Below are 57,671 nucleotides of genomic sequence, written 5' to 3'. Positions count from 1 at the left end.
GCGATAAAGGCCGCCGAGCTGCGAGCAGCCGAGGCCGAGCGCGGACACCGTCAGCCCGCTGCGCGGCAATGCGCGCATTTCGTTTGCGTTCATGAGTGGTGACTGGATGCGGGAAAGAGGCGCGGCGCGCAGTCGCCGCCCGCGCGCGGGCGGCTTGCGCAGCCGCTCAGTACAGGACGTTCCTGGCCGCGTCCGAATCGAGGTTCTGCTTGTCGACCATCACGACGCCGGTATCGATCAGCTTCGGCGCCGGCTTGCGTTCGACGACGTCGAGCGCCGTGCGCACGCCCTGGTTCCCCATCTGCCACGAGCCCTGCACGGCGATCGCCTGTACCGTGCCGTCGCGCACGAAGCCCTGCAAATCCTCGTTGCCGTCGAACCCGATCGCCACCACCTTGCCGGCCTTGCCCGACTGCTTCAGCGCACGGCCCATCCCGACCGCGGTCGGCTCGTTCGCACCGAAGATGCCCTTCAGGTCGGGGTTCGCCGACAGCACGTCGGTCGTCTGGTTCAGCGCGTTCGCCATTTGCGACTGCGAGTAGTACGGGCCGACGATCTGCAGCTTCGAATGGCTCGCGATGTACTTGCGGAACCCGCCGACGCGGCTGACTTCGGAACCCGCGCCCGGTACGTACGACATGATCGCGATCTTGCCGGACTGCCCGACGCGGTCGATCAGCGCCTTCGCGCACAGCGCGCCCGCCTTCTCGTTGTCGGTCGTCAGGAAGGCCTGGTAATACGGCTTGCCCGCGTCCGAGATCGCCGAGTCGATCAGCACGACCGGAATGTGCGCTTCCCACGCCTTCTTGATCGCGGGCACGAGCGCATCGGGATCGGACGGCGCGAGCACGATGCCCGCCACATGGCGCGTGACCGCGTTGTCGACCATGTTGACCTGCCCGCTGATGTCGGACTCGGCCGCGGGGCCCTGGAACGTCATCGTGTAGCCCTTGGCGCCGTCGAGCGCCGCCTTCGCGCCTTTCTGCACGTTCTGCCAGTAGTTCGAGTTGACCGTCTTGACGATCACGGCGATCTCGCCGCCCGCCGCGTACGCACCGCTGTTGCATGCCGCGAACAGGCATGCCGATGCTGCCAGCAGGATGGATTTGTTCATGTCTCGCTCCGCTTCTCGTTGGTGGGAACTGCTGCCGGTCAGTGCCGGCGATTGCGCAACTGGTCGATCCAGACCGTGCCCAGAATCACGACGCCGATGATGATCTGCTGGATGAAGCTCGACACGCCGTTCATGTTCAGGCCGTTGCGCAGCACGCCGATCACGAACGCGCCGATCGCCGTGCCGGAAATCGTGCCGACGCCGCCCATCAGCGACGTGCCGCCGATGACCGAGCTGGCGATGGCGTCGAGTTCGTACATGACGCCTTCGTTCGGCTGCCCGGTGACGAGCCGCGACATCAGCACGCAGCCGGTCACGCCGGCGAGCGCGCCGGACAGCACGTAGGTGAAGAGCTTCACGCCCTGTACGTTCACGCCCGACAGCCGCGCCGCCTCCGCGTTCGAACCGACCGCGTAGATATGGCGGCCGAGCGACGTTCTCGACAGCAGCACGGACACCACGACGAACAGGACGACCATGATCACGACCGGATAGGGAATGCCGGGAAACGTCGTATCGGGGAACCCGTCCGCGCCGATGCGCGAGATGCGCAGCAGCGCGCCGTTGCCCAGCGTGCCGAACGCGTCGCCGAGATCCGATACCGGCCGTGCGCCCGTGATCTGGAGCGCGACGCCGCGCGCGACGAGCATCATCCCGAGCGTCGCGATGAACGGCGGCAGGCCCATGCGCGTCACGCAAATGCCGTTGATGAACCCGCACAGCGCGCCGACCAGGATCCCGGCCGCCATGGCCGCCGGCACCGGCACGCCCGCCTTGACCAGCAGCGCGGACGAGACGCCGGCCAGCGCGAGCACCGAGCCGACCGACAGGTCGATGCCGCCGGTGATGATCACGCAGGTGGCGGCCACGCCCAGATACGCGATGGAGGTCACCTGCAGGCCGACGGTCATCAGGTTGTCGACCGAGAAGAACGCCGCACTCGATACGGAGAACGCGAACACGAGCACGACCAGGCTGCCCAGCGCCGCGAACTTCTGGATGAGGTCGCGCCGCCGCTGTCGCGCCGCCCGCTCGTCGGCCTGGCTTCGATCCGATGTCATTTCAAGCATGGGGGCGCCCCGAAGCGTAGTGCATGATCTCCTCCTGACTGGTGTGTTTGGTGTCGAGAAACGCGGTCACTCGACCTTCGTGAAAAACGGCGATCCGGTCGGTCATGCCGAGCAGCTCCGGCAGTTCCGAACTGATCAGCACCACGCCGACGCCGTCGGCGGCGAGCCGGTCCATCAGCCCGTAGATCGCGAATTTCGCGCCCACGTCGATGCCGCGCGTCGGCTCGTCGAAGAACAGGATCTTCGAGCCGCGGTACAGCCATTTGCCGATGACGACCTTCTGCTGGTTGCCGCCGGACAGGTTGCGCACGACCTGCTGCACCGACGGCGTGCGAATCGCGAGGTCCTGCACGTAGCGCCGCGCGACGTCGAGTTCGTCGTCGAAGCGCAGGAAGCCCAGGCGCGACGAGATGCCGCGCACGTTCGCGAGCGTGAGGTTCGCCGCGACGGGCATCGGCAGCGCGAGCCCCTCCTTCTTGCGGTCCTCCGACAGATACGCGATGCCGTGGTGGATCGCCTCGCGCGGCGAGCGGATCGTCACGGGCCGGCCGTGCAGCGCGATCGTGCCGCCGTCCGGGCGGTCCGCGCCGAAGATCGCGCGCGCGACTTCGGTGCGCCCGGCGCCCATCAGTCCGGCAAAACCCAGGATCTCGCCCTTGCGAAGCGCGAACGACACCGGCCCGAACACGCCGTCGCGGCGCAGTTCCCGCACGTCGAGCAGCACCTCGTCGGTCGGCGTCGACTGCCGTGACGGATACGCGTCGTCGAGCGTCCGTCCGACCATGCGCGCGACGATGTCGTCGATGCTCACGTCGGCGAAATCGTCGGTCGAGATGTGGCGCCCGTCGCGCAGCACGGTCACGCGATCGACGATCTGCGCCATTTCGTCGAGCCGGTGCGAGATGTACAGGATCGCCACGCCGTCGGCACGCAGTTCCTCGATGATGCGAAAGAGCTGCACCGTTTCCGACTCCGTCAGCGACGACGTCGGCTCGTCCATGATCAGCACGCGCGCATCGTGCGACAGCGCCTTCGCGATTTCGACCATCTGTTGCTGCGCGATCGACAGCACGCCGACCTTCGTCGTCGGTGCGACGTTCAGGCCGATCCGCGCGATGCAGCGCGCCGCGTCCGCATTGAGCCGTTTCGTGTCGACGAACGGCCCGCGCCGCGGCTCGCGTGCGAGGTACAGGTTCTCCGCCACGCTCAGGTGCGGCACGAGATTGAGTTCCTGGTGGATGATCGCGATGCCGGCCGCCTGCGCTTCGGAGGCCGAACGAAACCGCACCGGCGCGCCGCGATAGTGAACGACGCCCTCGTCGGGCAGGTACTGACCGCTGATGATCTTCATCAGCGTGGATTTGCCCGCGCCGTTTTCGCCGCACACCGCATGCACCTCGCCGCGGCGCAGGTCGAGGCGAATCCCGTCGAGCGCGAGGACGCCCGGGAAGCGCTTGCGAATCCCTTCCAGGCGCAGGATCTCCCGGTCCGCTTCGTCCTGTGCGGCCTGATCGGGCAGATTGCGAGGCATTGCCATTGCGTCTCCTTGGGAAGGGTCGACCTGGATTTCGTCTGGTCAGTCCAATTTCAATGGATTACATCAATCCAGCCACTTTTGGTCAAGCCAATTTATATATCTACATCCGATCTTACCAATGGTGAAAACCCGCACATCCGTACGAACGGGCCCCCGTATAGAGCGACATGGCGGGCGTGATAGACTTTGCGACGCGCGCTTGCGCGGAAAGCGCATTGACCAAGATCCATCGGATGAAATCGACAGAACCCAAGCGGCTTTACCAATCGGTCGCGGCCCAGATCGTCGCATTGATTCGCCAGGGCGAATTCGCGGTCGGCGAGCGCCTGCCGCCCGAGCGCGAGCTGGCGCTGACGCTCGGCGTATCGCGACCGTCGCTTCGCGAGGCGCTGATCGCGCTGGAAATCGGCGGCCAGATCGAGATCCGGATGGGCTCCGGCGTTTATGTGCGCGACACGGCGGCCGACGACGTCGGCACGATGGGCACGCTCGGCGACAGTCCGTCGGAACTGATGCAGGCGCGCGCGGCCATCGAAGGCAGCGTTGCCGCGCTGGCCGCCGCGCGGATGACGGCCGCGATGCTCGATCGCCTGCGCCGCACGGTGCAGCGCATGAAGCGGCTCGCGGAGGCCGGCAAATCGCCCGTCGAAGCCGACCGGCAGTTCCATATGCTGATTGCGGAAGCCGCCGGCAATTCGGTGCTCACCCGCTTCGTCGGCGAGCTGTTCGACAGCCGCCACGACCCGATCGCCGCGGCCATGCGCGGCCACGCGGAGAATCCTCAGACCTGGACCGCCGCCGTGCGGGAGCACGAGGACGTGCTCCACGCGTTGCAGGCCGGCGACCCGATCGCGGCCCAGACGGCCATCCGCGCGCATCTTCGTGCGTCCGAGGCGCGATGGATCGATGGTGGCCTGAAATCCGACCCGGATTGACCGGCACACGGGCGCCTTCGCGCCCACTTCACGCCCTTCGCGCCCTTCGCGCCCTTCGCGCCCTTCGCGCCCTTCGCGCCCTTCGCGCGGCACCGTGTGTAAACCCCACCTCGAAATTAAATTGAATCCCTTATAATGGGATTTCAATATGTTATTTATCGTTCAGAAATAACATATTTTCTGCATTGTCCCGCATTTCGGGTTTTTATTTCATTCCCCTTGCAGTCACCCGTCGCCATCCGCGACACAACGCATGCAGGTGACGCGCCGCACGGCAACCGGGTCTTGCCAACGCGTCACCCGACGGTTTTTTTCTGGATATGATCGACGGCACGACCGGTCGGGTTGCACGGCACCTTCCGGGAGATTCCAGGCGGATCGCGCGCACTGCGCGATCGCGCTGCCCGCGCCCGGGCAGCAGCATGCGCCGGCTTCGGCCGGCATCGAATTTGAGAAGGGACGCATTGGCCATACCATGAACCTGCACGCTGAAACATTGTGCTTCTCGGATGTGTTCCTCCATTCCCAGGCGATCGTGAACTGGTCGCAGCACTACGACCAGATCAGCCCCGGCACCGCCACGACCACGCTGCGCCAGGTCGCCGGCCAGCGCTTTCACGTGTTTCGCGAACGCATCAACCAGCGCGTGATGCAGCACGGGCTGGCGCCGCGCGACCGCCTCTGCTTCGCACTGCCGATCGCAAACTCGGTCGCGCCGGTGGTCCAGGGGCGCACCGTCGAGCGCCCGAGCCTGCTGACCTTGCGCGGCGGCGAGGAGTTCGTCGCGCATCTGCCGTGCGATACCGAGGTGCTCGCCTTCACGATCGATCGCACGCTCACGGCCGATCACGAGCTGGACGAACTCGCGAACCTGCCCGCGCGCATCCTGAAGCAGCCGGTGCTCCCCATCTCGCCCGCGCGCTACCGCAATGCGCTGGACGGCCTCGAGCGCGTGCTCTGCCAGGCGCTCGACAGCGGTTCGCTCACCGCACGCGACGCGTTCGACGAACGCGTGCTCGCGCACAGCGTCGTCGGCATCCTGCTCGATCTCGTACAGTCCGACGAATCGGATGCCGGTGCGCTGCCGTCGGCATCGACGCAAAGCTACATCGTTCGCCGGAGCCAGGAAATCGCGCTGCAAAGCGACGACGTGCCGACGGTCATCGATCTCTGCCATCACCTTCGAATCAGCCGCCGCACGCTGCAATACAGCTTCCAGAACGTCGTCGGCACCACGCCGACGGCCTACCTCCGCTCGATCCGGCTGAATGCGGTGCGACGCTTCCTGATGACGACACCCGAGACGATGCGGATCGGCGACGCGGCGGCGCAATTCGGCTTTTGCCACTTCGGGCGCTTCTCCGCGTACTACCAGCAACATTTCCACGAGCTGCCGTCGCACACGCCGCGCTTGAGCTGAGGCCGCGCATCCGCGGCGCGGTGTGCCGCTGCGTCGCATCCGGGTAATCCCCTGCCGCCCGGCGCACGCGGATTGCCGATAACGGACAACGTCCGCTTTTTCGGCACCGTAAATTTTGTCGTCGACCCGCTCGAGCGCTCCGTGTGCGACACCGGGCGGCCGTCGAAGCGCATACCTGTGTCGTCGGCGGACGGCAGCCTCCGCTGCCGGATCGTCAGGATCGGCCCGCGACGCAGGGACATTGATCAGGCATGCCGGTATCGACTCCTGACGGACGATCCGGTCAGCAGGACTACCCATGAACGAACTGTCATCCCGGTCCGAAGCAGGGCTCAGCAAAAACGCCGTCGGACTTTCACATATCGTCTTCTTCGTCGTCGCCGCGGCCGCGCCGCTCACCGCGATGGTCGGCGCGACGCCCGCGGCATTCTCGCTCGGCAACGGCCCCGGCGTGCCCGGCGTATTCGTGCTGGCGGGCGTGATGTACCTGATCTTCAGCATCGGCTACGCAGCGATGAGCCGGCACATCTCCAACGCGGGCGCGTTCTATGCGTATATCGCGAACGGGCTCGGGCGCCCGGTCGGCGTGGGCGGCGCGTTCGTCGCGATCGTCGCGTACAACGCCGTGCAGATCGCGATCTACTGCATGTTCGGCTTCTTCCTGAACAACGGCGTCCAGCAGCACTACGGCATCGACGTGCCGTGGTGGGCGTTCGCGCTGGCCTGCGTCGTCGCCGTCCATTTCTGCGGCGCGCGGCACATCGAGTTCAGCGGGCGGTTGCTCGGCATGCTGATGATCGGCGAGATCGCGATCGTGATGCTGCTCGATCTCGCGATCGTCGTGCACGGCGCGAGCGCCGGCGGCTTCAGCGCGAAGCCATTCAGCCCCGCGATGGTGTTCACGCCCGGGCTCGGCACCGCGCTCGTGTTCGTCCTCGGTTCGTATATGGGCTTCGAGGCGACGGCGATCTTCTCCGAGGAAGCCCGCGACCCGAAGCGCACGATCCCGCGCGCCACGTACCTGGCCGTGATCCTGATCATGGTGTTCTATGCGCTGTCGTCGTGGGCGATCGTCGAGGCGTGGGGCGAAGGGCAGATCACCGCACAAGCGACTCGCGATCCGGCCAATCTGTGGTTTGCCGTCAGCGGCCGGCTGCTCGGCGGCATCGCGACGGACGCGATGAACGTGCTGCTCGTCACGAGCCTGTTCGCGGCCATCCTGTCGTTCCACAATACGATCACGCGCTATTTCTACGCGATGGGCCGCGAACGCGTGCTGTGGCGCAAGCTCGGCCATACGTGCCCCGTGCATCGCTGCCCCGACGTCGCCGGGAAAGTGCAGACGCTGATCGCGCTCGCGGCGATCGCCGGCTCCGCCGCCTTCCGCCTCGATCCGTTCGCGGTCGTGTTCTCGTGGATGAGCGCGCTGGCCACGATCGGCATCATCGCGGTGCAGATCCTCGTCGCTGCCTCGGTCATCGCGTTCTTCGCGCGCGATCACCGCGACGCCAGCCTCGTGCACCGCCTGATCGCGCCGCTCGTCAGCGTGATCGCGCTCGGCGCATGCCTCGTGCTGGTCGTGCGCAACCTGTCCGTGCTGAGCGGATCGGATTCGACCTTCGTCGCGATGTTTCCGTACTTCCTGCTCGCCATCGGCGTGCTCGGCATCCGCGCCGCGTTGCGTTTGAAGCGCAGCGATCCCGACCTGTACCGCGAACTCGGACGCGCCGTCCAGTAGCCGCCGCCCGGCCGGTGCCGCGCGCGGCACCGGCATCGCCTTGCCCCGCCCCCGACGCTTTGCCGCTGCCGGCGCGACGCGCATCGATGCGTCGCGCCGGCGCGCCTTTGCGCGGGTATTCCCTATCCCGAATGCGCGGCAACGATTGCCGATAGCGGACAAGGCCCGCCATTTCATCGACATACAGTGGATCCGACGTTGAAGCCGGGCCGTGGCAGCCACCATCGCCCCGACCGGCCCGGCCCGACGATTCGCCCTTGGGAATTACGGACACCATGATGAAAATTCAGAACCTGATCGGCGGCCGGCATTGCGACGCATCTGCCGGCCGCACCTTCGAAAAGCTGGCGCCGGCGACCGGCGACTATGTCGCCGCCGTGCCCGCATCGAGCGCCGAAGACGTCGATCGCGCCGTGCGCGCCGCACACGGCGCACTGCACGACGACGCATGGGCGCGCGCGGGCGGCGCGGCCCGGGCCCGCTGGCTGCTTCGGCTGGCGGACCTGGTCGAGCGCGACGGCGATGCGCTGGCAGGGCTCCTCGCCGTCGAACAAGGACGCCCGCTGGCCGAGATGCGCATGATGGACCTGCCGATGTGCATCGACACGCTGCGCTACTTCGCCGGCTGGGCCGACAAGCTCGAGGGCCGCACGATTCCGACTGATGGCTTCATGGGCCGCCCGACGCTCAGCTACACGCGCCGGGCGCCGGTGGGCGTCGCCGGTCAGATCATCCCGTGGAACGCGCCGCTGATGATCGCCGTGTGGAAACTTGCACCGGCGCTCGCGGCCGGCTGCCCGGTGGTCATCAAGCCGTCGGAGGACACGCCGCTGGCGCTGTCCCGGCTCGGCGAACTCGTCTGCGAAGCCGGCCTGCCCGCCGGTGTCGTGAACATCGTCCACGGCGTCGGTTCGGAAGTCGGCGCCGCGCTGGTCGCGCACCCGCTCGTGAGCAAGATCAGCTTCACCGGCAGCACCGAAGTCGGCCGTGCGATCGCGGGCGCTGCGGCCAGGACCTTCAAGCGCGTCACGCTCGAACTCGGTGGCAAGGCCGCGCAGATCGTGTTCGCGGATGCCGATCTCGACCGCGCGATCCCGTCGCTGATGGCCGGCATGTTCGCGAACCAGGGGCAGACGTGCGCGGCCGGCTCGCGCGTGCTCGCGCACCGCTCGATCGCCGGTGCACTCGAAGAGCGCCTCGCCGACGCCGCCCGCGCGATCCGCGTCGGTCCGCCGTCGGAGCCCGGCGTGCAAATGGGCGCGCTCATCAACCCGCGCCACCTCGCGCGCGTGCGTGCGCACGTCGAAGGCGCGCTCGCCGAAGGCGCGATCCTGCTCGCCGGCGACGAACAGGTGCCGCCGCGCGGCTGCTTCATGCGCCCGACGATTCTCGGCGGCGTGCATCCGGACATGCGGATCGCCCGTGAAGAAGTGTTCGGCCCGGTCGGCATGGTCATGCCGTTCGACACCGAGGACGACGCGGTCCGCATCGCCAACGACACGCCGTTCGGCCTGTCCGCGTCGGTCTGGACGCAGGACGTCGGCACCGCGCACCGCGTCGCCGAGCGGCTCGACGTCGGCGCCGTCGCGATCAATGCATGGAGCCCGATCGACGCACGCCTGCCGTGGGGCGGCACCAAGCAGAGCGGGATCGGCCGCGACCTGTCGAAGGCCGCGCTCGATTCGTACCTCGAGGAAAAGATCATCACCGCAGCTCTGTGATCCCGCGGCGCACGTCGCGCCGCACTGTGTTCAAGCACTTCGTGAGAGAACCACCATGGACTACCAAAAGCGACAAAAGCGATTCTGGCACCCGATGAGCTCGGCGGCCGCCGGCCATACGACCCCCACCGTGATCATCGAGCGCGGCGACGGCAACTACGTGTACGACGTCGAGGGCCACCGCATGCTCGACGGCGTCGGCGGGCTGTGGAACGTCAACGTCGGCCACAACCGGCCGGAAGTGAAGGCCGCGATCGCCCGTCAGATGGACGAGCTTTCCTACTACCAGACCTTCGACGGCGTCGCCCATCCGCGCGTGTACGACCTGGCCGACCGCCTGTGCGCGATGTTCGCGCAAGAGGACATGCAGCGGGTGATGTTCGGCAGCGGCGGTTCCGACGCGGTCGAGACCGCGCTCAAGATGGCGCGCCAGTACTGGGTCGCCGCCGGCGAGCCGTCGCGCACGAAATTCCTGTCGCTGCGCAACGGTTATCACGGCGTGCACGTCGGCGGCACGTCGATCGGCGGCAACGGCGTCTACCATTACAATCACGGTCCGCTGCTGCCCGGCTGCGTGCTGCTCGACACGCCGTGGCTCTATCGCAACCCGTGGAACTGCGACGATCCGCAGCAACTCGTCGAGCATTGCATCCGGCAGCTCGAGGAAACGATCGCGTTCCATGGCCCGCAGACCATCGCCGCGTTCGTCGCGGAACCGGTGCAGGGCGCGGGCGGCCTGATCGTCCCGCCCGCCGACTACTGGGCCCGCGTGCGCGCCGTGTGCGACCGCAACGGCATCCTGCTGATCGCCGACGAGGTGGTCACCGGCTTCGGCCGCACCGGCAGCCTGCTCGGCAGCCGCGGCTGGGGCGTCACCGCCGACATCCTGTGCGTCGCCAAGGGCATTTCCGCCGGCTACGTGCCGCTCGGCGCGACGCTGTACAACGGCCGCATCGCGCAGGCGATCGAACATGGCGCGGGCTTCTCGCACATGGTCATGCACGGCTACACGTACAGCGGCCATCCGCTCGCGTGCGCCGCGTCGCTCGCGGTGCTCGACATCGTCGAAGCCGAGGATCTGCCGGGCAATGCGGCACGGGTGGGCCAGCGCCTGCTCGAGCACCTGCTGCCGCTGAAGGCCGACTTCGAGACCGTCGGCGACGTCCGCGGCAAGGGGCTGATGCTGGCGCTCGATCTCGTGACCGACAAGGCCAGCCGCACGCCGCTCGATCCGGGCAAGGGGTTCGCCGCGCGCGTGGCCGACGCGGCGCGCAAGCGCGGCGTGCTGGTCCGCGCGATCGCCAACAAGGTCGTGATGTCGCCGCCGCTGACGCTCAAGCAGGACGAGGCCGACTTCATCGCGGTGACGCTGCGCGAGGCGCTGCAGGAGTGCTGCGCGGATTCGCGATCGATCGCCTGAGCGCACGGACAACCGGGCGCACGGACTTTTCGTCGAAGGTTCGTGCGCCGCGATCCGGCCTCGGTTCGACGAAGATCGCCGCGGGACGTCGAAGTCGACGATCGGCATCCCGCCTGTCGCAATTTCGCTTTCAAGGAACACAAGCCAAATGGAAAACCAGGCCATTGCATTCACGGTCGAGAAATACCCGCTCGCGCTTCGGCTGCTTCACTGGGTCAGGGCGATCCTGATCGGCGCGCAGCTGTGGACCGGATGGACCATGGTCCGGCTCGACGACAACCTGCCGGCCAAGTTCGACTGGTACTACCCGACCCACAAGGAGTTCGGCGTGCTCACGCTGCTGGTGGTGCTGACGCAGCTGGCGATTCGCTCGATGAAGCCGCTGCCGCCGCTGCCGTCGAGCCTGCCGAGGCTGGACCGGAAGCTCGCCAAGATCGCGCACTACCTGCTGTATGCGCTGGCGATCATCGTGCCGCTGATGGGTTATTCGATGTCCAGCACGTATACGCAAAGCGACGGCGTGCCGTTCTTCTTTTTCCGCGTGCCCGAGCTGCTGCCGAAGAACGACCACTGGTTCGAGGCATTCCAGTGGCTGCACAAGACGCTGGCCTACACGCTGCTTGCGCTCGTCGTCCTGCATATCCTCGCCGCGCTGAAACACCGGTTCTTCGACTCGAACCGCGAAAACGACGTGTTGCGGCGCATGCTGTAACGCCGCTGTAACACGGGGCGGCGATCCCGGCGACGCTCCGCATTCGGGTCGCTCGACCTCGGCGGCCCGGTTTCTTTCATTTCCAATACTTCGTTTTACTAACTACTGACGGACCGTTTCGAGCGTCCGGCGCGCCCGCACGCCATCGAAAACGGCACCGCACGGCCCTACCGGCCCTCACCTGGAGATCGACGATGAAGAAGATGATTGCGGCCGTATCGGCCGCCGGCGCGATGGGCTTCAGCCTGACGGCGCACGCGCAGAGTACCGTGACGCTTTACGGGTTGATCGACGAAGGCATCAATTTCACGAGCAACGCGGGCGGCAGCAAGGCCTACCAGATGGTCAGCGGCGACACCGTCGGCAGCAACTGGGGGCTGAAAGGCACGGAAGACCTAGGCGGCGGGCTGAGGGCGGTGTTCCAGCTCGAGAACGGCTTCAACGCGAGCACGGGCGCGCTCGGCGTGACGTCGCGGATGTTCGGCAGGCAGGCGTACGTCGGGCTCGATTCCGACCGGTTCGGCACGCTCACGTTCGGCCGCCAGTACGATCCCACGCTCGACATGTGGAGCACCTTCACGGCCACCGGAAACTGGCTCGGCGACTTCGGCGCCCACCCGTACGACAACGACAATGCCGACTGGGACTACCGCATCCAGAACAGCGTCAAGTACGTGTCGCCCACGTACGCCGGCTTCAAGGGCGAAGTGCTCTACGGCCTGTCGAACCAGGCGGGCGGCTTTGCCAGAAACCGCGTGTACAGTGCCGCGCTGCAGTACCAGATGGGCGCGTTCTCCGCCGCCGTCGCATACCTGAAGGCGAACAACGGCGGCGCGACCACAGGCGGCGCGTTGTCGAGCGACGATACGGTCTTCAGCGGCCGCTCGCAGCAGACCATCGATGCCGGCGCGTCCTACAAGTTCAGCGACAAGCTGACGCTGTCCGCCGCGTATTCGCACGTCGACGTGTACAGCCCCGAATCGAATATCTACTTCGCGAACCAGCCGGCGGCAGGCTCGCAGAACGCGTGGAAATTCGACAACTTCGAGGTCAACGGCCAGTATTTCTTCCGGCCTGACTTCTGGTTCGGCGCCGCCTATACATACACGCGCGCGCATGTCGCGACGGCGGCCGGCGATGCTTCGCCGAGCTGGCACCAGGTGTCGATGATGCTCGACTACGACCTCAGCAAGCGGACCTCGACCTACATCCAGGGCGCGTACCAGCATGCGACCGGCAACACCGGCACCGACTTCGACTACGCGCACGTGCTCGGCACCGCCGGGCAGTCGTCGGGCCGCAATCAGCTGGCCTTGCGTGTCGGGATGATGCATCGGTTCTGATGGCGGCAACACACGGGCTGGCGCGCGGCATGCGCGGCAGCCCGTGTGTTCTCGAACCGTCAGAACTGATGCCGCACGCCGACGCGAACCGCGGTCTGCGTCGAGCCGGCCGCCGCCCCGCCGAGCGCGGCTTCGACCTGGGCGCCGTAAGCGCTGTCGTGCCCGCGTGCGAACACCGCGTACAGGCCGGTACGCTTCGACAGCGAATAGTCGGCGCTCAGCGTGACCTGGTTGGCCGAGCCGACGTCGCCGCCGCGCTGCTGGTACTGGAAGCCGCCGCCCAGTTGCAACGACGGCGTGAGCGCATAGGTCAGCCCGCCGTCGTAGGTGGTTGCCCGCAGCGGTACGGCGGCGCTGATTCGTACATCCGACACCATGCCGAAGACGCGGAACTGGCCGAGGTTGTAGCCGGCCCCGCCGGAGAAGTTGCGAAGATTGCCGCCGGACGTCACGTCGTGCTGGCCGAAATAAGCGAGCGCGGCGCTGAACGCGCCCTGCGTGTAGGACAGCATCGCGCTCTGCACGCTGCTGCGCGCGACCGTGCCGGGCACGTTGCCGAACCCCCACATGCCGCCGAACGCCACCCCGCCGAAGGTCGGACTCACGTACTTCACCGCATTGTTCACCTGGACGCCCCACACGCGGTTGTCGAGCGCGCCGCCCGCCGACGCATTCGCCGGCAGCCCCCATGCGAGCAGGCCGGCCGGCGTGTTCGCGCCGACCGCGAAGGCCGGCATCAGATCGCCGACGAAATCGAACTGGCGCCCGAGCGTCACGGTGCCCCAGTCGCCGCCGAGCCCGACGTACGCTTGCGAACTGAACGCGGAGCCCGGCACGGTCAGCGCGCCGTCCGACGTCTGGAACTGGCTTTCGAGCCGGAACACGGCGAAGTTGGCGCCGCCGAGATCCTCCCTGCCCGTCAAGCCCCACACGTCATTGCGCGACACGCCCGCCTGCAGCGCGATCTGACGGCCGCCGCGCGGCGCGGACGCCACGTCGCTCGTATAGGTCACGCCGGTGTCCAGCGAACCGTAGAGCGTCACGCTCGATTGCGCGAACGTCGGTGCAACGGCACCGCAGCCGCACAATGCCACCATCCGGAACCACACCTTCATCTTCTTCTCCTCATCAAATTTTCCCGGTCGATGCGCTCATGAACCGACCGGCATGCCGGCGGCACCGATCCGGCATGATTCGTTGCGCCAACATAGGATTCCATATCGATCGACGGCGGCACTAACCACCCTGCCGCCGCCGGCCTGTGTTCCGCACATTCGTTGACGCGTTTCCGGTTGCCGCGTACGCGACTTAAGTTAGACTACGGCCCTGTCGCCGCCGCTGCCGCATTCGTGTCCCGCATTCGTGTCGCAGCCCGGCCGCCCGAACCGCTGCCGATCTTCTCGTTCCATTGCCGCAAGCCGCCTGAATCCCGGATCACGTCATGTCGAGCCTCACCAAAATGCTGTCCATCCTCGACGTCTTCTCTTCGTCCGCGACGTCGATGACGGCCGAGGAGATCGCCGAACACATGGGCTTTTCGCGGACCACGTGCTACCGCTACGTGAAGGAACTGGCCTCCGTCGGCCTGCTCGTCGGCAGCAACGGCCGCTATACGCTCGGCCCGCGCATCATCCATCTCGACTACAACATGCGGCAGTCGGACCCGACGCTCACCGCCGCGAAACCCGTGATCCAGAAACTCGTTCAGGTCACCGGCGGCGATGCGCTCGTGTCGACGCTGTTCGACGAGCAGATCATCAACGTCATGCACGAAACCGGCGCCGAGAACCTGCAGCTGGGCTTCGGGCGCGGCCGCATCATGCCGCTGTTCCAGGGCGCGTCGTCGAAAGTGATCGTGGCCGCGATGTCGCGCGCGCGATTGAAACGCCTGCACGAACGGCACAACGCCGAACTCGGCGAGTTCGCAGCCGACTGGACGCAGTTCTGGCGCGCCTGCCAGCAGATCGCCGACGCCGGGTACTGGATCTCGCGTGGCGAGCTCGACGAAGGCTTCGTCGGCATCGCCGCGCCGATTCGCACCGCCAGCAGCGGCGAAATCAACAGCAGCCTGTCGCTGGTCTTTCGCGCCGAACACTTCGCGCTGTTCGACGAGCATGTGCTCGGCAAGCTCCTGATCGACGCCACCGCTCGGATCGGCGCAGCCACCTGAAGATTTTCGCGGCGTCGCGAACGACGCCGCGCGCGAGCGTCGACGTACACACCGTCAATTCATCTGCGTGATGAATTTGGTGACCAGGTAACCGTCGAACGTCTCCGTGCCTCCCTCGCTGCCGAAGCCGCTGTCCTTCACGCCGCCGAACGGGATCTCCGCCGGCCCCATCCCGAAGTGATTGATGTTGACCATGCCGGCTTCGAGCGTGCGGCCGATCCGGTGCGCGTTGCGCGCCGAAGCGGTGAACGCGTACGACGCGAGACCGAACGGCAAGCGATTCGCCTCGGCGAGCGCATCGTCGAGTTCGTCGAACGGCACGATCCCGACGATCGGGCCGAACGGCTCGTCGTTCATCAGGCGTGTATCGCGCGTCGGGCCCAGCACGACCGTCGGCGCGAAATAATGCCCCGGTCCCGGCCTCGGCAAGCGCGTTCCGCCCGCGGCGATCTCCGCGCCTTTCACCTTTGCATCCGCGACGAATGCGTCGATCTCGGACACGCGTCGCGCATGCGCGAGCGGCCCCATCGTGGTCCCCTCTTCCAGCCCGTAGCCGACGCGGATCGTGCCGACCGCGTTGAGATACGCGGCGACGAACCGTTCGAACACCGGCCGTTGCACGAAAAACCGCGTCGGCGATACGCACACCTGCCCGGCATTGCGAAACTTGTACGCGGCCAGCATCGTCGCGGCGCGTTCGATGTCCGCGTCCGCGCAGACGAGCACCGGCGCGTGCCCGCCCAGCTCCATGGTCATGCGCTTCATGTGCGACGCGGCGAGCGCTGCCAGTTGCTTGCCGACCGGCACCGAACCGGTAAACGAGATCTTGCGCACCAGCGGCGATTCGATCAGCCGCGTCGACACGTCGCCCGGCACGCCCCACACGATATTCAGGCAGCCCGCGGGCAGCCCGGCATCGTGGAAGATGCGCGCGAGCGCGACGATCGCGCTCGGCGATTCCTCGGGCCCTTTCAGCACCAGCGTGCACCCCGACGCCAGCGCGGCCGCGATCTTGTGCATCGCCTGGCTGAACGGGAAATTCCACGGCGAAAACGCCGCGCACACGCCGATCGGTTCCCGCAATACCGTCTGCGCGACGTCCGGAGAACGCGCCGGAATGACGCGACCGTAAGTGCGGCGCCCCTCCTCCGCATGCCATTCGAGCTGTTCGGCGGACGACACGACCTCGGCGACCGCCTCGCGCAGCGGCTTGCCCTGGTCCATCGTGATGTGGCGGCCGATGGCTTCGGCACGTTCGCGCACGAGCGCAGCGGCGCGGCGCAGGATGTCGGAGCGCGCGAGCGGCGACTCGCGCCGCCACGCCGCGAAAGCACGATGCGCGGCGTGCACCGCGGCGTCGATATCGTGCGGCGTCGCATGCGGCAATTCGCCGAGCACGCGGCCGGTTCCCGGATCGAGAACGGGCTGCGTGCGCCGGCCGTCGGCCTGAATGAACCGGCCATCGATATACAGGTGGAGCGGCGCGTAATCGCGTTGCGCGTCAGGCGCCATACGGGAAGTCAGCGGCGTGAACGGAATCAAGACGGATACCTCGGTAGAGACTGCACGATGGGCGCGGACGGTGCGACGATCGCATCACGCGGGCTGGCTCGGCGCACGCAGCAGGCCGCCGATTTCCTGGCGGAGAATCCGGTTTTCCTGCGTGACGAGCAGATGCCGGACCTTGCCGCGAAACGACCTGAACTCAGGATCGGCCATCAGCACGGCGCGGCGCCGTGCACGATCGTCCAGCGAATCGAACGCCCACAGATAGACGAGCTGGTTCAGCGGCCCGACCTCCGTCGCAAAACAACCGACCATCGTGCCGAGCGCCTGCTCCTGCGCGGCGCGCCCGCATTCCGCGTACAGCCGCAGATATTCGGCGACGCCGCCCGGCACCAGCGTATAGGTGCGTTGCTCAACAAACATGTGCTTCCTCCGGTTGTCGCGGCGCGAACGCCTGAAAGGTCGCGCTCACGCGGGCCATCCCCACGGCATCCGTCTGCGCCGCCACGTAGCGGTCGGGGCGCACCACCACGAGCGGGCCGGCGTGCCGGTCGAACCAGGCCGCCAGCGCGTTGTCGACGTCCTCGACGCACGTGCTGCCGTGCGCGCTGCTCACCCGCCCTGCGCGGCCGGTGCCGCTGCGCGAACGGCTGACCTGCACGAACGTCGCGCCCAGCGCCGCCCAGTACGCACGATCGTCGTCGCTCAGGCACGCCTGCGGATCGCATTGCCAGCCGACGATCGAGAACCATGGGCCCAGCACGTCGTCGAGCTTGCGGCGCACGCCGTCGGCCGTTTCGACGTCGGGCTGCGCGATCATCCTGCCGACTGCATCGCCCGGCGCCCCCGGCAGCACGACGCCCCGCGTATAGCTCGGCATCGGCTTGAAGCGCATCTGCAGGATGTAGTCCTTCAGGCCCGGCGCATAGCGCGCGAGCCCGAGAAAACGATCGCGCAGGAACGCGACGAGCCGGTTGGTCGGCATCAGCATCGCGCCGAACGTGTCCGCCAGGTCGATCATCGCCTTCGCGTGGTCGCGCCGCTCCGATTCGTAGCTGCCGATCACGCCGGGATGCAATGTGCCGTTGACGACGCCCGCCAGTTTCCACGCGAGATTGCCCACGTCGCGCAAGCCCGCGTTCAGGCCCTGGCCGACCCACGGCGGCGTCAGGTGGGCGGCATCGCCGACGAGCGCCACGCGGCCGACCACGAAACGTTCGGCGAGGCGCGAATGGTGCGTATAGGTCCGCGCGCGCACGATCTCGATGCGATCGACGTCGTCGACGTACGGCGCGATCAGCGCGCGGATCGATTCCGGCCGCGCGATCGCCTCTTCGTCCTCGTGCGGAAACACGAGAAACTCCCAGCGCCGGAAATTGAACGGCAGATAGATGCAGACGTTCGGGCGGCGCGGGTCGCAGTTCAGCGCCGTGCACGGCTGGTCGAGCCCGGCGTTCTTCACGTCGACCACGACCCATTTGATCGGATGCGTCGTGCCGGCCAGCTTGACGCCCAGCAGCTCGCGCATCGGGCTGCGCCCGCCGTCGGCCGCCACCACGTAGTCGGCCTCGAGCGAGTAGCACTGCCCGTCGGCGCGGCGCACCTGCAACGTGACGCGTTCGTCGTCCTGTTCGACGCCGACCACTTCCTCGCTGGTCCGCAGCGACACGTGCGGATAGCGAGCCAGCCCATCGCGCAGCGTGCGCTCGGCCAGTTGCTGCATGAAGATGTTGCGCCGCCACCAGCCGAATTCGCGCATCGACGGGCGGATGTCGGCGAAGCATTCGCCGTTCGCCTTGAACATGCGCAGCGGCACGTTCTGGATGATGTCGCGGCTCAGCTCGTCGGCGAGGCCGGCGGTCTGGAACATCCGCAATGCTTCGTCGTCGATGCCGACCGCGCGCGGAAACTCGACGATCTGCGGCGCCTTCTCGATGATCGTCGTCGCGACGCCATAAAGACCGAGCAGGTTCGCCATCGCCACGCCGTTCGGCCCCGCGCCGACGATCGCGACCGACGTCCGGTCCGGATTGTTCGCTCTCATGCGTCAGCCTCCCATCCGCCACGCCGGATCGTCGAGACGATCGAGCCAGGTGCGCAATGCGTGGTTGAACGCGGCGGGCTGATCGTCATGCACGTAGTGCGTCGCGCCCGGAATATCGAGCCAGTCGATGCCGGCGCTGGCCGCCATTTCGGCCGCCACTTCCGCGGCCAGGAAATCCGATTCGCCGCCGCGCAACAGCAGCGTCGGCACCTGCAGGTTGAGAACCAGCGGCCACAGATGGACGAGTTGCTCCGGCGTGGCGGCCAGCCGCGCCGCCGCGATCCCGTCGGCGTCGTGCCGCCATACGATCCGCCCCTGCGCCTCCTCTTTCAGCGAGTGCGCGAGGCGCGAATCGAGCGCGGATTCCGCGATGTTCGGCCGCTGGCGTCGCCAGAACGCGCGCGCGTCGCCCCACGACGCGAACGCGTCCGGCGTTTCCTTCAGCTCGCGCTTGATGCGTTCCGAACCCTGCGAACCGGCCGACGCACCGGGGCCCATGTCCTCGATCACGAGACCGGCGAGCCGTTCCGGTTGCGCCGCCGCGTAGACGAACGCATTCGCGCCGCCCATCGAGTGCCCGACCAGCACGAATCGCTGCAAACCGAGCGCGCGCACCAACGCGTCGAGATCGCGCACGTAGGCCGCCGCATAGTAGTCGCGCCGCGGATCCCAGTCGCTCCAGCCGCGCCCGCGCTGGTCGAGCGCGACGACCCGGTAGCGGTCGACCAGCGCGTCGGCGACGGGCTCCCACGTATGCGCATAACTGCGCAAGCCGTGCAGCATCACCACGGCCGGCGCATCGTCGCGCCCCCAGCTCACGTAGTGCAGCCGCAGCCCGTCGCTGTCGATCCATCCATCCTTGACGGATGCCGTATTCATCATGTGCTCCCCGACCCGCATCCGCGCTCAGACCAGACCGTCGCGGCCGACGATCTCGCTCGCCTTCAGGCCGCCGAGCCGCGCGTGCAGGCGGCCGCGCGTCGCGAACGCGAAGATCACCAGCACTTCGTCGTCGTTGGGCGCATCGGGGAACAGGCACGTCACCGTGTCGTAGTGCGAGCGCACGTACAGCGCATCCTTGTGCGCGAGCGGCACGTCGATCACCGTGTTGACCGGGCCGCGCTTGCCGCTCGACGGCACCCACGACTTCCCGCCGCCCAGCGCCGCACGGATCGGCTCCGCGAAGATCGACGTGAGGAACGCGTTGCCGTGTTCGTATTCGCCGGCCGAGCCGACCAGGCAAGCCTTGCCGTAGCTCTCGATCGCACGGCCCGCGGCGAGCGCCTCGATGCGCCGCGCGAACTCCTTGCCGAGCGCCGGCGACGGGCGCACGAGATCGTCGAGGTTTTCGCTGAACCGCCCGGCGTACGGGTTATGGACGGCCGCGGCGATCACGATCTTGCGCAACGGCTCGCCGTCCGCGAGCTGGCCGGATTCGTTCGCGAGCGAATCCTCGATCTGCGTGTACCACTTGCGGATATGAAAGCCTTCGAAATTTGCGATCTTGATCATCAGGAATCCTCTATGAAATATCGGTTGTGCGGGAATGAAACATGGCGCCTCAGTCGAACAGCGGCTCGATCTGCACGGGATCGCTGGGCGCGTTGTACCGGTGCAGCACGCGCTTGCCCTCTTCGTCGTCCGTGACGGTTTCGCAGAAGAATTCGAGGCGGTTGCCGTCCGGGTCCGCGAAATACACGCCGATCCCGACCTTGTGATCGGTGATCTTGACGATCGGCACGTGGCGGCGGATCAGCATGCCGTATAGGCGGCGCAATTCGGTCAGGCCGCCGGCGATCTCGAGGCCGTAATGCTGCAGGCCGATCGTGCCGAGCTCCGCGTCGGACGCCGCGCGAATCAGCGCGATGTCATGGTGCTTCTGGCCGAAGGACATGAACACCCACTGCTCGCCGCGTGCGGTTTCCGTCATGCCGAGCACCTCGGCGTACCAGGTGCTCGAGCGCACGGGGTCGCGCACGAACAGCGACAGGTGGGTGCGCTGCACGCGCGGCGTCGGCAGCGGCAGCCCGCTCGCGTTCGCGCGCTCGGCGTGTTGCTGGATGTCGGACGGGGTCATCGTTCGCTCCGCTCAGTTGGTCGACTGCGCGTGGGCGACGAGCGGCGCTTCGAACGGCGTCCACGCGACGGCCGTGATCTCGCTGAAATCGCGCCATTCCTTGCTCCAGTTCCGGCCGCCGTCGCGCGAACAGAACAGGTGGCCGTACTTGGTGCCCGCATAAACGAGCTCCGGCCGCGCCGCATGCGCGCCGAACGCCCAGAACGTGGAATTCGGCGGCGTCTGCAGATCCGTCTCGTGCCACGCATAGCCGCGATCGGTCGAGCGGTAGATGCGGCTGCGGGTGCCCGGCGTGCCGTCGCCGATCGCCATCAGCAGTTCGCCTTCCGGCTTCGGCAGCTGCACGACCGTGCGCGTGTAGTACAGCCCGTCGAAGCGATCGCGCGACAGCTTGCCGTCCCACGTCTGGCCGTCGTCGTCGCTCACATGCACCGCGTTCACCGTCAGCAGCACGGTGGTCTTCGGCCGGTCCGGCGTGGCCGGCAGCACCGCGATCGCATGAATGTCGCTGTTGCGGATCGCCGTGCCGGGGCCGTCCACGCGCGTCCAGCTCGCGCCGGCATCGCGGCTGCGCCATGCGCCGCCCTCCTCCACGCCGTACCAGACGTTGCGGCTGTCGTCCGGGTCCACGCAGATCGTCAGCAGCCGCGGGCGATTGACGCCGGAGCAAAACTCGGGGAACTCGGGAGCCGTTCTCTCCCAGGTCACGCCCGCGTCGCTCGACTTGTACAGCGCGGCGCGCGACGGTGCCCCGGTGCCCGCATAGAGCACCGCGGGGTTCGCCGGATCGATCGCGATCGACCAGACCGTCTGCCCGTTCAGCAGGTTCTCGGGCCGAAACCAGTGCGCGCCGCCGTCCTCGCTGATGCACAGCCCCGAATCGGCGCCGGCATAGATCCGCGACGGCGTCGCGGGGTCCACCGCGAGCGAGCGCACGATGCCGTCGAACTCGATCGGTTCGGCGAGCCCGAGGCGATGCCAGGTCTTGCCGTCGTCGTTCGAGCGCAGGATGCCTTGCCCCGCCGTGGCGACCAGTACGGTTGCGGTCATGAAATGCTCCTTGTGTCAGAGAAAAATGCCGCGCGTGAGCCCGCCGTCGCAGCCGATCGACTCGCCGGTGATCGAGCCGGATTTCGGCGACGCGAGAAACGCGACGATCCAGCCCATTTCTTCCGGCTGCAGCACGCGCCGGATCGGCGTGACCTTCACGTAGTTGGCCTCGACTTCCGCGGCCGTGAGCCCCTGCTTCTGCGCCTCTTTCTCGTAGAGTTCGTGGATGTGCGGCGTCTCGACGACGCCCGGGTGAATCGCGTTGACCGTGATGCCGAACGGGCCGAGCTGGTCGGACAGCGTCTTGGTCAGGTGCACGATCGCCACGTTGCGCATGCCGGACAGCTGCTTGCTGCCGCGGCCCGTCAGCCCGCCGATATTGACGATCCGGCCGAAGCCGTGGCGCCGCATGTAGGGCGCGGCCGCCTTCGCGCAACGCAGGTAGCCGACCACCTTGATATCGATGTCCTGCAGCAGCCCCTGCGGGTCGGCGTTTTCCAGCTCCGCGCGCACGAGGCCGCCCGGATGCGCGGCGCCGTTCAGCAGGATGTCGAGCCGGCCGAAGCGCTCGACGCTCGCGGCCATCGCCGCTTCGACGGACGCCATGTCGGTCGTGTCCACCGTGACGGGCAGGATCGCGCCGGCCGCGTTGCCCAGCGGCGCGAGCGCCGCGCGAATCTCGGCGGCGGCCGCTTCGAGGTGTTCCATGCGCCGCGCGGCGATGGTGACGTTGACGCCTTCGCGGGCCAGCTCGAGCGCGACCGCCTTGCCGATGCCCATGCTGCCGCCGGTGATGAATGCGGCTTTTCCGTGGAGTTGCAGATCCATAGCGATGAAAGTGAGAGTCGGGATTGAAGGGGAAAGCGGGTTGCGCGATCAGGCCAGGCGCATTTCGATGAGCCGCGGCCCGTCGGTATGCGCGAGCGCGTCGTCGAGCGCTTGCGACAGCGCTTGCGCGGTGCTCGCGCGCTCGGCCGGCACGCCGTAGCCGCGCGACAGCGCGAGCCAGTCGATCGGCGGATCGTCCAGCAGCGTCAGGCGGCTCGCGTGCGGCGTGTCGGCCGGCAGGCCGCTGCGCGCGAGCTCGGTCTGCAGGATGCCGTAGCGCCGGTTCGATGCGATCAGCATCACGATCGGCAAACGCTCGCGCGCCATCGTCCACAGCGCCTGGATCGTGTACTGCGCGCTGCCGTCGGACTGCAGCGCGAACACGCGGCGTTCCGGGCACGCGACGGCGGCGCCGAGCGCCACCGGCAAGCCCTGGCCGATCGCGCCGCCGGTATTCGTGAGGATCGTGTGACGGCGCGCGCGCGCCGACGCGGTCACGAACGGATAACCGCAGGTGCCGCCCTCGATCGAGACGATCGCGTCGTCGGGCAATGCGTTCGCCAGCACGCGACCGACCGCCTGCGGCGTCAGCGGGCCGTCCTCCACCTGCCAACGCTCGACCTGCACGCCGCCGGCGTTCACCGGCGCGCCGATGCGCTCGGCCAGCGCTTCCAGTGCGTCGTCCGCCGCGTCGCCCGGTTCGGCCAGCGTCACGATGTCCTCGGGGCGGGCGAGTTCGCCCGGAATGCCTTCGTAGCCGAAGTAGGTGACGGGCGCGAGCGCGCCCGCCAGCACCACGCGCCGGCCGGCCAGCGCGGCCAGCGCCGGCTCGGGGAAATAAGGCAGGCGGTCGATGTCCGGCAGGCCGCCGCCGCGCTCCGCGCGCGCCGGGAAGGTTTCGCTGAAGCAGGTCGCGCCGGTCGCCGCCGCGATGCGCGCCGCCGCGCGCTGCCCGCGCGCCGACAGTGCGCGGCCGCCCATCAACAGCACCGCGCGATGGCCGCTAAGCAGCAGATCGGCGACCCGCTCGACCCGTGCGCGATCGAACGAAACCGCGGCCGGGCGAACGACGGCGGGCGAAGCCGCGTCGCGCACCTTCGCCGACTGCAGATCGACCGGCAGCACGAGCGTCGCGACGCCGCGCTGCGCGCCCATCGCGGCCGAGATCGCGTCGGCCGTATCGGTCGCGAGATCCGTGTCGCGCGCCACGCTGCGGTACCACACCGACACCGGGCGCGCGAGCGACTCGATGTCGGACGTGAGCGGCGCGTCGTACTTCAGATGGTCGCGGGTGTGATCGCCGACGATGTTCAGGATCGGCGTGCGCGCGCGGCGCGCGTTGTGCAGGTTGGCGACGCCGTTCGCGTGGCCGGGCCCGAGATGCAGCAGCGTCATCGCCGGTTTGCCGGCCATGCGGCCGTAGCCGTCCGCGGCGCCCGTGCAGACGCCCTCGAACAGCCCGAGGATCGAGCGCACGCCCGCCACGGTGTCGAGCGCGCCGACGAACGGCATCTCGGTGGTGCCGGGATTGGCGAAACAGACGTCGAAGCCGGCGTCGCGCGCCGTCTCGAGCACGACGCTCGCGCCGCTTCGTGTTCCGGTATCGGTGTCCAACTGTGGGATGTTCATGCGGCCGCTCGACGGTTTGAATGAAGTGGCGTTGACTTTAATCCCGAAATACGGGATTTGTCAAACATCCAGCTCGAAACCGTCGAACTGATTCGATCCATGTTTACCCGACCAATCTCCGGTATTTCCATGTCATTCGTCCGGATTTCGATTCGACACCCCATCCCTCACGCGAAGTAAATTCCCACCATTCGGAATTCATGGAAAACAACGGTCGCACCGGCGCCGACGGCGGCCGCCCCCGTTGCCGCCCGCCGCGCGTCGCCCGCGACCGCAAAAATTTACGATTGCAAATGCCTCTCATTTGCATTAAATTCCGGCGCGAATGTACTGTTTGGAACACCGACGTCGGCGCGAGGCCATTCGCCCTGCCCGCACGCAGACCACATCAAAGGACGGGGTATGAGCAGGAAGAACTGGGCGGCCGCACCGATGGCCATCGTCGTCGGCACGGCCGGCCTGGGCGCCGCCGATGCGCAGGAGGTATCGCTGCCCGCCATCGAGGTCTCGGGGCAGCGCGCGAGCGCGCCGTTTCGCGCGCCCGAATCGACGAGCGCAACGCGCACCGAGACCGACGTGATGGAGATTCCGTTCGCGGTCAGCAGCGTCGACGCGAAACTGGCCCGGACCGTCGCCGCGACGCGCGGCGAGGACCTGTACGACTGGGTCGCGGGCGTCGCTCGGCAGAACAACTTCGGCGGGCTGTGGGACAACTACGCGGTGCGCGGATTCGCCGGCGACGGCAACACGTCCGGCACCGACTACCTCGTCAACGGCTTCTCGTGGAACCGCGGGATCAGCGTGCCGCGCGACACCGCCAACCTCGAGCGCATGGAAGTGCTCAAGGGGCCCGCGTCCGCGCTGTACGGCCGCGGCGACCCGGGTGGCCTCATCAGCTACACGACCAAGCAGCCGCAGTTCGCGCGCTCGAACACCATCGGCGTGTCGGCCGGCAGCTACGGCGCGTTGCGCGAGACGCTCGATTCGACCGGGCCGGTCACGAAATCGCTCGCGTACCGCTTCGTCGCGATGAACGAGAACAACGGCAGCTTCCGCGATACGGTGTCGAGCAAACGCTACCTGTTCGCACCGTCGTTCACGTGGGACATCGGCGCGGACACGACGCTCCACTACGAGTTCGAAAGCGTGCGCCAGCGCGCGCCGCTCGATCGCGGCGTGGTGGCGGTGGGCGGGCAGCTCGGCGCGATTCCCGCTTCGCGCTTCCTCGGCGAGCCGCGCGACGGCGACTACGACGTGCGCAACACGGGCCACCAGTTCACGCTCGAGCATCGTGTCGATGCGAACTGGTCGATCAATGCCGGCTTCGCGCAGCGCGACACCGACCTGTCCGGCCGCTCGTCCGAAGCGTTCGCGCTGCAACCGGACGGGCGCACGCTGTGGCGCCGCTACCGGCAAGTCGCGTTTCACTCGAACGATCTGCAAGGCCGCCTCGAAACGACCGGCAAGTTCCGCACCGGCGGCATCGGCCACACGCTCGTGATGGGCGTCGATGCGTATCGCTTCAACTACGACCAGTTCGTCGCGCGCTCGACGCCGAGCGCCGCCGCGCCGTATGCGATCGACATCCTCGATTCGGTCTACGGCCAGCCGGCGCCGGCGCTGCGCACCGCGACCAACCTGCTCGAGCGCGACGACGGGCAAGGCGCCTATGCGCAGGACACGCTCGCGTTCGGGCCGCACTGGAAAATCCTCGCCGGGCTGCGCTGGGATCGCTTTCACCAGTCGGTCGAGAACCGCCTGAAGGGCGTGACGAGCAGCCAGTTGCAGACCGCGTTGAGTCCGCGCCTCGGCGTCGTATACGAAATGAGCCCCGCGCTGTCGCTGTATGCGAACACCGCGTATTCGTTCCGGCCGAACAACGGCGCCGATGCCAACGGCCGCGCGTTCGACCCGGAGAAGGGGCACGGCTACGAAGCCGGCGCGAAATGGGCCGGCGAGCGCTGGCTCGCGACGGTCGCGGCGTTCTACGTCAACAAGCGCAACGTGCTGACCGCCGATCCGGCGAATGCCGGCTTCTCGCGCGCGGCCGGCGAGGTGCGCAGCCGCGGCGTCGAATTCGAATGGAACGGCGACCTGGGCCACGGTTTGCGCGGCCTCGTCAACCTTGCGTACGTCGATGCCGAGGTCACGCGCGATGCCGTGCTGACGCCCGGCGCGCGCCTCGTCGACATTCCGAAGCTGAGCGGCAGCGCGCTGCTCATGTACGAAACCGCACTGCCGTTCGCGGACAAGGCCGGCATCGGCGCGGGCGTGATCTATGTCGGGCGCCGCGCCGGCAACACCGCGAACACGCAGGACGGTTTCGAGCTGCCGGCCTATGCGACCGTGCAGTTGAACGGCTACGTGCAGGTCGACAAGCACCTGCGCGCGTCGGTCGTGCTGAACAACCTGTTCAACCGCACGACCTACGTCAGCTCGTACAACAGCCTGTGGGTCACGCCGGGCGCGCCGCGCAGCCTGTTCGCGTCGCTCTCCTACTCGTTCTAGGTCGAATCGGCCGCCCGACGTGCGTCGCGCATCAGGTGCCGAGCGCAGGCACGCGCGAGCCGTACGGCACCAGATCCGCCGGGTTCGAGATCGGCAGCACGAAGCTCGCCGAGTTGGACACGAACGCGCAGATGTACGGCAGCGGGTCGGCGTTCGCGCGGCGTGCAGGCGCGACGACGGCCCGATTACCGAAGTGCTGCGAGAGGACGTCGCCCGGCGCGGGACTGGGCACCACCCCGGCCCATACCCGTTGCATTCGGGAAAGGCGGATGAAAGACCGAAACGATAGACTGCCACCGCATGCAGTCGCACCGATCGCGTCGAGCCGCCGTCGCGCATTCGGCGTATGCATCGCAACACAACCATTACCATCGAGGGCCGCATGCGCCATCTGTCGATCCGACCGCTATTCGCAGCGTTGCTCGCCGTGGCCGCGCTGTTCGGCGCCGCGCAGCCGTCGCACGCATGCGACGTGCCCGCCGCCGTTCGGACGATCGATCCGCCCGGCTACTACGACGATGCCGCCGGCTATGCGCGCGCCGTGAAGCCGATGCGCGATTTCGTGTCGAAGCTCAACACGGCCGCGGACCACGGCGACTGGTCGTGCGCATTGACGCTGCTCGACAGCTGGGCGCAATCGGATGCGCTGATGGGCGCTATCTCCGGTTATCAAGGCTATTACGAGCGCTCGTGGGCCGGCACCGATTTCGCGATGGTGATCCTGCGCATGCCGCGCGGCTTGCGCGAAGCGAACCGCGCGCAATTCAACGCGATCGATCCGTGGCTCGAACGCATCGCGATCGTCACCCGCGATGCGGAAGCGATCAACCACCTGCACAACAACCTCGTGTACTGGGCGGGGCTCGACCTGATCGCCGTCGGCACCGTCACCGGCAACGCGAGCCTGATCGATTCGGGCCTGCTGCGGGTACGCGAAGGGATTCGCGACATCGGCCCGGAGGGCTCGCTCGCGCGCGAAGTCAAGCGCGGCAACCGCGCACTGCACTATCACACCTTTGCGCTGCTGCCGCTCGTGTTCGCGGCGGAGCTCGTGCAACGGCGCAATATCGATCTCTACCGCGAGAACGGCGGCGCGATCGGCCGCCTCGCGAATCTCGTGATCGACGCGGTGGACAATCCCGCGAGCTTCACGAAGATCACGCCGGTCAGGCAGGACCTGTTCCCATGGACCTTCCGCGACGAACTGAGCTGGGTCGAGCCGTACTACGCGCGCTTCGGCGATCGCCGCCTGCCGGCGATCATCGCGGCGCGCCGCCCGTTCAACGAATGGCGGCTCGGCGGCGACGTGACAGCGGCGTGGGGCGTGCCGCTGCCGTAGGAAGCGCCGCGTAACGTCGATGCGCGCGGCGCGCGCTCAGAACCGGTGGCGGATGCCGACGATCGCGAGTTCCTGCGTCGACTTCCCGCCATCGACATAGGCATCCGAAATCACCGCCTGCGCCGCCCCGGCGCCGTTGTTTCCGGATGCGTGCCCGTAGCTCACCGTCGCGTACAGATCCGTGCGCTTGCTGAGCGCGTAGTCGGCGGCGAGCGTGACCTGCTGATACGTGGCCGACGAATCGCCGTGCGATTTCAGGTAGTTGTAACCCGTCTGGAGCAGCAGCGCGGGCGAAGCCTGCCAGGCCACGAACACCGAACCGTTGTTGTAGCGCTCGGCCGCGCCGAACGCCGAGCTTGCATCCGGCAGGTACTCGGCATAGCTGTAATACCCGCCCAACGTGAACGCACCCAACGCATAGGTCGCGCCGGCGCGGGCGATATTCACCGCGCTCGCGGTCGCATACGCGCTGTTCACCGGCGACAGGAAGATCGTGTCGGCGCTGCTCGCGCCGCGCGTCGACCGCACCGCGTTGCCGTTGTCCAGGTGCGCATAACCTGCCGCCACGGTCAGTTGCCCCGCGGTATACGAAAGCGCCGCGTTGTAAGCCTGCCCGGACCCGACCGATCCCGCCACGCCGCCGAAGCCGTACATCGCGGCTACCTGCAAGCCGCCCCACGACGGGCTCACCCATTTCACGGCATTGCTGTTGCGCACCGAACCGTCCGCGTTGTCGACGTCCCCTGGCGCGGTGAAATACTCGAGAAAATTGTCGCCCTGCACCGGCAATACCAGATCCTGCAACGTATCCTGCTGACGGCCGGCCGTGACCGTGCCGAATCCGCCCGTCAGCCCGACATAGGCCTTGCGCCCGAACAGCAGCCCGGAACTCATCTTGCCGTTATTCACGTTGAACCCGTTCTGCAGGTTGAACAGTGCGCTCAGGCCGCCGCCCAGATCTTCCTTGCCGCGCATCCCCCACTGGCTGACGGACATCTGCCCCGACTGCAGCTTGACCTGGTTGCTCGCGCCCCCGGTGTTGTGCGTGTACTGAATCGATTCGTCGATGACGCCGTAAAGCGTGACCGAGCTTTGCGCGAACGCGCTGCCGCACATGCCGGCCGCGCATGCGAGTGTGGTCGATGCGATCCATTTCATTTCCCTGCTCTCCCGTCGTTGCGTGGTTAATCGATCCGTGTTCAGCTTGCAGACGTCATTCTTCATTCAATTCGGATTACGAAATTACAATGGCGATACGTATGCATTGATCCGGGGCTATCCGGCGATGAGGCAGTCGCCGGCACTTCCCGCGTTTTTACTGCGCTGCGTGCGCGCGCTGCCTGAACAGGCAGATCAGCTCGCTCGCCACATGCGCGGCCGCGAGCGCGGTAATGTCCGCGTGGTCGTACGCGGGCGCCACCTCGACCACGTCCGCGCCGACGATGTCGATCGACGTGAGCCCGCGGATGATCGACAGTGCCTGGGCCGTCGACAGGCCGCCCGGCACGGGCGTACCGGTGCCCGGCGCAAACGCCGGGTCCAGCCCGTCGACATCGAACGTGAAATAGGCGGGCCGCGTGCCGACGATCTCGACGATCCTGTCGATCGTCGCGCGGCTGCCGTGCTCATGCACCCACGGTGCGTCGAGTACCTGAACGCCCATGAAATCGTCATTCCACGTGCGGATGCCGACCTGCACCGAATGCGCGGGATCGATCAGCCCTTCCCTGATGGCCTTGTAGAACATCGACCCATGGTTGAGACTGTCCGGCCGATCGTCCGGCCAGGTATCGCAGTGCGCATCGAAATGAATCAGCGACAGCGGCTTGCCGTACTTCTCCGCGTGGGCGACGAGCAGCGGATAACTGATGTAGTGATCTCCGCCCAGCGTCAGCATTTTTGCGCCGGCATCCAGTATCGTGCGCGCATGCGCGACGATCGCCTCCTTGACGGTCGAGGGATTATGGACGTCGAGCCAGCAATCGCCGTAGTCGATCACCGCGTAATCGTCGAACGGGTTGATCCCCCACGGGTACGGCAGCAGCACGCCGAGCTGGCTGCTCGCGGCGCGAATCGCGCGCGGGCCGAGCCGCGCGCCCGGGCGGTTGGTCGTCGCGATATCGAGCGGCACCCCGGTCACGGCGAGATCGACGCCGGACAGCTCCTTCGTATACAGGCGCCGCATGAACGATACGACGCCCGCGTACGTGTTTTCCTTCGACGAGCCGTACGGCGATTCGCGGCGGATCGCGCCGTCTCCGCGCATGGCTGGCTGCTTCTGCATGATGCGTGCCCCCTGTCTCGGTCGGACGTCGCGTGAGCGCCCGTGTCAGATACCCAGTGCACAACCGTCCTTGCGATGGTCGGACGCACCGATCAGCGTGCCGGCCTCCCAGTCGATCCGGATCGCCTGCGCGCCGCCGATCGCCCAGTTCGGTGCAACGAGGTTGAAGCCGCGTTGCGCGAGCGCGTTGCATACCGCCGCCGGCATCGTGCCTTCCACCTCCACCAGATCGGTGCCCGGCCGCGGAAACAGGCGCGGCAAATCCATCGCCGCCTGCATGTCGAGGCCGTAGTCGAGCACCTTCGACAGGAAATGCGCATGCCCCATCGCCTGATAGTGGCCGCCCATCACGCCGAACGTGATCTGCACCTTGCCGTCGCGCGTCACCATGCCCGGGATGATCGTGTGCATCGGTCTTGCGCGCGGCGCGATTGCATTCGGGTGGCCGGATTCGAGCGTGAAACTCTGGCCGCGGTTGTGCAGCATTACGCCCGTCTGCGCAGACATGATGCCGCTGCCGAACGGATGAAACAGCGAATTGATGAAGCTCGCGCAGTTGCGGTCCTTGTCGACCACGCAGATATAGACCGTATCCTTGTGCTCCACCGGTTGCGCGACCGGCGCGCCCACGGCGTGCAGCCCGGCAACACGCGCGCGCAACGAATCGATCGACGCGTCGGACAACAGCGCATCGACATCGATCCGTTGCTGACGCGGATCGGCAAGCTGCGCGTCCCGAAGCGCATATGCGATGCGTGCGGCGTCGATTTCCCGATGCAGGCGCTCGGCGCCGAGCGGATCGTCGGTCGCGTCGACTCCTTCGAGCAGTTTCAGCATCAGCAGCGCAATGACGCCCTGTCCGTTCGGCGGGCATTCGTGCACGTCGTAGCCGCGAAAGCGCGCGGTGATCGGTGTCACGTACTCGCCATGGAACTCGGCGAAATCGGCCATCGTATGCAGGCCGCCCATGCCGCGCAGGCGGGCGACGATATCTTCGGCGACGAATCCCTCATAGAAAACGCGCGGGCCCGATTGCGCGATCGCCTCGAGCGTGCGGGCGAGCAACGGTTGCCGATGCACGCTTCCCGCGCGCGGCGCGCTGCCGGCCACCAGCATCTGCTCGCGGGCCGTGTCGTCCAGCGACAGCAGTTGCGCCTGATGCGCCCAATCCTCGGCCGCGCGCGGCGCGACCGCATAGCCGTTGCGGGCCAGCCTGATCGCGGGCGCGAGCAGCTCGGCGAGCGGCAGCGAGCCATGATCGCGCGCCAGCGTCGCCCACGCGTCGACCGCGCCGGGCACCGTCACCGCATGGGGCGAATGCCGGTCGATCGACGTGACGCCGAGCGCGCGCAGCCGCTCGGCGCTCGCGGCGGCCGGCGCCCAGCCCGACCCGTTGAAACCGACGATATCGTCGGTGCCGCCGCGCGAGTAGAGCGCGAAGCAGTCACCGCCGATGCCGGTCGAGCCGGGCTCGACCACGCATTGCACCGCGCAGGCGGCAATGGCGGCGTCCATCGCATTGCCGCCCGCTTCCAGGATCCGGACGGCAGCCAGCGTCGACGCGGGATGCGACGTCGCGGCCATCCCTTCGGTGGACATCACGAGCGAGCGGCCCGGTTGTTCGAAATTCCTCATCGTTTCCTCCCGGTTCAGCGCGTGGCCAGCGAACGGCGCCATTCGAACGTATCGTCGAGCGCCTTTCTCGATGCATCGAACAACTGATCGATTTCGTCGTGCGTGATGATCAGCGGCGGACAGAAATTGAACGCATCGCCGAGTGCGCGCGTGATCACGCCGTGCGTCAACGCCCGCTCGCCGGCATGCGCGGCCACGCCGTCGGCCGGCGGGAACGGCGCTTTCGTCGTCTTGTCCGCGACCAGCTCGACCGCCGCGAGCAGCCCGGCGCCGCGCGCCTCGCCCACGAGCGGATGCGTGCCGAGATCGGCCACGCGCTGCTGGAAATGCGGTATCACGCCGCGCACGTGTTCGAGAATGCCGTCTTCGTCGTAGATCCGCAGCGTCTCGAGCGCGACGGCCGCGCAAACCGGATGGCCGCTGTATGTGAAGCCATGGCCGAAGGTGCCGATCTTCTCGCTTTCGGACACGAGCCCGCGGTAGATCGCGTCGTTGACCATCAGCGCGGAGATCGGCAGGTAACCCGCCGACAGCTGCTTGGCCACGACGATCATGTCGGGCTGCATGCCGAACGTTTCGGAGCCGAACATGTTGCCGGTGCGGCCGAAACCGCAAATGACCTCGTCGGCCACCAGCAGGATGTCGTAGCGCTTCAGCACACGCTGGATCTTTTCCATGTAGGTGGCCGGCGGAACGATCACGCCACCCGACGCCATGATCGGCTCGGCGAAAAACGCGGCGATCGTGTCCGGCCCTTCCGCGAGGATCAGTCGTTCCAGCGACTCGGCGCAGCGCGTCGCGAACTGTTCCTCCGATTCGCCGGGCTGCGCATGACGGTAGTAGTGCGGACAGTCGGTATGCAGGATGCGATCGATCGGCAGGTCGAAGTCGCGGTGATTGTTCGGCAAGCCGGTCAGGCTCGCGGATGCGATCGTCACGCCGTGATAGGCGCGGGTGCGTGCAATGATCTTTTTCTTGTGCGGCCGGCCGAGTGCGTTGTTGTAATACCAGATCAGCTTCACTGCCGTGTCGTTGGCTTCGGAACCCGAGTTCGCGAAGAACACCTTCGACATCGGTACGGGCGCCATCGAGATCAGTTTCTCGGCCAGCAGGATCGACGGCTCCGACGATTTGTGGCCGAACGCGTGATAGAACGGCAGCTTGCGCATCTGCCTGTCCGCCGCATCGGCCAGCCGCTCTTCGCTGAAGCCCAGCGACGCGCAGAACAATCCGCTCAGCGCCTCGATATAGCGGTTCCCTTCCGTGTCGTACACGTAAACGCCTTCGCCGCGCTCGATCACCATCGGCCCGACATCGCGATGGCGGCTCAGGTTCGTGTACGGGTGAAGGACGTGGTCGATGTCGTTCTGCTTCAGATTTTGCATGAGAGCCATCCTGGTTTCGTCTCTTCCGTGGTTGTGTCGTCGTAGGCGAAACAGCCGCCGGCACGCGTCATTTCAGCCCGCCGGACAGGAACTTCTGCAGCCGGCCGCTTCTCGGCGTCTTCAATATGTCGCGCGGGTGGCCTTCCTCTTCCACGACGCCCTGGTGCAGGAACATCACGTGGTTCGACACCTCGCGCGCGAAGCCCATTTCATGCGTGACGACGATCATCGTGCGTCCTTCTTGCGCAAGATCGCGCATCACCTTGAGCACGTCGCCGACCAGTTCCGGATCGAGCGCCGAGGTCGGTTCGTCGAACAGCAATGCATCGGGCTCCATCGCGAGCGCACGTGCAATCGCGACACGCTGCTGCTGCCCGCCGGACAGGTGCGCCGGATACGCGTGCGCAAAGCGCGTCATGCCGACCTGCTCGAGATAGCGTTCCGCCCGATCGCGGGCCTCGGACCGGCAGACCTTCAGTACGTGCAGCGGTGCCTCCATGACGTTCTGCAGCACCGTCATGTGCGCCCACAGATTGAAATGCTGGAACACCATCGCGAGCCGGGTTCGCATCCTGCGCAATTGCGCGGGATCGGAGATTCGGATCCGGCCATTGCGGTCGACGGAGGTCCTCACCTCGCCGCCGCCGAGCGATACGCGGCCCGACGTAGGCGATTCGAGAAAATTGATGCAGCGAAGCAGCGTGCTCTTGCCCGATCCGGACGACCCGATCACGCTGATCACGTCGCCCTGCTTCGCAGCCAGCGACACGCCTTTCAACACTTCGTTGTCGCCGTAGTGTTTATGGAGATTCTCGACAGACAATGCATTCATGTGACGTGGCTCTAGGATTTGGCAGGCGTGGACAGCGGCAGCGGCCGCAGGTGAACGAGAAAGCGTCGTTCGGCGGCCCTGATCACGAGCGTGACGATGCCGGTCAGCGCGAAATAGACGGTTCCGACGGAAATGAACGCCTCGAACGGCGCGTAGTAGTTCGCGTAGAAATCCCGTGCGGCGCCCGTCAGGTCGATCAGCGTGATCGCACTGACCAGCGACGTGCCGTGCAGCATCAGGATGACTTCGTTGCTGTACGCGGGAAGGAAACGGCGCAGCGCCGACGGCAGCAGGATGCGGCGCCACGCGGTCGAGCGCGACATGCCGTAGGCCTGCGCGGCTTCGATTTCGCCGTACGCGGTCGCCCTGATCGCGCCGGCAAGGATCTCGACGGTGTACGCGCAGGTATTCGCCGTCAGCGCGATCATCGCGCAGCCGAACGGGTCGCGCAGCAGCGACAGCACCGGATTGCCGCGCTGCCACGCGTCCTGCACCCACTGGAACTGGCCGAATCCGTAATAGACGATCATCAGTTGCGCGAGCAACGGCGTGCCGCGCATGAACCACGTGTATGCCGCCACCGGGCCGCTCGCGAACCGGTTCGGCGACACGCGCAGCACCGCCAGCGGAATCGCGAGCATCAGGCCGAGCGCCAGCGAACCGACCGTCAACCGGACCGTGACCCACAGGCCGCCGGCGTATGCGCCAAGCAGCGGGGCCAGTTGTTCGTAGCTCATCCGTGCAGCCTCCCCTCGCGCATGCCGCGGTTCAGGCGCACGCGCGTCCGCGCGAGGAAGGCCGTCGATCCCGACGTCACCAGCAGATAGACCGCGCACGCCGCCAGGTAGAACGTCATCGGCGCCTGCGTCGTGCGGCCTGCCTGGTCCGAGATGAACATCACGTCGTGCAGGCCGATCAACGACGCGATCGCCGTGGTCTTGAGCAGCACCAGCCAGTTGTTGACTGCCGCGGGCAGCGCGAGGCGCACCATCTGCGGAAACAGGATGCGGCGGAACGCCAGCCAGCCGGAGAAGCCGTATGCGCGCGCCGCCTCCATCTGGCCGCGCGGCACGCCGAGAATCGCGCCGCGGAACGTCTCCGTGTAGTACGCACCGAAAATGAAGCCGATCGTCAGCACGGCGGTCGCGAACGCGTCGACGTCCGGCGCATGAAGCCCGAATGCGGCCGACAGCCGATTCAGCATGATCTGGCCGCCGTAGAACACCAGCAGCATCATCACAAACTCCGGCACGCCGCGAATCAGCGTGGTGTACGCCGCGGCCACCGACACCAGCACGCGCGAACCCGACAGCTTGGCCATCGCGCCCGCCATGCCGACGCAAACGGCCAGCACGACGGACAGCACGGCAAGCAGGATCGTCATCTCGGCACCGCGTAACAGCGCAGGCAGATATCGCTGCAAATCGGACATAACGTTCCCTTCGTCCCGTGTGAGGATTGCGTGCATCGGAGAAGCCGGCGGCGCTCGCGCACGCCGGCGCCGACCCGATCAATAGATGTCGAAGTCGAAGTACTTCTTCTCGATGGCCTGATACACGCCGTTGGCGCGAATCGCCGTGATCGCCTGGTTCAGTTGCTGCCGAAGATCGTCGTCGGTCTTGCGCACGGGAATGCCGTAACCCTCGCCGAGCAGCGTTTTCTCTTCCGGCGTCGCGCCGACGACGGGGGCGCCGACGAACTTGAAATTGGCGCCTTCCGGTTTCGTCAGGAACGCGGAATATGCGGAGGTCGCGTCCTGCAGCGCGGCATCGATGCGCCCCGAACGCAGGTCGAGATACACCTCGTCCTGGGTCGGATAACGCACCAGCTGCACGCCGTTCTGCACCCAGTACGCGCTCGCGTACTTGTCCGCCAGCGTGCCGCGCTGAACGCCGAGCCGCTTGCCCTTGAGCTCCGCCGGCGTCGCATCCTTGATCGGGCTGTTCTTCGCGACGACCAGCCGGCGCGGCGTGTTGTAGTACTTGTCGGTGAACGCCACCTTCTGCTTGCGCTCGGCCGTGATCGCCATCGATGCGACGATCGCGTCGACCTTGTCCGCCATCAGCGCGGGAATCAGGCCGTCCCAGCCGACCTGCACCAGCGTGCAGTTGGCGTGCATCTGCGCGCACAGCGCATGAATGATGTCGATGTCGAAGCCCACCGGCGTGCCGTCCGGCTGCATCGACGAAAACGGCGGATACGCGCCTTCGTAGCCGATCCGGATGTCCTTCCACGCCTTCGCGTGAACTTGCGCGGCCGCCAGTGCGACGGCGATGAGCAGCAGGAACTTCGTCAAGCCTCGTTTCATATCGATACCCCAGTACAGATCCCGTTGAAAATGACTACGCGTTCGTATTGCGCAATGCTCATATGAAACATCCTACGGACACCTTATTTATCGGCGCGGAGTGGCATCGCCGCACCTTTCGCTCGTTGGTCAGCTATCGGCCGTCATCCAGTCGCGCAACGCAGGCACGGTTGCTTCGATGTGCTCGCGCACCGCCGCCTCGAGCGCCGCCGGATCGCCGGCCCGGATGGCGCTGATCAGCGCCATGTGGTCGTCGCGCGACGTCCTCGGCTTGTAGGCCAGTTCCAGCCAGAGACGCATGTGCGGCTCCACCACCGTGTGCAGCCCGGCGATCTGCGTGATCAGGCGCTGGCGCCCGCACAGCTGGCACAGGTACTCGTGAAAGCTGCGATGCGCGGTCACCCATTGCTGGCCGTCCGGTTCCGCGCGCTCCATCGCATCGATCAGCCGCGTCAGTTCGTCGATGTGTTCCGACGTGATCTTCGGCAACGCCATGCGTGCGGCAAGCCCTTCGAGCACGCCGCGCATGCCGAACACCACCTCCATCTCGTTCACGTCGAGCCCGCGCACGACCGCGCCGCGATTCGGCCGGATCACGACCAGCCCTTCGCTCGCGAGCCGGCGGAACGCTTCGCGCACCGGCATCCGGCTCGTATTGATTTCGGCCGCGATGTCCTCGGGAATCAGGCGATCGCCCGCCTTGTACGTGCCCATCCGGATGCGGTAGAGCACGTACGCGTAGGCCTCTTCCTCGGCCGTGGCGGGAAACTGCGGGTGCAGCGAAGGCGTATATGCGTCCATGTTCGTGCATTGCCCTTTTTCGCGAGGCGACAGAAACCGCCGGCGAAGCGCACGCATGCCGGATTCGCATGCAGGAGCTCGCGGGTTACCGTCGCGCCTCAATCGAAAGCATTATGTAATAGTGGATATTTGTATCTATGGCTGCACTATACGTCGCCATAAATAATGTCGAATATGGGTTAACCCTTGGATTTGAAATGCGCCAACGGCGCGAGCGGGTCATGCGTGCGGACTGCCGTCCGCAGCGGATGCGTGCGGCCGATGCGGACGACGCGGACGATCGAGAGCGCGCTCCGCGGACATCGCAGCGGGCCTCGACACGTATCGTGCAGAGGCCCGCTGCAGCCGCGATGGCGCGACGATCGATCAGGTGGACGAAGTACCGTACAGAATGCCGTGGCCGCTGTTGCGCGACACGTAGCACTGGATGTGCTGGACTCACGGGATTGATCGGACAACAACGCGTGCGGACCGGCGCGAGCAACCGAATCACACGCCGCACGGACGGCGCCTCCGCCGCACCTCTCGCGCGTCAGCGCGCCGCGACAGGCGCGACCGCGCGCATCGCGTCGCCGCATCGCTCCGCGCGCTCGACGACACGCGCCAGCCGAATGATGTCGGTCAGCGCGAAATCGTTCGCGTCGGGCCGCGGCTGGTTGCGCTCGTCCGCGATGCGCATCGCGAACGCGAGCGCTTCGGAACGATCGCGCAGCAGCGAGCGCAGCGCGTCCGCGATGACACGGCGGTCGCGCGGATCGCGCAGGCCGAGCACCGGCGCGTGGTCGTGTTCGACGTCCGGCTTCGCGAGCGGCGCGGCCGCCAGCGCCGAGATACCGGGCATGGGAACCGGGTTCCGTTTCATGTCGTCCTCTCGTTGACCGGCGGCCGAGCGCCGCGTCACCGCCGGTTCGAGCGCGACACCACGTCGATCCACACCGCCAGCACCAGCACCGCGCCCTTGACGATCATCTGCCAGTACGCGTCGACGTCCAGCATCGACATGCCGTTGTCGAGGCTCGCCATCACGAGCGCGCCGATCAGCGCGCCATACACGGTGCCCGAGCCGCCGCGCATCGACGTGCCGCCGATGAAGCACGCGGCAATCGCGTCGAGTTCGCCCATCGAGCCCGCGGACGGCGAGCCGGCCGCGAGCCGCGCGGTGTTCACGATGCCGGCGAACGCGCACATCAGCCCCATCAGCGCGAAGATCGCGAGTTTCACGCGATCGGTATCGACGCCCGACAGCCGCGTCGCCTCGAGATTCGAGCCGACCGCGTAGATGCGCCGGCCGAACACGGTCTGCGTCGCGATCCACGAGAAGATGCCGAGCAGCGCGAGCAGCAGCAGCACCGGCACCGGAATGCCGCCGTAGCGATCGAGCGTCGCGACGAACGCGAGCAGCACCGCGCCCGCGCCCGCGATCTTCACGACGTCCTGCCACAGCGGCGCGACCGCGAGCCGGTAGCGGCGCCGCGTGCCGCGCTGCCGCACGACCAGCAGCACGACGAGCGCGAACAGCAGCAGCGCGAGGCCGTCGCCGGCCACGCGCGGCAGATAGCCCTGCCCGAGGAACACGATGCCATCCGACACCGGCGCGACCGTCGAGCCGCCCGTCACGCCGAGCAGGATCCCGCGAAACGCGAGCATCCCGCCCAGCCCGACGATGAACGACGGCACGCGCCGGTAGGTCGACCACCAGCCGTTGAAGAGCCCGATCAGCACGCCGAGCGCGAGCACGGCCGGCACCGTCGCGGCGACCGGCCAGTGGCGGTTCACGTCGAGGATCGCCGCGACGCCGCCGAGCAGCCCGAGCAGCGAACCGACCGACAGGTCGATCTCGCCCGCGATGATCACGAACACCATCCCGCACGCGAGCATGCCGGTGATCGACATCTGCCGCAGCAAGTTCGACACGTTGCGCGGCGTGACGAACGCGCCGTCGGTCAGCACCGAGAAAAACGCCCAGATCGCGACGACCGCGAACAGCAGCGCGAGGATCTTGTAGCGCACGAAGACCTGGCGAAGCGGACGGCCAGTTGGACGGCCGGTTGAACGGCCGCGCGCGTCGGCGTCCGGCGCCGCCGGAGTAGAGGAAGAAAGTTCGGAATTCATGTCGCACTCGATACGGTGGGTTCGGTCGGACGCCGCGCGGGCTTCAGTGCGGCGCCGAGGATCTGTTCCTGCGTGAGGCCGTCGTTGACGAAATCGCCGCGCAGCTCGCCTTCGCCGATCACCAGCACGCGGTCGGCGAGCCCGAGCACCTCGGGCATTTCCGACGACACGACGATCAGCGCGACGCCGCGCTTCGCGAGGGCGAACACGAGCCGGTAGATCTCGGCCTTCGCGCCCACGTCGACGCCGCGCGTCGGCTCGTCGAGAATCAGCACTTGCGGCTCGGCCAGCAGCATCTTGGCGAGCACGGCCTTCTGCTGGTTGCCGCCGGACAGGCTCGAGATCGGCAGGAACGGGTGCGCGGCGCGCACCGACAGCCGCTGCATCTCGGTGCGGATCGCGTCCAGCTCCGCGGCCGCGTCGATCCGCCCACGCGTCGCGAAGCGCCGCAGCACCGCCAGCGTGATGTTGTGGCCGACGCCGAGCTGCGGCACGATGCCGTGGCGCTTGCGATCCTCGGGCACCATCGCGATGCCGGCGCGAATCGCGTCGGCAGGCGAGCGGATCGTGAGCGGCCGGCCGTTCATCAGCACGGTCGCCGTGCACGGGCCCGGATACGCGCCGAAGATCGCCTGCATCAGCTCGGTGCGGCCCGCGCCGACGAGCCCGGCGACGCCGAGGATCTCGCCGCGCCGCACGCTGAACGATACGTCGTCGACCCGCTTGCGGCGCGTGTTCGTCACGTCGCGGCAGGTCACGTGGCGCGCTTCCAGCACGACGTCGCCGATCTCGTGCGGCTCGCGCGGATACAGGTCGCGGATCTCGCGGCCGACCATCATCGCGATGATCCGGTCGGTGGTCAGCGCGCGCATCGGCTCGGTCGCGACATGGCGGCCGTCGCGAATCACGGTCACCGTGTCGCACACCGCTTCGACCTCGTCGAGCTTGTGCGAGATATACACGCACGCGACGCCGCGGCGCTTCAGGTCGCGCACGATGTCGAGCAGGATGCGCGTTTCGGAAGCGCTCAGCGACGACGAAGGCTCGTCGAGGATCAGCAGTTTCGCGCGCTTGTTCAGCGCCTTCGCGATCTCGATCAGTTGCTGGTGGCCGCCGCCATAGTTCATCACCGGCTGCGCGACGTTGATCGAGTCGATCCGCAGCTCGTGCAGCAGCTCCTCGGCACGCTGGACCATCGCCGCGTAGTGCATGCGGCCGCCCGGCAGCGTGATCTCGTTGCCGAGGAAGATGTTCTCGGCCACCGACAGCTCGGGCACGAGCATCAGTTCCTGATGGATGATCACGATGCCCGCGCGCTCGGTGTCGCGCACGCCGGACGCGACGAGCGGCGCGCCTTCCCAGCGGATCTCGCCGTCCCACGTGCCGTGCGGATAGACACCCGACAGCACCTTCATCAGCGTCGATTTGCCCGCGCCGTTCTCGCCGCACAGCCCCACGCACTCGCCCGGCCTCACCGTCAGGTCGATGCCGTCGAGCGCCTTTACTCCGTCGAAATCCTTGACGATGCCGCGCATCGTCAGCAAGGGTTCGGTCATTCGCTCATGCCTCGCAGTATGCGCGCGGACGCACCGGTGGGCCGTCCGCGCGCCGCGCCGTTACTGGCTCGCCAGCTGCGCCTGGGTATAGAAGCCGTCCTTCACGACGATGTCGACGTTGCGCTTGGTCAACAGCGTCGGCTGCAGCAGCACCGTGTCGACCTTCTTCTTGCCGTTGTCGTACTGCGAGTTGAACGCGGGTTTCGTGCCCTTCGCCAGATCCACCGCGAGCTTCGCCGCTTCGCTCGCAATCAGCTTGAGCGGCTTGTAGACGGTCATCGTCTGCGTGCCTGCGATCACGCGCTTGACCGCCGCGAGGTCCGCATCCTGCCCGGACACCGGCACCTTGCCGGCCAGATGCTGCGCGGCGAGCGCCTGGATCGCGCCGCCCGCGGTGCCGTCGTTCGACGCGACGATCGCGTCGATCTTGTTGTTGTTCGCGGTCAGCGCATCCTCGACGATCCGCAGCGCGGTCGACGCGCTCCACTCGGGCACCCACTGTTGGCCGACCACCTTGATGTCGCCGCGATCGATCGCCGGCTTCAGCACCTTCAGCTGTCCTTCGCGCAGCATCTTCGCGTTGTTGTCGGTCGGCGCGCCGCCGAGCAGGAAATAGTTGCCCTTCGGCTTCGCGTCGTAGACACCCTGCGCTTGCAGCTCGCCCACCTTCTGGTTGTCGAACGAGATGTACGCATCGACGTCGGCGTCGAGAATCAGCCGGTCGTACGACACCACCTTGATGCCCGCCTTGCGCGCTTCGGCGACGACGTTGCCGAGCGTCTTCGAATTGAACGGCACGATCACGATCACGTCCACGCCGCGCGAGATCAGGTTCTCGATCTGCGAGATCTGCCGCGCCTCGCTCGCGTCCGCGGACTGCACGGACACCTTCGCACCGAGCTGCGTGGCGGCGGCCACGAAATAGTCGCGGTCGCGCGACCAGCGCTCGACGCGCAGGTCGTCGATGCAGAAGCCGATTTCCGGCTTGTCCTTGCTCGCATGCGCGAGCGGCGCGCCAAGCGTGAGAGCCGCCAACGTGGCGGCGCCTGCCAGCGCACTCAATACGGTACGACGCGTTACGGATTTCATGTCTCCACTCCTCTTTATTGGACAACCCCACGAACGCCGGGCGGCCGCCGAAACGTGCCGCCCTTTGTCTGGCCACCACACGGCACGGCGTTATGCGGTATGACCCGCGCCTGCCGAAAACACCGGTTCGAGTGCGCGATACAGCGCGCGAAACGTCGGCCGCCGCGCGTCGCGATACCACGCGTGGCGCGCCATGTCGGGCTCGCGCACGGCCACCACCGGCGGCTGCGGGCACACCGCGTCGAGCGGTGCATCCGGTTCGAGCGCGAGATGCGCGAGCCGCGCGGCGCCGAGCGCCGGGCCGACTTCGCCGCCCGCGCGCAACGTCAGCGCGCGGCCGCTCAGGTCGGCGAGCATCTGCGTCCAGTACGCGCTGCGCGAGCCGCCGCCGATCACCGTGATGCCGTCGGGCGCGAGCCCGGCCGCATGCAGCGCGTCGATCCCGTCGAGCAGCGCGAAGCCGACGCCCTCGAGCGTCGCGTTCGCGAGATCCGCGCGCTGCGTGTCGGGCATCAGCCCGTAGAACACGCCCTTCGCATTCACGTCGTTGTGCGGCGTGCGCTCGCCGCTCAGATAAGGCAGGAACCACGGGCGCTCCGCGCGCGCGTTCGCCTCGGCGTCGGCGAGCAGCGCGGCCACGCCGTCGTAGCCGGCCAGCTGCGCGGTGAAATCGATGCAGCCGGCCGCATTCAGCATCACCGACATCAGGTGCCAGGTATGCGGCAATGCATGACAGAAGCTGTGAACCGCCGATTCCGGATTCGCGCGAAAACCGTCCGACACCGCGAAATAAACACCCGACGTGCCGAGCGACAGCAGCGCATCGCCGGGCCGCACGATGCCGACGCCCACCGCGCCGGCCGCGTTGTCGCCGCCGCCCGCCACGACCGGGATCTCGCGCAGCCCCAGCGTGCGTGCGATGGCCGGCAGCAGCGTGCCGGTGATGCGGTTGCCCTCGAACACGGCGGGCATCTGTTCGCGCGACAGCCCGCATGCGGCAAGCAGCGTGTCGTCGTAATCGCGCTTCGCGACATCGAGCCACAGCGTGCCGGCCGCATCCGACGGATCGGTCGCGAACACGCCGGTCAGCCGGTAGCGCAGATAATCCTTCGGCAACAGCACGTGTGCGATCCGCGCGAACACATCCGGCTCGTGACGGCGCACCCACAGCAGCTTCGGTGCGGTAAAGCCCGGCATCGCGAGGTTGCCGGCGACGGCGCGCAGCACGGGCGCGAGCCGCTCGAGCTCCGCGCATTCGGCATCCGCGCGGCCGTCGTTCCACAGGATCGCGGGGCGCAGCACGTCGCCGTGCGCATCGAGCAGCGTCGCGCCGTGCATCTGCCCGGTCAGGCCGAGCGCGCCGATGTCGTGCGGATCGATGCCGGCCGCACGCGCGTCGGCGACGAGCGCCGCCAGCGCGCCGCATGCCGCATCCCACCAGTCGAGCGGCGCCTGTTCCGACCAGCGCGGCCGCGGCCGGCTCACCGACAGCGGCCGGCTCGCGCTGGCCCGCACCGCACCGTCGCGGTCGAGCAGCACGGCCTTCACGCCCGACGTGCCAAGATCGAGTCCGATATACATGGCGTCAGCGCAGCCCGTAGATCGCCTGGTTCACGATGTTCTCGAGCCGTTCCTGCGCGCCGCTCGCATGCCGCGGGTTCACGCCGCGCGCGAGCGCGTCGGCGGCGAGCGACTCCAGCGTGTAGGCACCTGACAGGATCTCGCGACCGAAAGCGCTGTCCCACTGCGCGTAGCGCTGGCGGCGGAGTGAGTCGAGCCGGTCGTTGCCGACCAGCACGGCCGCGCGCTCGAGCGCGAGCGCGAGCACGTCGATCGCGCCGACATGGCCGTAGAACAGGTCTTCCGGATCGACGCTCTGGCGCCGCACCTTCGCGTCGAAGTTCATGCCGCCGGTGGTAAAGCCGCCGTGGCGCAGGATCTCGTAGAACGCGAGCGTCAGTTCCTCGACGCTGTTCGGAAACTGGTCGGTGTCCCAGCCGTTCTGCGCATCGCCGCGATTCGCGTCGACGCTGCCGAACACGCCGAGCGCGAACGCGTTCGCGATCTCGTGATGGAACGAATGGCCGGCGAGCGTCGCATGGTTCGCCTCGATATTCACGCGGATTTCGTTCTGCAATCCGTACTGCGTGAGGAAACCGTGCACCGTCGCGACATCGTAGTCGTACTGGTGCTTCGTCGGCTCCTGCGGCTTGGGCTCGATCAGCAACGCCCCTTTGAAGCCGATCCGGTGCTTGTGCTCGACGACCATCGACAGGAAGCGGGCGAACTGCTCGCGCTCGCGCACGAGATCGGTATTGAGCAGCGTCTCGTACCCTTCGCGGCCGCCCCACAGCACGTAGTTCTCGCCGCCGAGCCGATGCGTCGCGTCGAGCGCATGGCGCACCTGGGTGGCCGCCCACGCGAACACGTCGGGGTTCGGGTTGGTCGCCGCGCCCGCCGCGAAGCGCGGATGCGAGAACAGGTTCGCGGTGCCCCACAGCAGCCGGACGCCCGTCGCCTGCTGGCGCTCGCCCAGGTAGTCGGTCATCCGCGCGAAGTTCTCGACGTACTCGTTGAGGCTGTCGCCCTCCGGCGATACGTCGGTGTCGTGGAACGTATAGAACGGCGTGCCGAGCTTCGTGAAGAACTCGAACGCCGCATCCGCCTTCTGGCGCGCGCGCTCGAGCGGGTCGCCCGGCTGCTGCCATGGCCGCTGGAACGCACCCTGGCCGAAGATGTCGTGGCCCGGCCACACGAACGTGTGCCAGTAGCACACCGCGATCCGCAGGTGCTCCTCGAGCGTCTTGCCGAGCACCAGCTTCGTGCGGTCGTAATAGCGGTATGCAAGCGGGTTGTCCGACTGCGGACCTTCGTAGCGAATCGCGGGAATATGTTCGAAATACGACATGGCGTCTCCGTCCGGTTTCTTGTTGCAGTGCGGCGCGCATCGCGTTGGCGTGCGGGCCGAATTCGATCTGGCTGGATCGTGCCCGCGCGCCCCGTCGCCCGCAATTGCGAAATTGCGCAGCACGCTTAACGTTTCTTGCCAGCGCGCTGCGCACGGCACGCGTTCCGTCCTACAATCGCCGGACAGCAGGCAAACCAGACAGCCGCGCGGCCCGGCCCGCGCGCCCGGAGACAACGGCGCGACGCCCCGTACGGCGCGCGCTTCGAGACCGAGATGAACCGCGCCCCTTCCACCCAGACGCCGCACCGCATCGCGCTGCTGTTCAACGCCAACAAGGTCTACGACCGCGAGATCATCAGCGGCATCGGCCAGTACCTGCGCTCGACGCGCGTGGTATGGGACCTGTTCCTCGAAGACGATTTCCGCTGCCGGCTCGCCGGCATCGAGCGCTTCGACGGCGACGGCATCATTGCGGATTTCGACGATCCGGCCGTCGCCGATGCGCTCGCCGGCTCGCCGCTGCCGATCGTCGCGCTCGGTTCGTCGTACGAAGATCCGGCGCAGTATCCGGACGGCGTGCCGTATATCGCGACCGACAACGCGAAACTCGTGTCGCTCGCGTACACGCACCTGATCGGCGCCGGGCTGCCGCACTTCGCGATGTACAGCCTGCCCGTCGCGCAGCAGAACCGCTGGGCGCAGCAGCGCGAGCTCGCGTTCGACGGCCTCGCGCGCGCGGACGGCGTCGACGCGCCGATCTACCGCGGGCTGTCGACGAGCGCGTCGGGCTGGAACCACGCGATCGAGCAATTGATCGGCTGGCTGCACGCACTGCCGAAGCCCGTCGGCGTGATCGCGGTGACCGACGCACGCGCGCGGCACCTGCTGCAGGCGTGCCTGATCGCGGGCCTCGCGGTGCCCGAACAGGTCGCGATCATCGGCATCGACAACGACCCGCTCACGCGCACGCTCACGCGCATTCCGCTGTCGTCCGTCATCCAGGGCACCGAGGAAATGGGCCGCACGGCCGCGCACCTGCTGCACCAGATGCTGCGCGGCGCACGTTTTCCGGACCGGCGGATTCTCGTGCCGCCCGTCGGGATCAACGTGCTCGAATCGACCCGCCACCAGCCGCTCGCGAGCCCGCATGTGATGCGCGCCCGCCACTTCATTCGCCAGTATGCGTGCCAGGGCATCAAGACCGAGCAGGTCGCCGACTACGTCGGCGTGTCGCGCTCGCTGCTCGAAGAGCACTTCCGGCGCGAACTGCAGCGCACCGTGCACCAGGAAATCCTGCGCCACAAGCTCGAAGCGGCGCAGGCGCTGCTCGCCGGCCGGCAGGCGTCGAGCGCCGAGGTCGCGATCCGCTGCGGGTTCACGTCGCTCCAGTACATGTACGCGGTGTTCCGGCGCGAGCTGGGCTGCACGCCGCGCGAATACCAGGAACGCGCGATCGCCGCGCACTGAAGCCCGCCGTTCATATCGAATCATCCTATGCACATCGATACCGATTCCTCCCATCTGACACCCGGCGTCGCACGCGTGCCTTCCGAGCCGTGGGGCACGCTGCCCGACGGCGACACGGTGCGGCGCTATACGCTGCGCAACACGCACGGCATGCGCGTCGTCGTCAGCGACCTCGGCGCGACCGTCGTGTCGTGGCTCGCGCCCGACCGCACCGGACGCTTCGCCGATATCGTGCTCGCGCACGACACGCCAGCCGAGTACGTCGAATCGGGCGCGTACCTCGGCGCGACGGTCGGCCGCTGGGCGAACCGGATCGCCGGCGCGCGCTTCACGCTCGACGGGGTCGACTACCTGCTCGATCGCAACGAGAACGGCAATCTGCTGCACGGCGGCGCGAGCGGCTTTCACCGGCAGCGCTGGGAAGTCGTCGACGACTGCGGCGGGCTGACGCTGCGGCTCGATTCGCCGGAAGGCGACGCGGGTTTTCCGGGCAACGTGAGCGTGCAGGTTCGCTACGCGCTCGACGACGACGGCACGCTGACGATCGACTACACCGGCGTCACCGACGCGCCCACGCCGCTCAACCTCACGAATCACAGCTATTTCAACCTCAGCGGCCGCGCGGGCAGCGACGTGCGCGGCCACGTGCTGAGCATCGATGCCGACGCGTTCCTCGAAGTCGACGATGCGCTGATCCCGACCGGCACCGCCGACGTGACCGGCACCGCTTTCGATTTCCGGCATAGCGCGCCGCTCGGCGCGCGCCTCGACTGGCCGCATGCGCAGCTTGCAAGGGCGCGTGGTTTCGATCACTGCTTCGCGCTGCGCGACGGCGCGCGCACGGTCAGGCCCGTCGCCGGCATCTACGATCCCGAAAGCGGCCGCGAATTGATCGTGTCGACCGATCAGCGCGGCCTCCAGCTTTATACCGGCAACTATCTGGACGGCTTGCGCGTGAGGGGTGGCACGCGGTGCGCGCAACACGCCGCGCTGTGCGTCGAAGCCGGCGGCTTTCCGGACCAGGTCAACATGGCCGACCTGCGCGACGACGTCATCCTTCATCCGGGCGCCGTCTATCGTCAAACGACCCTGTACCGGGTAGCCGTTCGCGCGTAACGCGCGCGCCGGCCACCTTCGACAACAAGCACCGGCGGCCAGGCATCGGCCACGTACGTCGTACGTGCCGCTGCCCCGCTGCCCGTCACGGCGCGGCGCGCGTCGTGCGCTCCACTACACGCACTACACGCGCCGCATCGTCGACACCAGCGCCGCGTCCTCGCCGGGCTCGGCCGGCCGCGCGTGCGCGGTGTCGCGCTTCGGCTGCTGCGCGCCGAGCCCCGTGCCGCCCGTGCGCCGCCGCGTTGCGTGCCGCTCGATGACCCGCTGCAGCACGCAGAACACGCACAGCAGCGCGCCGATCACGATCCGCGTCCACCACGAGCTCAACGTGCCGTCGAACGTGATCAGCACCTGGATCGTGCCGAGGATGCCGACGCCGAACACCGAGCCGATCACGTAGCCCACGCCGCCCGTGAGCAGCGTGCCGCCGATCACGGTCGCGGCGATCGCGTCGAGCTCCATCCCCTGCGCCTGCAGCCCGTAGCCCGACAGCACGTACAGCGTGAACACCACGCCGCCGAGTGACGAACACAGCCCGCTTAGTGCATAGACGCCGATTTTCGTGCGCGCGACCGGCAGCCCCATCAGCAGCGCCGAACGCTCGTTGCCGCCGATCGCATATACGTTGCGGCCGAACCGCGTGAAATGCGCGACGTAGATCGCGACGGCCAGCGTCGCGAGCGCGATCAGCGCGCCCGCGCTCAGCGTGCCGCCGCCGACCGGCACGCTGATGCCCGCGATCGCATGGAACGTCGGCTCGTTGATCGTGATCGACTGCGTCGTGATCAGGAAGCACGCGCCACGCGCGAGAAACATCCCGGCCAGCGTGACGATGAACGGCTGCAGCCGGAAATAGTGGATCAGCGCACCCATTGCCGCGCCGTACAGCGCGCCGAACGCGAGCACCAGCGGCACGATCACCCACACGGGCCAGTGCAGCCGCTCGGCGCCTACCGCGCAGACGATCGTTGTCAGCGCAACGACCGAGCCGACCGACAGGTCGATGCCGCCCGACACGATCACGAACGTCATGCCGATCGCGACGATCAGCAGAAACGCGTTGTCGACGAGCAAGCCGGTCAATACCTGCATCGAGAAAAATCCCGTGTACATCACGGATCCGAAGCCGAACAGCGCGGCGAACAGCACGATCGTCACGACGATCGGCAGCGTGCGCGGGTCGGCGAGCCGGCCAAGGAATCGGGTCATCGGGGCGTGGCTCCAGAGGTGGCGCGCGAACGCGCGGAAGGCATCAGCCGCGACGCGTGCCGGACCACGAGCGCGCGCGCCGCGTCCGACTGGATCAGCGTCACGACGATCACGACGACCGCCTTGACGACCAGCGTCGCCTCCGGCGGCACGCCGATCGAATAAGTCGTGTAGGTCAGCGTCTGGATGATCAGCGCGCCGAGCACCGAGCCGGCCAGGCTGAAGCGGCCGCCGAGCAGCGACGTGCCGCCGAGCGTCACCGCGAGGATCGCGTCGAGCTCGAGCAGCAGCCCCGCGTTGTTGCCGTCGGCGCTGCGCACGTTGGAACTCGCGAGGATGCCCGCGACCGCCGACATCACGCCGGAACACAGATACACGCCGAACACGACCGCGCCCGAGCGCAGCCCGACGAGCCGCGTGGCGACCGGGTTCACGCCGATCGCGCGGATGAACAGCCCGAGCGCCGTGCGGTTCACCAGCAGCGCGGTCGCGGCGATCGTCGCGATCGCGATCCACACCGAGCACGGCACCGTCGCCAGATAACCGCCGCCGAGCGCGAGGTAGCCGGGTACGCCGATCGGAATGATCTGGCCGCCCGTCAGCAGTTGCGCGACGCCGCGGCCGGCCACCATCAGGATCAGCGTCGCGATGATCGGCTGCATCCCGACGAACGCGACGAGCAGGCCGTTCCACGCGCCCGCGAGCAACCCGACGCCGAGCGCGGCGGCCAGCGCCGTGCCGACCCGCGACGGATCGGCCTCGAGCACGATCGCCGCGGCCGCACCGGCGATCGCGACGATCGCGCCGACGGAGATGTCGATCCCGCGCGTCGCGATCACCAGCGTCATGCCGAGCGACACGATCACGAGCGGCGCCGCACGGTTCAGGATGTCGATCGGCGCGCCGAACAGGTGGCCGTCGAGCAGCGCGATCGACAGGAAGCCCGGACGATGCGCGACGTCGAGCGCGAACAGCAGCGCAAGCGTCAGCACCGGCCACGCAAGCGGATGACGAAACAGCGTGCGCACACGCATCATGACTGGCCTCCCGCGATCAGCCGGTAAACCTGCTCCTCGGACGCGTCGGCGCCGCTCAGTTCGGCGACCTTGCGCCGGTCGCGCAGCACCGCGATCCGGTGGCTCACGCGCACCACTTCGCCGATCTCCGACGAGATGAACAGGATCGCGAGTCCGGTCGCGCACAGCGCGAGCACGCGCTCCATGATGTCGAATTTCGCGGCGACGTCGATGCCGCGCGTCGGCTCGTCGAGGATCAGCAGCTTCGGGTCCGTCGCGAGCCAGCGCGCGAGCAGCACCTTCTGCTGGTTGCCGCCCGACAGCAGCCCGATCGGCTGCTCCGCGTCGCGCGCCTTGATGCCGAGCCGCGCGATATACGTGTCGGCGATCTCGCGCTGGCGCGCGCGCCCGATCAGCCGCCACCAGCCGCGCCGCGCCTGCAGCGCAAGGATGATGTTCTCGCGGATCGACAGCGCGGCGACGATGCCCTCCTTCTTGCGGTCTTCCGGGCAATACGCGATCCCGTGCCGGACCGCATCGTGCGGCGAAGCCAGCCGCTTGCGTGTGCCGTCGATCTCGATCGCGCCGGTGTCGGTGCGCTCCGCCGCGAACGCGAGCTGCGCGGTTTCGGTGCGCCCCGAGCCGAGCAGCCCGGCCAGCCCGACGATTTCGCCGGGCCGCACGTCGAGATCGAGCGGGCTCATCATCCCGCGCCGGCCGACCTGCTGCATCGACAGGAACGGCGCGGCCGCGCCGGCCGCGCGCTCGACCGAGGCGGCGCCCGCCTGCAGCGTGTCGGACATCCGTTCGCGGCCGGTCATCTTCGCGACCAGCACGTCGACCGGCAGGTCGCGCGCCAGATACTCGCCCTCGCGCTCGCCGTTGCGCATCACGGTGATCCGGTCGGACACCGCATAGGTCTGCTCAAGGAAATGCGTGACGAACAGGATCGCGATGCCCGACGCCTTCAGCCGGCGCAGCACGTCGAACAGCCGCGCGACCTCGCCGTCGTCGAGGCTCGACGTCGGCTCGTCGAGAATCAGCACGCGCGCATCGACCGACACGGCACGCGCGATCGCGACCATCTGCTGCACGGCGATCGGATACGCGTCGAGCGAGCGCGTGACGTCGAGCGACAGGTCGAGTTCGGCCAGCGCGGCGCGCGAGCGCGCATGGATCGTGTTCCAGTCGATCGCGCCGCGCCGCATCGGCTGCCGGCCCGCGAAGATGTTCTCGGCGACCGACAGGTTCGCGCACAGGTTCACTTCCTGGTAAAGCGTCTGGATCCCGGCCGCCTCGGCTTCGCGCGGCGCGGCGAAGCGCACGGGCTCGCCGCCGACGCGAATCTCGCCCGCGTCGTGCGCATGCACGCCGGTAAGCACGTTGATCAGCGTCGACTTGCCCGCGCCGTTCTGGCCCATCAGCGCGTGGATCTCGCCCGGAAACAGCCGGAAGTTCACGCGCTGCAGCGCGCTGACGCCCGGAAACGACTTGTCGATGCCGATCATCTCGACCACCGGCGGACTCGTCATGAACCCTCCCTCGAAGCGGTTGCCGGACGACGGCATGTCACGCCGCCGTCCGCGCGCACCATGTCAGTATTTGCGGGTCGGCAACACCTGCGCCGCGACGCTCATCGGGAACACCGTCTCGTTCGTCACGATGCGCTTGGGCAGCGACTTGCCGGCAGCGACGTCCTTCACCGCGCTCATCAGCTGCGGGCCGAGCAGCGGGCTGCATTCGACGTCGACGTTGATCTTGCCGGCGATCATCGCCTGGAAGCCGCCCTTCGTCGCATCGAACGACACGACGGCCACGTCCTTGCCGGGCTTGATCCCGGCCTCTTCCATCGCCTGGATCGCGCCGAGCGCCATGTCGTCGTTGTGCGCGTAGACGACGTTGATCTGCTTGCCGTAGGTCTTCGCGAACGCTTCCATCACCTGCTTGCCGCCGGCGAGCGTGAAGTCGCCGCTCTGCGATGCGATCACCTTGAACTTCGGATTGCTTTTGATCACTTCGAGCAGGCCCGCGCGGCGATCGTTGGCCGGCGCCGAGCCGACCGTGCCCTGCAGCTCGACGATGTTGATCGGGCCCGCGTCGTTCTTGTAGCGCTCTTCCATCCAGTGGCCGGCGCGCCGCCCTTCCTCGAGGAAGTCCGAGCCGATCATCGTCACGTACAGCGACGGATCCTTCACGTCGATCCCGCGGTCGGTCAGGATCACCGGGATGTGCGCGGCCTTCGCCTCGGTCAGCACCGGCTCCCAGCCCGATTCGACGACCGGCGAGAACGCGATCACGTCGACCTTCTGCGCGATGAACGAACGGATCGCGCGGATCTGGTTCTCCTGCTTCTGCTGCGCGTCCGAGAATTTCAGGTTGATGCCGGCGTCCTTCGCCGCGCCCTTCACCGACACGGTGTTCGCGGTGCGCCACGCGCTTTCCGCGCCGACCTGCGAGAACCCGAGCGTGATCGGCTTTTGCTGCGCGAATGCGCCGGGCGCCAGTACCGTCGCCGCGGCGACGATCGCACCGGCCGCCAGCTTCCTGATGAATGTCATGGTCCGTCTCCGATGATGTCGTTGTATGCCGCGGCGCTGTTCTGTTTCTGCTTGGCGCGCGCGGTTCAGGGCTGTGCCGGGCAGCGTGTCCGGCCGGCCCGGCCCGGTATGCATGCCCCGGATCAGTCTAGGAACAAGTCCGATAACCTTCCAATGAAATCTTGGATTGAGGCGATATCGGAATCGGCATACGTATAAACACCTAAGCGTGCGGAGGTGCCTGGCGTGGTGCCGGCGTCGGGCCAGCCGAGTCGTTTCGAAGGCGTGAAGGTGTGAAGGCCCGCGCATTCGGGCAATGCGTCGGCTGCGCAAGGGTTGACGACACAGGCAGCGGCGGACGACGCGTCGCCCCGAAATCGGGAACCATGACGGCCGTCGCCTCGGCGCTCGACAAAACTCAGTTCCGGCGGACCACCGCCTTCCTGTCAGTCTCGCCGTTCGAATTAGACGCGACGCCGGCAGCATGCCCCCGCGCATCACCATTCACCCGCGTCGGGTTCAACTCGCGCAACACACTGGCGCGCCCGCCGTCGTCATCGGGCAGTTGCGGCATCCCGCGCGCAAACGCCGGCGCGACCGCCGCCGCGAGCAGCGCGGCGATCGCCAGTCGGGAAAGGAACTTCATCGCCCGACTCCCGGCTTACTGCGCGCTGACGGTCGGCACGGACGCCGACGCGGTTACGGTGCCTTGCTCGCCGTGCGCGATCGCATACAGCTCGCGATTGCGCGCGATCGTCCGCGTGCTCGGCGGATAGTCCCAGTTCGACGTGGGCACGGTGCCGTCGCGCTGCGCCTGCACCAGATCGGCGATCACGTCGGCGCGGGTCGGGCCCGACGAAGTCTGTGCGAAAGCGGCGACCGGCGTGCCGATTGCGAGTGCGAGCAGCGCGGCGGCTGCGATCAGTCTGCGATTCATGATGAAACTCCCCAGAACGGTTCGATGAAGACGCATCGTCGATGCGCCGCCGGCGGGACCGCGGATGCGATTCGCCGCCTGACACGTTCATTCTGGTGATCGCGGCCGGCGCGACGCTGACCGCCGAATGACAATTCTGAAATCTGCGGCGCCGCACGCAGATAACAGCTTCGTAATCTTCGAGTCAGGGCCGGGTCAACGCGGCATCGTCAGACTGCGCGCTCGTCGCATCGCATGCGGCGCCCCTGCCCTGCTTCGAGGAAAACATCATGTGGATCGTCCGGCTGGCATTGCGCAGGCCCTATACGTTCGTCGTGCTCGCGCTGCTGATCTTCATCGCGGGACCGCTCGGCCTCGTGGGCCTCTACGTCCGGCTGAAGCTCGAGGAAACGCCGGCGTTCACGAAGGAAACCGAAGCACGCGAGGCGGACGAGCGCGCGCGGCCGAAGCAAGGCTTCGCGACGCTGCTCGTCGAACAATGGAAGCCGCTGCTGCAATGCGTCGGCCTCGTGCTGATCTTCAACGTGACCGACTACATGGCGCTGTCGTACCTGCCGAGCTACCTGTCGGCAACGCTGCACTTGCGCGAATCGCACAGCCTGTTCATGGTGCTGCTCGTGATGGTGCTGATGATGCCGATGACGCTGTACGCGGGGCACCTGTCGGACAAGGTCGGCCGCAAGCCGGTGATGATGGCCGGCTGCGTGGGCCTGCTCGTGCTGTCGGTGCCGGCGCTGATGCTGATCCGCACCGGCGGCATGCTGCCCGTGTTCGGCGGGATGCTGATCTACGGCACGTTGCTGTCGACGTTCACGGGCGTGATGCCGTCGGCGCTGCCGGCACTGTTCCCGACGCGGATCCGCTACGGCGCGCTCGCGATCGGCTTCAACGTGTCGGTGTCGCTGTTCGGTGGCACGACGCCGCTCGTCACCGCATGGCTGGTCGATCGCACCGGCGACCTGATAATGCCCGCGTACTACCTGATGGGCGCGTCGTTCATCGGCATCGTGTCGGTGCTCGCGCTGCGCGAGACCGCGCGCCAGCCGCTGCCGGGGTCCGGGCCGTGCGTGTCGAGCCCCGTGCGGAAGCGCTGGCCCTGGTTCGCCGCGGTGCCGAAGAAGCCAGCGCGCAGGGCAGGAAGTTCACGCCGGTCGGCGAGCGCGCGTGACGCGCTTCGCCAGGGCGCGACGCCGCGCGGTAGGTGCCGCCGGCGTCGCCCACGCGTGCTTCAGTTCGACGGCAACCGTTGCCCGTCGAACCAGTCGAGCAGCGCGCGCGTGACGAACGCGGGATTTTCCAGGTTCGAGATGTGGCCGGCGTCCGGCACCAGCGCATGCGCGCAACCGATCACGCCCGCCATCTTCACGGTTTCCGACGGCGGGCGCGCCATGTCGCCCGCGCCGCACATCAGCAGCGTGCGTTCGGCGTCCAGCCCCGCCAGCGCCGACAGCGTGTCGGGCCGGCCGAAGATCAACCGGCCGAGCGGGACGATCGATTGCCGCAGCCGGTCGGCGGGCAGGTTCGCCAGCGCGTCGCGAAACGCGGTCGGCACCGGGTCCGCCAGATTCACGTCCGGCCGGAAGAACAGCGGCACGATCGCGTCGAGCAGCGGCGGCGCGATGCGGCCCGCGGCGGCGATCGCATCGAGCATGCCGAAATAGCGCAGGCGCGTCGCGTCGGGCTCGGCTTCCAGCGACGCATCCATCAGCACGAGCGAGCGCACGCGCTGCGGTTCGCGCAACGCGAGCCGCGCGCCCCACATGCCGCCGACGCTGAGGCCGACGACCGCACATCGTTCGATCTCCAGCGCGTCGAGCAGCGCGCTCGCGTGCGCGGCGAGATCGTCGAGCGTCTGCGTGCCTTCAGGCAATGCGCCGGATGCGCCATGCCCCCACAGGTCCGGCACGATCACGCGATACTTGCGCGACAGCGCGTCGATCTGCGGCGCCCACATCGCCGCGTCCCACAGATAGCTAAATCCGGTGCCGCGATCCTGGTAATGCAGGGTACTGCCTTGACGTCCTCGCCTCCCTAAATGGGAGGTGATTCCCACACCTGGCGATGCACGTCCGCATCGGAGAATGTTCAATGCAGCGTTGATATCGCGATCATGCTCGACACCACAGTTGCTGCACTTCCACTCCCTTATTCTCAGTCCCGCGATACCTTTCGGCCGCGTCGTGCTGGCTTTCGACCCGCACGCCGAACAGGACTGGGTAGAACCGCTTTCGTCGACTTCCTCGAACGTGGCTCCGTGCGCGATCGCTTTGTAACGGAGCCTATTTCGGAAGGACGACCAGGACGCGTCGTAGACGCTTTTCGCCATCCTGGTTCTGGCGAGCTTGGCGGCCGACACATTGCCGACCGCGATGTAGTCGAACCGCCGCACCAGATCGAGCGCGAGCTTGTGCTGGAAATCGGCGCGGGCATTCGCCACCTTGGCGTGCAGCTTCGCGATATGCCGCTTGTGCTTTCGTGCCCGCTGCGCCTTCGCCAGCTTTTCAGCCGCACGTCGACCGCATCGGTCGCTGGGCAGCTTCTCGCCGGTCGAAAGTGTGACGAAGTCTTTCAGGCCGAGATCGATGCCGACACCAGAGCGGATCGGGCGCGCCTGAACATCGGGTATCTCGATCACGATATTCAGGAACCAGTTGCCGCGCGCATCCTGCGCGAAGTTGGTGCCGTCCTTGATCTTGCCGTCGGGCAGCGGGCGACTGCTGAACACGCGGAAGGTGTGGCCGGCGAAGCGGAATGCGTCGCCCTCGCGCTTCAGGTCGCGGCCCTTCAGCGGCACCCAGCCCAGCGACTTCCTGCCGCGATAGCGCAGGTACGGGCGACGGTGCTGGCTGCGCGACTTCGCGTATTGCTCGCACGTTGCATTGACCGTGCCGGAGTGGACGCCGAGTTCCTTGCTGCTGCCGGTCGTCAGCACGTTCAGGCGAACCCCGTCGGCCACTTCTTGCTCCACTTGAGCGCGTGCTTCTGCGTGTCGTTGCAGAAGTTCCAGACGTAGTTCACCGCCCGGCTCTGTTTGTTCAAGAGTCCGTTGAGCGACTTCACCCGGTAGCGATAGACAAGGATCATGCCGGTCATTTTAACGTTGGAATGCCGCTGTCAAACAGCGGCGCTCCTTGTCTCCCCGCCCTGAAGGACGGGGTTTCTCGGAGCATCTGATGAATGGTGTGTGCGGGCATGTCGTCTCCGGATGTCAACACGATCGGCAGCGGCCCGGAAGCGGGCGCCGCGATCCGCAGCGTGCTGCGACGAACGCAAAGCGGCGCATCATCGCACAGGTAGCGGACGTGCGTGTGACGATCCGCATGTCGCCCAGCGACGAAAACGCCGCGCCGTACGCCGCCAGTCAGTTCACCCCGTCGTACGTGACGATCTCCACCCAGTTCGCGCCCTTGCCGACCGGGTATTTGCCGATCTCGTCGAGGCGGCCCGTGCCCGGGTCGATCCGATAGACGGCAAGCGTCGGCGACAGTTGCCCGGCCGCGAGCAGATAGTTGCCCGACGGATCCGTCGAAACATGAGCCATGCTGTCCGCGAGCGGTGCGCGCCCGAGCTCGATCAGGCGTCCGTCGAGCGGGTTGATCGCGAAGCTGACGACGCGGTACCGCGTCGAGCGCAGCGCCGCATAGAGGCGATGATGATCGGGCGACCGCGTCATCGGCATCACGGTGCCGCCGACCGGCACGGTTTCGATCGCGGTCAGCGCGCCGTTCGACGTGTCGACGCCGAAACGGAGATGTCGCGGCTGTCGCCATTCGATACGTACGCATAAGTCGCCGCGTGCGCGAGCGACGCGGCCATCCCGAAGGCGGCTGCCGCAACGGAGCGCCGGAGCGTGTTCTTGTTCATCCGTCTTCAGATGAAGCAAAGGGAACCACACATGCAACTGCGGCGCCGGACAACCTCGGTCGTCCGGCGCCGCGACGGGCGAAGACAGGCGAAGCGCTCGATCAGAACACCGCGTGCCCGCTGATCACGCTCGGCAGCCAGGTCGAAAAGAACGGCATGTACGTAACGATGTTGATCGCACTGAAGATCGCGAGGTAATACGGCCACGCCATCTTCGTGGTCTCGCCGATCGACACGTTGCCGATCGCGCAGCCGACGAACTGCACCGAGCCGATCGGCGGGTGCACGAGGCCGAGCGAGCAGTTCAGCAGCAGCATGATCCCGAACTGCACCGGCCCGACGCCGCACGCCATCGCGATCGGCAGGAACAGCGGCGTCGTGATCAGGATGTGCGCGGCCATGTCGACGAACGTGCCGAGGAACACCTGGATGATGTTGATGTACAGCAGCA

General features: G+C 67.4%; 50 protein-coding genes and 3 pseudogenes (2 of these 53 only partly in view). 13 read left to right on the top strand and 40 right to left on the bottom strand.

Annotation, left to right across the window (positions count from 1 at the left end; translation table 11 throughout):
* The 4 genes from GD429_RS06155 to GD429_RS06140 all read right to left on the bottom strand — a co-directional run.
* Positions 1–93: the 5' end (the start) of an aldo/keto reductase gene (locus GD429_RS06155; protein WP_152856125.1), read on the bottom strand. 924 nt of this gene lie to the left of the window's left edge; the window shows 93 of its 1,017 coding nt (coding positions 1–93); the start codon lies at positions 91–93; its stop codon lies off the left edge, out of view.
* A 73-nt stretch (positions 94–166) separates the two neighbouring features.
* The gene (locus tag GD429_RS06150) at positions 167–1,114 is read right to left on the bottom strand and encodes an ABC transporter substrate-binding protein (RefSeq protein ID WP_152856124.1); all 948 of its coding nucleotides are present in this window, start codon (positions 1,112–1,114) and stop codon (positions 167–169) included.
* Between the two features lie 38 nt (positions 1,115–1,152).
* A complete protein-coding gene (locus GD429_RS06145) occupies positions 1,153–2,184 on the bottom strand; it encodes an ABC transporter permease (protein ID WP_152856123.1) in 1,032 nt (343 codons plus the stop codon).
* Positions 2,177–3,721, bottom strand: coding sequence for a sugar ABC transporter ATP-binding protein (locus tag GD429_RS06140; RefSeq protein ID WP_152856122.1), 1,545 nt, complete (start codon positions 3,719–3,721; stop codon positions 2,177–2,179). The genes GD429_RS06145 and GD429_RS06140 overlap by 8 nt, the downstream gene beginning before the upstream one ends.
* A 233-nt stretch (positions 3,722–3,954) precedes the next feature.
* Here GD429_RS06140 and GD429_RS06135 point away from each other — a divergent pair, with 233 nt between their 5' ends.
* From GD429_RS06135 to GD429_RS06105, 7 genes are all read left to right on the top strand, one after another.
* Positions 3,955–4,656 (top strand): FadR/GntR family transcriptional regulator, encoded by a 702-nt coding sequence (locus GD429_RS06135; RefSeq protein WP_152856178.1) that lies wholly within the window; start codon positions 3,955–3,957, stop codon positions 4,654–4,656.
* A gap of 475 nt (positions 4,657–5,131) precedes the next feature.
* Positions 5,132–6,076 (top strand): helix-turn-helix domain-containing protein, encoded by a 945-nt coding sequence (locus GD429_RS06130; RefSeq protein ID WP_152856121.1) that lies wholly within the window; start codon positions 5,132–5,134, stop codon positions 6,074–6,076.
* A 298-nt stretch (positions 6,077–6,374) separates the two neighbouring features.
* A complete protein-coding gene (locus GD429_RS06125) occupies positions 6,375–7,814 on the top strand; it encodes an APC family permease (protein ID WP_152856120.1) in 1,440 nt (479 codons plus the stop codon).
* Positions 7,815–8,089: 275 nt separating this feature from the next.
* Complete coding sequence (locus GD429_RS06120; RefSeq protein WP_152856119.1) at positions 8,090–9,535, top strand: aldehyde dehydrogenase family protein; 1,446 nt, start codon at positions 8,090–8,092, stop codon at positions 9,533–9,535.
* Between the two features lie 55 nt (positions 9,536–9,590).
* Entirely contained in the window at positions 9,591–10,955 is a 1,365-nt protein-coding gene (locus GD429_RS06115; protein WP_152856118.1) for an aspartate aminotransferase family protein, read from the top strand.
* A gap of 148 nt (positions 10,956–11,103) precedes the next feature.
* Positions 11,104–11,667 (top strand): cytochrome b, encoded by a 564-nt coding sequence (locus GD429_RS06110; RefSeq protein ID WP_152856117.1) that lies wholly within the window; start codon positions 11,104–11,106, stop codon positions 11,665–11,667.
* 194 nt (positions 11,668–11,861) lie between these two features.
* On the top strand, positions 11,862–13,010 hold the full coding sequence (locus GD429_RS06105) for a porin (protein ID WP_152856116.1): 1,149 nt from the start codon (positions 11,862–11,864) through the stop codon (positions 13,008–13,010).
* Positions 13,011–13,069: 59 nt separating this feature from the next.
* On the opposite strand, the gene GD429_RS06100 is transcribed toward GD429_RS06105, so the two are convergent.
* Positions 13,070–14,125, bottom strand: a complete 1,056-nt coding sequence (locus GD429_RS06100) for a porin (RefSeq protein WP_152856115.1) — start codon at positions 14,123–14,125, stop codon at positions 13,070–13,072.
* Between the two features lie 326 nt (positions 14,126–14,451).
* Here GD429_RS06100 and GD429_RS06095 point away from each other — a divergent pair, with 326 nt between their 5' ends.
* Positions 14,452–15,180 (top strand): IclR family transcriptional regulator, encoded by a 729-nt coding sequence (locus GD429_RS06095; protein ID WP_034182420.1) that lies wholly within the window; start codon positions 14,452–14,454, stop codon positions 15,178–15,180.
* 54 nt (positions 15,181–15,234) lie between these two features.
* Here the strand turns inward: GD429_RS06095 and GD429_RS06090 are convergent, their stop codons facing one another.
* The 9 genes from GD429_RS06090 to GD429_RS06050 all read right to left on the bottom strand — a co-directional run bounded on the left by GD429_RS06090 (position 15,235) and on the right by GD429_RS06050 (position 24,314).
* Positions 15,235–16,692, bottom strand: coding sequence for an NAD-dependent succinate-semialdehyde dehydrogenase (locus GD429_RS06090; protein WP_193727065.1), 1,458 nt, complete (start codon positions 16,690–16,692; stop codon positions 15,235–15,237).
* A gap of 84 nt (positions 16,693–16,776) precedes the next feature.
* A complete protein-coding gene (locus GD429_RS06085) occupies positions 16,777–17,109 on the bottom strand; it encodes an NIPSNAP family protein (RefSeq protein WP_152856113.1) in 333 nt (110 codons plus the stop codon).
* A complete protein-coding gene (locus tag GD429_RS06080; protein ID WP_152856112.1) occupies positions 17,099–18,730 on the bottom strand; it encodes a bifunctional 3-(3-hydroxy-phenyl)propionate/3-hydroxycinnamic acid hydroxylase in 1,632 nt (543 codons plus the stop codon). Before GD429_RS06080 ends, GD429_RS06085 begins: the two co-directional genes overlap by 11 nt.
* A 3-nt stretch (positions 18,731–18,733) precedes the next feature.
* A complete protein-coding gene (locus tag GD429_RS06075; RefSeq protein ID WP_193727063.1) occupies positions 18,734–19,609 on the bottom strand; it encodes an alpha/beta fold hydrolase in 876 nt (291 codons plus the stop codon).
* A 27-nt stretch (positions 19,610–19,636) separates the two neighbouring features.
* Positions 19,637–20,242, bottom strand: a complete 606-nt coding sequence (locus GD429_RS06070) for an amino acid synthesis family protein (RefSeq protein WP_152856110.1) — start codon at positions 20,240–20,242, stop codon at positions 19,637–19,639.
* Between the two features lie 49 nt (positions 20,243–20,291).
* Positions 20,292–20,807, bottom strand: a complete 516-nt coding sequence (locus GD429_RS06065; RefSeq protein WP_152856109.1) for a VOC family protein — start codon at positions 20,805–20,807, stop codon at positions 20,292–20,294.
* A gap of 12 nt (positions 20,808–20,819) precedes the next feature.
* Entirely contained in the window at positions 20,820–21,857 is a 1,038-nt protein-coding gene (locus GD429_RS06060) for a sialidase family protein (protein WP_152856108.1), read from the bottom strand.
* Between the two features lie 15 nt (positions 21,858–21,872).
* Positions 21,873–22,685, bottom strand: a complete 813-nt coding sequence (locus tag GD429_RS06055; protein ID WP_152856107.1) for an SDR family NAD(P)-dependent oxidoreductase — start codon at positions 22,683–22,685, stop codon at positions 21,873–21,875.
* Positions 22,686–22,733: 48 nt separating this feature from the next.
* Positions 22,734–24,314 carry an acetolactate synthase large subunit gene (locus GD429_RS06050; protein WP_152856106.1) on the bottom strand — a complete coding sequence of 527 codons (1,581 nt, stop codon included), beginning with the start codon at positions 24,312–24,314 and terminating at the stop codon, positions 22,734–22,736.
* A gap of 402 nt (positions 24,315–24,716) precedes the next feature.
* On the opposite strand from GD429_RS06050, the gene GD429_RS06045 reads away from it, so the two are divergent.
* Positions 24,717–26,822, top strand: a complete 2,106-nt coding sequence (locus GD429_RS06045; protein WP_152856105.1) for a TonB-dependent siderophore receptor — start codon at positions 24,717–24,719, stop codon at positions 26,820–26,822.
* A gap of 37 nt (positions 26,823–26,859) precedes the next feature.
* Here GD429_RS06045 and GD429_RS06040 read toward each other — a convergent pair.
* Positions 26,860–27,003: pseudogene (locus GD429_RS06040) on the bottom strand (arsenic transporter); the annotation flags it as partial.
* A gap of 201 nt (positions 27,004–27,204) precedes the next feature.
* On the opposite strand from GD429_RS06040, the gene GD429_RS06035 reads away from it, so the two are divergent.
* On the top strand, positions 27,205–28,161 hold the full coding sequence (locus tag GD429_RS06035; RefSeq protein ID WP_152856104.1) for a mannuronate-specific alginate lyase: 957 nt from the start codon (positions 27,205–27,207) through the stop codon (positions 28,159–28,161).
* A 36-nt stretch (positions 28,162–28,197) separates the two neighbouring features.
* On the opposite strand, the gene GD429_RS06030 is transcribed toward GD429_RS06035, so the two are convergent.
* The 15 genes from GD429_RS06030 to xylA form a co-directional block, all read right to left on the bottom strand.
* Complete coding sequence (locus GD429_RS06030; protein ID WP_152856103.1) at positions 28,198–29,319, bottom strand: porin; 1,122 nt, start codon at positions 29,317–29,319, stop codon at positions 28,198–28,200.
* A gap of 157 nt (positions 29,320–29,476) precedes the next feature.
* A complete protein-coding gene (speB, locus tag GD429_RS06025; protein ID WP_227791556.1) occupies positions 29,477–30,427 on the bottom strand; it encodes an agmatinase in 951 nt (316 codons plus the stop codon).
* Positions 30,428–30,490: 63 nt separating this feature from the next.
* The gene (locus GD429_RS06020; RefSeq protein ID WP_152856101.1) at positions 30,491–32,080 is read right to left on the bottom strand and encodes a gamma-glutamyltransferase family protein; all 1,590 of its coding nucleotides are present in this window, start codon (positions 32,078–32,080) and stop codon (positions 30,491–30,493) included.
* Positions 32,081–32,094: 14 nt separating this feature from the next.
* Positions 32,095–33,465, bottom strand: coding sequence for an aspartate aminotransferase family protein (locus GD429_RS06015; protein WP_152856177.1), 1,371 nt, complete (start codon positions 33,463–33,465; stop codon positions 32,095–32,097).
* 67 nt (positions 33,466–33,532) lie between these two features.
* Positions 33,533–34,297 (bottom strand): ABC transporter ATP-binding protein, encoded by a 765-nt coding sequence (locus tag GD429_RS06010; RefSeq protein WP_152856100.1) that lies wholly within the window; start codon positions 34,295–34,297, stop codon positions 33,533–33,535.
* An 11-nt stretch (positions 34,298–34,308) separates the two neighbouring features.
* Positions 34,309–35,034: an ABC transporter permease gene (locus GD429_RS06005; RefSeq protein ID WP_152856099.1), complete on the bottom strand. Its 726-nt coding sequence runs from the start codon at positions 35,032–35,034 to the stop codon at positions 34,309–34,311.
* On the bottom strand, positions 35,031–35,729 hold the full coding sequence (locus GD429_RS06000) for an ABC transporter permease (protein WP_152856098.1): 699 nt from the start codon (positions 35,727–35,729) through the stop codon (positions 35,031–35,033). Before GD429_RS06000 ends, GD429_RS06005 begins: the two co-directional genes overlap by 4 nt.
* 78 nt (positions 35,730–35,807) lie before the next feature.
* Positions 35,808–36,605, bottom strand: a complete 798-nt coding sequence (locus tag GD429_RS05995; RefSeq protein WP_152856097.1) for an ABC transporter substrate-binding protein — start codon at positions 36,603–36,605, stop codon at positions 35,808–35,810.
* Positions 36,606–36,734: 129 nt separating this feature from the next.
* A complete protein-coding gene (locus GD429_RS05990; protein WP_152856096.1) occupies positions 36,735–37,406 on the bottom strand; it encodes a GntR family transcriptional regulator in 672 nt (223 codons plus the stop codon).
* Between the two features lie 532 nt (positions 37,407–37,938).
* Positions 37,939–38,268 (bottom strand): hypothetical protein, encoded by a 330-nt coding sequence (locus GD429_RS05985; RefSeq protein ID WP_193727062.1) that lies wholly within the window; start codon positions 38,266–38,268, stop codon positions 37,939–37,941.
* A 35-nt stretch (positions 38,269–38,303) separates the two neighbouring features.
* Positions 38,304–39,518, bottom strand: a complete 1,215-nt coding sequence (locus GD429_RS05980) for a sugar ABC transporter permease (protein ID WP_152856095.1) — start codon at positions 39,516–39,518, stop codon at positions 38,304–38,306.
* Positions 39,515–41,074 (bottom strand): D-xylose ABC transporter ATP-binding protein, encoded by a 1,560-nt coding sequence (xylG, locus tag GD429_RS05975; protein ID WP_152856094.1) that lies wholly within the window; start codon positions 41,072–41,074, stop codon positions 39,515–39,517. The genes GD429_RS05980 and xylG overlap by 4 nt, the downstream gene beginning before the upstream one ends.
* A 60-nt stretch (positions 41,075–41,134) precedes the next feature.
* A complete protein-coding gene (gene xylF, locus GD429_RS05970) occupies positions 41,135–42,163 on the bottom strand; it encodes a D-xylose ABC transporter substrate-binding protein (RefSeq protein ID WP_152856093.1) in 1,029 nt (342 codons plus the stop codon).
* Between the two features lie 90 nt (positions 42,164–42,253).
* Positions 42,254–43,744, bottom strand: coding sequence for a xylulokinase (xylB, locus tag GD429_RS05965; protein ID WP_152856092.1), 1,491 nt, complete (start codon positions 43,742–43,744; stop codon positions 42,254–42,256).
* 4 nt (positions 43,745–43,748) lie between these two features.
* Positions 43,749–45,071: a xylose isomerase gene (xylA, locus tag GD429_RS05960; RefSeq protein ID WP_152856091.1), complete on the bottom strand. Its 1,323-nt coding sequence runs from the start codon at positions 45,069–45,071 to the stop codon at positions 43,749–43,751.
* Between the two features lie 273 nt (positions 45,072–45,344).
* On the opposite strand from xylA, the gene GD429_RS05950 reads away from it, so the two are divergent.
* Both GD429_RS05950 and GD429_RS05945 read left to right on the top strand, forming a co-directional pair.
* Positions 45,345–46,538 carry a XylR family transcriptional regulator gene (locus tag GD429_RS05950; protein ID WP_034182436.1) on the top strand — a complete coding sequence of 398 codons (1,194 nt, stop codon included), beginning with the start codon at positions 45,345–45,347 and terminating at the stop codon, positions 46,536–46,538.
* A 27-nt stretch (positions 46,539–46,565) separates the two neighbouring features.
* Positions 46,566–47,654: an aldose epimerase family protein gene (locus GD429_RS05945; protein WP_034182437.1), complete on the top strand. Its 1,089-nt coding sequence runs from the start codon at positions 46,566–46,568 to the stop codon at positions 47,652–47,654.
* Between the two features lie 123 nt (positions 47,655–47,777).
* Here GD429_RS05945 and yjfF read toward each other — a convergent pair whose 3' ends face one another.
* The 6 genes from yjfF to GD429_RS05915 form a co-directional block, all read right to left on the bottom strand.
* A complete protein-coding gene (gene yjfF, locus GD429_RS05940) occupies positions 47,778–48,866 on the bottom strand; it encodes a galactofuranose ABC transporter, permease protein YjfF (protein WP_152856090.1) in 1,089 nt (362 codons plus the stop codon).
* Complete coding sequence (locus GD429_RS05935; RefSeq protein WP_152856089.1) at positions 48,863–49,903, bottom strand: ABC transporter permease; 1,041 nt, start codon at positions 49,901–49,903, stop codon at positions 48,863–48,865. The genes yjfF and GD429_RS05935 overlap by 4 nt, the downstream gene beginning before the upstream one ends.
* Positions 49,900–51,414 carry a sugar ABC transporter ATP-binding protein gene (locus GD429_RS05930; protein ID WP_152856088.1) on the bottom strand — a complete coding sequence of 505 codons (1,515 nt, stop codon included), beginning with the start codon at positions 51,412–51,414 and terminating at the stop codon, positions 49,900–49,902. Before GD429_RS05930 ends, GD429_RS05935 begins: the two co-directional genes overlap by 4 nt.
* A gap of 63 nt (positions 51,415–51,477) precedes the next feature.
* A complete protein-coding gene (locus GD429_RS05925; protein WP_152856087.1) occupies positions 51,478–52,440 on the bottom strand; it encodes an ABC transporter substrate-binding protein in 963 nt (320 codons plus the stop codon).
* Positions 52,441–52,837: 397 nt separating this feature from the next.
* Complete coding sequence (locus GD429_RS05920) at positions 52,838–53,065, bottom strand: hypothetical protein (protein WP_152856086.1); 228 nt, start codon at positions 53,063–53,065, stop codon at positions 52,838–52,840.
* 15 nt (positions 53,066–53,080) lie between these two features.
* Positions 53,081–53,356, bottom strand: a complete 276-nt coding sequence (locus GD429_RS05915) for a DUF4148 domain-containing protein (RefSeq protein ID WP_152856085.1) — start codon at positions 53,354–53,356, stop codon at positions 53,081–53,083.
* A gap of 332 nt (positions 53,357–53,688) precedes the next feature.
* On the opposite strand from GD429_RS05915, the pseudogene GD429_RS05910 reads away from it, so the two are divergent.
* A pseudogene (locus tag GD429_RS05910) lies at positions 53,689–54,524 on the top strand (MFS transporter); the annotation flags it as partial.
* 60 nt (positions 54,525–54,584) lie between these two features.
* On the opposite strand, the gene GD429_RS05905 reads toward GD429_RS05910, so the two are convergent.
* From GD429_RS05905 to GD429_RS05890, 4 genes and pseudogenes are all read right to left on the bottom strand, one after another.
* On the bottom strand, positions 54,585–55,403 hold the full coding sequence (locus tag GD429_RS05905) for an alpha/beta fold hydrolase (RefSeq protein WP_415748927.1): 819 nt from the start codon (positions 55,401–55,403) through the stop codon (positions 54,585–54,587).
* Positions 55,398–56,440: pseudogene (locus GD429_RS05900) on the bottom strand (RNA-guided endonuclease InsQ/TnpB family protein); the annotation flags it as partial. The pseudogene GD429_RS05900 and the gene GD429_RS05905, both read right to left, overlap by 6 nt.
* Positions 56,441–56,717: 277 nt before the next feature.
* A complete protein-coding gene (locus tag GD429_RS41800; protein WP_321574425.1) occupies positions 56,718–57,056 on the bottom strand; it encodes a beta-propeller fold lactonase family protein in 339 nt (112 codons plus the stop codon).
* 265 nt (positions 57,057–57,321) lie between these two features.
* Positions 57,322–57,671, bottom strand: partial view of a TRAP transporter large permease gene (locus GD429_RS05890; protein ID WP_152856084.1) — the 3' end only. The gene runs 1,003 nt beyond the window's last position; 350 of the gene's 1,353 nt are visible here — the last part of the coding sequence; its start codon lies beyond the right edge, outside the window — the gene reads right to left on this strand; its stop codon occupies positions 57,322–57,324.

It is taken from the genome of Burkholderia sp. BE17, assembly GCF_009362305.1.
GTDB lineage: Bacteria > Pseudomonadota > Gammaproteobacteria > Burkholderiales > Burkholderiaceae > Burkholderia > Burkholderia pyrrocinia_C.
Note: the sequence above shows the minus strand (reverse complement) of the source record. Positions and strands in the feature narration are given on the sequence as shown.

What these genes read in the sequence shown, in the direction of transcription:
- GD429_RS06045 (WP_152856105.1), top strand. Translation starts at nt 24,717, where the DNA reads ATGAGCAGGAAGAACTGGGCGGCCGCACCGATGGCCATCGTCGTCGGC.
- xylF (WP_152856093.1), bottom strand. Translation starts at nt 42,163, where the DNA reads ATGAAATCCGTAACGCGTCGTACCGTATTGAGTGCGCTGGCAGGCGCC.
- GD429_RS05985 (WP_193727062.1), bottom strand. Translation starts at nt 38,268, where the DNA reads ATGAAACGGAACCCGGTTCCCATGCCCGGTATCTCGGCGCTGGCGGCC.
- xylG (WP_152856094.1), bottom strand. Translation starts at nt 41,074, where the DNA reads ATGACCGAACCCTTGCTGACGATGCGCGGCATCGTCAAGGATTTCGAC.
- GD429_RS06115 (WP_152856118.1), top strand. Translation starts at nt 9,591, where the DNA reads ATGGACTACCAAAAGCGACAAAAGCGATTCTGGCACCCGATGAGCTCG.
- GD429_RS06145 (WP_152856123.1), bottom strand. Translation starts at nt 2,184, where the DNA reads ATGCTTGAAATGACATCGGATCGAAGCCAGGCCGACGAGCGGGCGGCG.
- GD429_RS06055 (WP_152856107.1), bottom strand. Translation starts at nt 22,685, where the DNA reads ATGGATCTGCAACTCCACGGAAAAGCCGCATTCATCACCGGCGGCAGC.
- GD429_RS06105 (WP_152856116.1), top strand. Translation starts at nt 11,862, where the DNA reads ATGAAGAAGATGATTGCGGCCGTATCGGCCGCCGGCGCGATGGGCTTC.
- GD429_RS06140 (WP_152856122.1), bottom strand. Translation starts at nt 3,721, where the DNA reads ATGGCAATGCCTCGCAATCTGCCCGATCAGGCCGCACAGGACGAAGCG.
- GD429_RS05915 (WP_152856085.1), bottom strand. Translation starts at nt 53,356, where the DNA reads ATGAATCGCAGACTGATCGCAGCCGCCGCGCTGCTCGCACTCGCAATC.
- GD429_RS05945 (WP_034182437.1), top strand. Translation starts at nt 46,566, where the DNA reads ATGCACATCGATACCGATTCCTCCCATCTGACACCCGGCGTCGCACGC.
- GD429_RS06005 (WP_152856099.1), bottom strand. Translation starts at nt 35,034, where the DNA reads ATGAGCTACGAACAACTGGCCCCGCTGCTTGGCGCATACGCCGGCGGC.
- GD429_RS05990 (WP_152856096.1), bottom strand. Translation starts at nt 37,406, where the DNA reads ATGGACGCATATACGCCTTCGCTGCACCCGCAGTTTCCCGCCACGGCC.
- GD429_RS06085 (WP_152856113.1), bottom strand. Translation starts at nt 17,109, where the DNA reads ATGTTTGTTGAGCAACGCACCTATACGCTGGTGCCGGGCGGCGTCGCC.
- GD429_RS05980 (WP_152856095.1), bottom strand. Translation starts at nt 39,518, where the DNA reads ATGAATTCCGAACTTTCTTCCTCTACTCCGGCGGCGCCGGACGCCGAC.
- GD429_RS06000 (WP_152856098.1), bottom strand. Translation starts at nt 35,729, where the DNA reads ATGTCCGATTTGCAGCGATATCTGCCTGCGCTGTTACGCGGTGCCGAG.
- xylB (WP_152856092.1), bottom strand. Translation starts at nt 43,744, where the DNA reads ATGTATATCGGACTCGATCTTGGCACGTCGGGCGTGAAGGCCGTGCTG.
- GD429_RS05925 (WP_152856087.1), bottom strand. Translation starts at nt 52,440, where the DNA reads ATGACATTCATCAGGAAGCTGGCGGCCGGTGCGATCGTCGCCGCGGCG.
- GD429_RS06010 (WP_152856100.1), bottom strand. Translation starts at nt 34,297, where the DNA reads ATGAATGCATTGTCTGTCGAGAATCTCCATAAACACTACGGCGACAAC.
- GD429_RS06050 (WP_152856106.1), bottom strand. Translation starts at nt 24,314, where the DNA reads ATGAACATCCCACAGTTGGACACCGATACCGGAACACGAAGCGGCGCG.
- GD429_RS06030 (WP_152856103.1), bottom strand. Translation starts at nt 29,319, where the DNA reads ATGAAATGGATCGCATCGACCACACTCGCATGCGCGGCCGGCATGTGC.
- GD429_RS06060 (WP_152856108.1), bottom strand. Translation starts at nt 21,857, where the DNA reads ATGACCGCAACCGTACTGGTCGCCACGGCGGGGCAAGGCATCCTGCGC.
- GD429_RS06080 (WP_152856112.1), bottom strand. Translation starts at nt 18,730, where the DNA reads ATGAGAGCGAACAATCCGGACCGGACGTCGGTCGCGATCGTCGGCGCG.
- GD429_RS06125 (WP_152856120.1), top strand. Translation starts at nt 6,375, where the DNA reads ATGAACGAACTGTCATCCCGGTCCGAAGCAGGGCTCAGCAAAAACGCC.
- GD429_RS06095 (WP_034182420.1), top strand. Translation starts at nt 14,452, where the DNA reads ATGTCGAGCCTCACCAAAATGCTGTCCATCCTCGACGTCTTCTCTTCG.
- GD429_RS05920 (WP_152856086.1), bottom strand. Translation starts at nt 53,065, where the DNA reads ATGAAGTTCCTTTCCCGACTGGCGATCGCCGCGCTGCTCGCGGCGGCG.
- GD429_RS06110 (WP_152856117.1), top strand. Translation starts at nt 11,104, where the DNA reads ATGGAAAACCAGGCCATTGCATTCACGGTCGAGAAATACCCGCTCGCG.
- yjfF (WP_152856090.1), bottom strand. Translation starts at nt 48,866, where the DNA reads ATGACCCGATTCCTTGGCCGGCTCGCCGACCCGCGCACGCTGCCGATC.
- GD429_RS05950 (WP_034182436.1), top strand. Translation starts at nt 45,345, where the DNA reads ATGAACCGCGCCCCTTCCACCCAGACGCCGCACCGCATCGCGCTGCTG.
- GD429_RS06100 (WP_152856115.1), bottom strand. Translation starts at nt 14,125, where the DNA reads ATGAAGGTGTGGTTCCGGATGGTGGCATTGTGCGGCTGCGGTGCCGTT.
- xylA (WP_152856091.1), bottom strand. Translation starts at nt 45,071, where the DNA reads ATGTCGTATTTCGAACATATTCCCGCGATTCGCTACGAAGGTCCGCAG.
- GD429_RS06065 (WP_152856109.1), bottom strand. Translation starts at nt 20,807, where the DNA reads ATGACCCCGTCCGACATCCAGCAACACGCCGAGCGCGCGAACGCGAGC.
- GD429_RS06075 (WP_193727063.1), bottom strand. Translation starts at nt 19,609, where the DNA reads ATGAATACGGCATCCGTCAAGGATGGATGGATCGACAGCGACGGGCTG.
- GD429_RS05930 (WP_152856088.1), bottom strand. Translation starts at nt 51,414, where the DNA reads ATGACGAGTCCGCCGGTGGTCGAGATGATCGGCATCGACAAGTCGTTT.
- GD429_RS06035 (WP_152856104.1), top strand. Translation starts at nt 27,205, where the DNA reads ATGCGCCATCTGTCGATCCGACCGCTATTCGCAGCGTTGCTCGCCGTG.
- GD429_RS06130 (WP_152856121.1), top strand. Translation starts at nt 5,132, where the DNA reads ATGAACCTGCACGCTGAAACATTGTGCTTCTCGGATGTGTTCCTCCAT.
- speB (WP_227791556.1), bottom strand. Translation starts at nt 30,427, where the DNA reads ATGCGCGGAGACGGCGCGATCCGCCGCGAATCGCCGTACGGCTCGTCG.
- GD429_RS05995 (WP_152856097.1), bottom strand. Translation starts at nt 36,605, where the DNA reads ATGAAACGAGGCTTGACGAAGTTCCTGCTGCTCATCGCCGTCGCACTG.
- GD429_RS06135 (WP_152856178.1), top strand. Translation starts at nt 3,955, where the DNA reads ATGAAATCGACAGAACCCAAGCGGCTTTACCAATCGGTCGCGGCCCAG.
- GD429_RS06020 (WP_152856101.1), bottom strand. Translation starts at nt 32,080, where the DNA reads ATGAGGAATTTCGAACAACCGGGCCGCTCGCTCGTGATGTCCACCGAA.
- GD429_RS05935 (WP_152856089.1), bottom strand. Translation starts at nt 49,903, where the DNA reads ATGATGCGTGTGCGCACGCTGTTTCGTCATCCGCTTGCGTGGCCGGTG.
- GD429_RS06015 (WP_152856177.1), bottom strand. Translation starts at nt 33,465, where the DNA reads ATGCAAAATCTGAAGCAGAACGACATCGACCACGTCCTTCACCCGTAC.
- GD429_RS06070 (WP_152856110.1), bottom strand. Translation starts at nt 20,242, where the DNA reads ATGATCAAGATCGCAAATTTCGAAGGCTTTCATATCCGCAAGTGGTAC.
- GD429_RS06090 (WP_193727065.1), bottom strand. Translation starts at nt 16,692, where the DNA reads ATGGCGCCTGACGCGCAACGCGATTACGCGCCGCTCCACCTGTATATC.
- GD429_RS06120 (WP_152856119.1), top strand. Translation starts at nt 8,090, where the DNA reads ATGATGAAAATTCAGAACCTGATCGGCGGCCGGCATTGCGACGCATCT.
- GD429_RS06150 (WP_152856124.1), bottom strand. Translation starts at nt 1,114, where the DNA reads ATGAACAAATCCATCCTGCTGGCAGCATCGGCATGCCTGTTCGCGGCA.